Here is a 54,994-nt window from a genome sequence, read left to right as displayed (position 1 = left end):
CTCCTGCGGCACCGCGCGCGACGACGGGCTGCGGATCTTCCCGGGCCGGGTCGCCGACCAGGACGGCCAGGCCCGCGTGGCCGCCACCTGGACGCCGGACGAGTCCGTCGCCGACGACCTGCCCGCGGTGACGTGGGCGGCGCTCGACTGCATCGGCGGTTGGGCCGGCGACCTCGCCGAACGCCTGATGGTGCTGGCCCGGATGACCGCCCGCGTCGACGCGCTCCCCCGGGTCGGCGACGAGCACGTGGTGGTCGGGCTCGGCCGGCGTACCGAAGGCCGCAAGACCTTCACCGCCTCCGCGCTCTACGACCCGGACGGCCGCCTGCTCGGGCGCGCGGAGCACCTCTGGGTGGCGGTCGACCCCGCCGCCTTCGCCTGACCGACGCCCTTCCCTAGGATGGAGAGCATGGCTTTGAACGATCAAACGACCGGCCAGGAGTGGTGGCGTCACGCGGTGACCTACCAGATCTACCCGCGGAGCTTCGCGGATGCGAACGGCGACGGCGTCGGCGACATGCTGGGCATCACCACGCGCCTGCCCTACCTGCGCGACCTCGGCGTGGACGCGATCTGGATCTCGCCCTTCTACACCTCCCCGCAGCACGACCACGGCTACGACGTGGCCGACTACTGCGACGTGGACCCGCTCTTCGGCACCCTGGCCGACGCCGACGCCATGATCTCCAAGGCGCACGCGCTCGGCCTGAAGGTCATCGTCGACCTGGTGCCCAACCACAGCTCCACCGAGCACGCGTGGTTCCAGGCCGCGCTCGCCGCAGCGCCGGGCAGCCCGGAGCGGGCCCGCTACATCTTCCGTGACAGCCCCGAGGGCGCGCCGGAGGGCACCCCGCCGAACAACTGGATGTCGGTCTTCGGCGGCCTGGCGTGGACGCAGGTCCCCGACGGGCAGTGGTACCTCCACCTCTTCGACTCCAGCCAGCCCGACTTCGACTGGCGCAACCCCGAGGTCGGCGACATGTTCGTCGACGTGCTGCGTTTCTGGCTCGACCGGGGCGCCGACGGCTTCCGCGTCGACGTCGCCCACGGCCTCTTCAAGGAGGCCAGCCTGCGCGACCACACCAACGAGGACGCGACCGAGCCCACCGCGGACGTCCCGATGGTCGACCGCGCCCTGCGCGACGAGCCGATGTGGGACCAGCCCGAGGTGCACGACGTCTACCGGCGCTGGCACCGGGTGCTCGCGGAGTACGACGGCGACCGGATGTTCGTCGCGGAGGCGTGGACGCAGACGCCGGAGTCGATGGCTCGCTACATCCGGCCCGACGAGTTCAGCCAGGCGTTCAACTTCGCATGGCTGCTGGCGCCGTGGTCGGCGTCCGCGTTCAGCGACGTCATCACCGACACCATGGACGCGGTCGGCATCGTCGGCGGCTCCCCCACCTGGGTGCTGAGCAACCACGACGTCATCCGCCACGTGACGCGGTACGGCGGCGGCGAGGTCGGCCTGGCCCGCGCCAAGGCGGCCACCATGACCATGCTCGCGCTGCCCGGCTCGGCGTACCTCTACCAGGGTGAGGAGCTCGGGCTCCCCGAGGTCGACGTCGCCGACGAGTTCCGCACCGACCCGTTCTTCATCCGCACCGGCGAGGGCGGCCGCGACGGCTGTCGGGTGCCGATCCCGTGGAGCGGCACGACCGCGCCGTACGGCTTCGGCCCGGGCAGCGACCAGCCGTGGATCCCCCAGCCGGACGACTGGGCGACCCTGACGGTCGAGGCCGAGGAGTCGGACGAGGAGTCGACGCTCGCCTTCTACCGGCAGGCGCTGGCGGCCCGGCGTACGTTCGCGACGACGGCGGGTGACGACGTCGAGATGCTCGACCTCGGCACCGACGTGCTCGCGTTCCGGCGCGGACCGGTCACCGTGGTGCTCAACTGCGGCATCGACGCGGTGCGGCTGCCCGCCGGCGACGTGCTGCTGGCCAGCGGACCGGTCGACGGCAAGCTGCCGGCGAACACCGCGGTCTGGCTGAGCTGAGAGTCAGGCGTCCAGCGCGGCGTTGTAGCTGGCGAGCATCCGGACGAACTCCGACAGGTCCTGCTCGGGCCAGTCGCCGAGCCGGTCGTCGAGCCAGCGGCGCCGATCCTCGTTGACCTCGGCGATCCGGGCGGCGGCGTCGGCGGTCACCGAGACCAGCGTCGCGCGGCCGTCGGCGGGGTCCGGGCTGCGGTCGACCAGGCCCAGGTCCAGCAGGTGCTGGACCTGGCGGCTGATCGCGCCCTTGTCGATGCCGAACGCCTCGGCCATCGCGGACGCTCGCTGCGCGCCGTGCTGGTTGAGCCAGGTGAGCATCAGGTACGACGAGGACTGGAGCTCCGGGTGGACGGAGCGGGCCCGCTCCCCGATGACCCGGCGGATCCGGCGGATCATCACGCCGACCTCCTGCTCGAGCCCGCCGAGGAGGTCGGCGCGGACCGCCTCCGACGCGACCTGGCTGGTGGTCACCGCACCGTCTCCTTCTCGATCTCCTGCTCGACCGCGTGGTGCAGCTCCGCCGCGACCAGCGGCGATGCGGCCACCTCGGCGTCGAGGTTGGACGTCCGCAGCGGGACCTCCTTGATGAACAGCACGCAGACCAGGGCGATCAGGGCGAAGGGCGTGGCGATCAGGAAGATGTGACCGAACGCCTCACCGAAGGCCTGCTCCACGAACGCCAGGGCCTGCCCCGAGAGCGTGGTCAGGTCGGGCACGTCGTGGCTCTGCTGGGTGGACGCGCCACCGGTCTCGGCCGCGAGGTTGCTCGCGACCTGGTGGGTGAGGATCGCGCCGAGGACGGAGACGCCGATCGAGCCGCCCATCGAGCGGAAAAAGGCGACGACCGCGCTGGCAGAGCCCATGTCGGACATCTTGACGTTGTTCTGCACCGAAAGCACCAGGTTCTGCATGGTGGCGCCGAGGCCGATGCCCAGGATCGCCATGAAGAAGCCGATCGCGACCAGGCTGGTGGTCTCGTCGACGGTGCTCAGCAGGGCGAGGCCGATGACCACCAGGACCATGCCGCCGACCAGCCACCGCTTCCAGCGGCCGGTGTTGCTGATGATCCGACCAGACACGACGCTCGAGACCGACAGGCCGCCGACCATCGCGATCGACATCAGGCCGGCCTCGGTCGGGCTCATCCCGCGAGCCGTCTGGAAGTACTGGCTCAGGTAGACCGTCGAGCCGAACATCGCCACGCCGATCGCCACCGAGGCGACGGTCGCGAGCGCGATCGTGCGGTCCTTGAAGAGCCGCAGCGGGATCACCGGCTCGGCCGCGACCCGGGCCTCGACGTACACCGCGGCCGCGATCACGGCGAGACCCGCGACCACGAGCAGCGCCGACGTGGCGGAGCCCCAGGCGAACTGGTTGCCGGCCAGGCTGACCCACACCAGGAGGATCGAGACGCCGCCGACGATCAGGGTCGCCCCGAGGTAGTCGATCTGCACCGGGCGCTTGACGACCGGCAGGTGCAGGGTCTTCTGCAGCAGGAAGAACGCGATCACGGCGAACGGCAGGCCGACGAAGAAGCAGCCGCGCCAGCCGAGCGCGGAGTCCACGATCACGCCGCCGATGAGCGGGCCGCTGACCGTGGCGAGCGCGAAGACCGCACCCATGTAGCCCGAGTAGCGACCTCGCTCACGGGGCGTCACCATGGTCGCGATGACGACCTGCACCAGAGCGGTCAGGCCGCCGACGCCGAGGCCCTGGACGACACGGGCGCCGATCAGCACCTCCATCGAGGGGGCGAGCGCCGCGATCAGGGACCCGATCGTGTAGATCACCAGGGCCATCTGGACCAGCAGCTTCTTGCTGAACAGGTCGGAGAGCTTGCCCCAGATCGGGGTGGTGGCGGTCATCGCGAGCATCGTCGCGACGACGACCCACGTGTAGCCGGTCTGGCTGCCGTGCAGCTCGCTGACGATGCGCGGCAGGGCGTTGGTGACGACGGTGCTCGAGAGCATCGCGACGAACATCGCCAGGAGCAGGCCACTCAGGGCCTCGAGGATCTGGCGGTGGGTCATCTGGCCGGAGTCGGCCGCGGAGACGGGTGCAGCGGGGGCGGGTGACGCCTGGGACACGGAAGCTCGATTCACGATCAGTAGAAGGTTGCTGTCGGCAACTATATTCCCGGATCGTTGCCGCCGGCAACCAAATGGAGCGTGTGCCAGCCCACATCACCGGGATACTCCCTGATGTTGGGGCTCGGGGCACCCAGGCAGAACCAGAACGTCAGGGACTATCCCGACGGTTCCTCAGGGAGGGATGGTCAGTCGCGGTCGCGGTCGCGACCGAGGGCCTGGGAGAGCTGGGCGACGAGATCGTCGCTCGGCGAGGCCGCGTTGCGGTTGCTCTCCTCGAGCTGGGCGAGCAGCTCGGCGCGGTGCACCTTGAGGGAGCGGGGCGCGTCGATGCCGATCCGCACCACGTCGCCACGGACCTCCAGGACCGTGACCGTGATGTCCTCGCCCAGGACGATGGACTCCCCCGCCCGGCGACTCAGAACCAGCATGTGCCCACCGTAGCCGAGGTCGACCAGCAGACCGCCTCAGGAACCACCGAGGAGGGGTGCGGCGACCGGCAGACCGGGCTCGTCGAGCACGACCTGGCCGGCGCGGCGGGTGATCGGGTTGACCAGCAGCGGCGCGGCGAGGTTGGCGGTCGTCTCGTGCAGCCCGCTCCCGGCATTGAGCACCAGCAGCACCAGCACGTCGGACGCCGACTCGATCCCGAGGTCCACGACCACGTCGTCGCCCACCTCGGGCGCGTAGTCGGGGAAGAACGCACCCGGCGGTACGACGAGGAAGCGCAGGCCGGGCTCGTCGAGCGAGGTCAGGCTGCACAGGTCGCTGGCACCGTCGAGCTGCACGAGGGCGAACCGGCGGTGGTCGGGGAAGCCCGGCAGCGGGCGCACCATGTCGATCACCGGGATCTCGATCGCGTGGTGCTCGGCCACGGTGTCTCCCACAGTCTCTACCTCAGCTCGGTCGGGAGCGGCCATCATGCCAAGGGCGGGGGTCATCGTCATCGCAGGAAGTCCAAAAGGCTCGGCTGAAGCACCTTCGACGTCGCTCCGAGTGCCGCCTGGTACGCGACCTGCTGGAGGCCGAGTTCCACGGTGGCCTTGGCGAGGTCGACGTTCTCGACCTCCGACAGGGCGTTCTTCAGGGTGAGGGTGGCGCTGTCGGCGACGCTGCGGGCGTTCTCGACACGCACGGTGCGGGCACCGATGTCGGACCGCACGTTGGCGATCCGGTCACCGTCGGTCTTGAGACCGTCGACCGCGGCCGAGATGCCGGCCTGGTCGTTCGTCTTCAACGCGGTCGACAGGGCGTCGAGCCGGTCGAAGACCGAGTTCGGCGAGGTGCCGAACACGTCGGGTCCCTCGACGTCGATGCGGACCCGGGCGCCTTCGGCGATGGTGCGTACGACGCCCGCGCCGACGCCGATGGTGGTGGGGTCGGCCAGGGTGCCGTCGGGGTTGTAGGCCTTGGCCCCGGCGGTCACGCCGCCGAAGATCGGGCGGTCGAGGTACTGCGCGTTCGCGGAGCTGATCAGGCCGGCCCGGATCTGGTCGACCTCGGTCGCCAGCGCCTCGCGCGCCTCGGGTCCCATGGCACCGGTGTTGGCACCCTGGAGCGCGATGTCGCGGGCGCGATTGACCTGGTCGCCCATGGTCGACAGCGTGCCGTCGGTCTGGTCCAACCAGCCCACGGCGTCGTCGGCGTTGCGGACGAATTGCTGCTGGTTCGACAGCGACGACCGGATCCGCATCGCGGTGGTCGCGCCGGTCGGGTCGTCCGACGGGCGGTTGATCAGCCGGCCGGTGGTCAGCTGCTCCTGCGCCTTGGCCACGCGGTCCATCGCGGACTGCATGCCGCCGAACGACTGACGGCTCAGCATGTTCTGGGTCATGCGCACCAGCGTCATCAGCGCCCCACCATCCCGGTGCGGTTGATGAGGGTGTCGAGGATCTGGTCGACCGTGGTCATCACCCGCGCTGCGGCCTCGTACCCTCGCTGCGCCATCACCATGTTCACCGTCTCCTCGTCGATGCTCACGCCGGTGAGCTGCTCGCGCGCCGAGTCGACCTGGGTCGACATCGCCCGCTGGTTGTCCGACAGCCGCTGCACCGAGGCGACGGAGCTGCCGAAGCCGTTGACCAGCCGCTGGTAGCCGTCCTGGATGTTGACCGAGTCGGCGAGACCGGCGGCGTTCCCGGTGTCGGTGTTGCCGCCGGCGAGGCCCGAGACCGCGACCTTGTCCTTGGTGGCGATCACCTTCAGGGAGCCGGCCGGGTCTGCCGGGTCGTAGTCGAAGAAGTCGGTGCCCGGGTTGCCGCTGGCGTCGAAGCCGAGCGCGTGCGCGGCGTTGAACGAGTCGGCGAGCTGGGTCACCAGTGCGTCGAGCCCGGCGGCGTAGTCCGGCAGCACGGTGTCGATCAGCTCGACGCTCGCGGCCAGGTCGCCGCTCGGCGGCGAGACCGCGACGGCGGTGCCGGTGGGCGGCTGCAGCTTGAAGGTGATCGGGTCACCGTCGGCGGTGCCGTCGGGGTTGATGCCGGTCGCGATCTGCAGGGTCGAGGCGTCCTTGCCGGTCACGAGCGCCTGGCCGCCGAGGGAGACGTCCATCCCGCCGTCCGGGCGGACCGTGGCGGTGGCGCCGGTCAGCTCGGAGAGCCGCAGCGCGAGCTGGTCGCGGGTGTCCATGAGCGTCGCGGTGTCGCTGCCACCGCCGCTGGAGGTGGAGATCGTCAGGTTCGTCGAGGCGAGCTGCTTCGCGACGTCGTTGATCTCCTGGACGGTCGCGAGCACGCGCGCCCGCTGGTCGCCCAGCTCGTCCGCGAGGTTGTGCTTCTGGATGTTGAACGCGTCGGCGAGGCTCGCGGCGCTGGAGAGCACCTGGCTGCGCGCCGCGTCCGTGTTCGGGGCGTTGTTGAGGTCCTCGAGGCTCTTCTTGAACTCCTCGACCGCGTTGGCGACGCCGTTGTCCGACGGCTCGGCGATGCCGGTCTCCACCCGGGACATGGCGGCGGCCTTGAGGTCGAGGTAGGTCTGGCGGGCGTGCTCGCGACGGACGCGGGTGTCGAGCAGCGGGTCGACCAGGCGTTCGACGCCGGCCGACTGCACGCCGCTGCCGATCTCGTTCGACCGGGACCACACCGCGGGAGCAGCGGCGGCGCCGACCGTCTGCCCCACGACGCGACGGCGTACGTAGCCGTCGGTCGAGGCGTTGGCGATGTTGGTGCTCGCGATGTCGAGCGCGGCCTGCTGGTAGCGCAGGGCCGACAGCGCCGTGTTGATCGAGGAGAAGGCGCCTCCCATGTCACAGGCTCCGGTCGAGGACCGCGCTGCGCGCGTCACCGCGGGCCACCGAGCCCGCGGACGTGTACGTCGAGGAGCCCTGGTCGATCCCGAGCAGGGTGTCCTGGGTGGCCCGGAGGCCGGCGACGATGAGGGCCCGGTTGGTCTGCGCGACCCGGGCGATCTCCTCGGTGAGCGAGAGGAACGAGTCCCGGTGCTCGGTGAGGATGCCGGACCACGGCTCGGACGAGGAGGCGATCAGCTCGTTCAGGCTCGCGTTGGGCGCGAGCCCGGCGGCCTGGGCGGCCTCGTCGGCGGCGACGGCGCGCATCACCTCGAGGTCGCGGAGCGCGGCGGACGCCGCGTCGACGTCGTTGGCGGCATGGGCGAGCCAGCGCGTGCGGCCGGTCGACATGACCACTGCTTCCACCTCGAGGCGGTAGAGCAGGGCCTCGAGGAGCTCGCGCTCCCGCCACAGGACCCAGGTCAGCTTCTCCACGTCACTCCCAGGATGTCGATGGTCCAGACCAGCCGCGCGGATCGGCGGCGGTGACAGGGGGTCCATCGGCGGCCTCTGCCGCGGTCCTGAGGAAAAGGGGCAAGAAGTTTTCTGCTGAGCGTGGAAGTTCCGGCTTCAAACCTCGATGTGACCAGGGTCACCGTGTCGTAACGGTAAAAGCTTCAAGATCTCTGCCAGATATGCGGACACACCCGTTCATGAAATGCACAATATGTGTTGTGACCCATGACAACGACGTGCCGCAGGGCTCCGAGGACCTGATCGTCCTCCACATGCCCCTCGTCGGCCACATCGTGCGCGAGACGATGGCTCGGGTGCCGTCCCATGTCGATCGCGACGACCTCAGCTCCGCAGGCCTCGCCGCGCTCGTGCAGGCCGCCCGCTCCTTCGACGCCGAGCGCGGGGTGCCGTTCAACCGGTACGCCAGCACGCGCATCCGCGGCGCCATCCTCGACGAGCTCCGCAGCATCGACTGGGCCTCGCGCTCGGTCCGCCGCCGGGCCCGCGAGCTCGACGCGACCCGCTCGCAGCTCGCGACCGTCCTCGGCCGCTCGGCCACGACGGCCGAGGTCGCCCAGGCGTCCGGGATGAGCACCGACGAGGTCGCCGCCAACGAGGACGACGTGGCCCGCGCCCAGGTCCTCTCGCTGCACGCCTCCGAGGACGACTCGCTCGGCGAGAGCCTCGTCAGCAGCTCCCCGACCCCGGAGGCGATCCTCGAGCACCGCGAGAAGCTCACCTACATGACCGAGGCGATCGCCGAGCTCCCCGAGCGCCTGCGTCACGTCGTCGAGCAGTACTTCCTCGCCGAGCGGCCGATGGCGGAGATCGCCGCCGCCCTCGGCGTGACGGAGTCCCGCGTCTCCCAGCTGCGGGCGGAGGCCCTCGTGCTCCTGCGCGACGCCCTCAACAACGCGCTCGAGCCCGACCTCGTCCCCGAGGCCCCGCGCCCCGGCGGCGCGGCCGCCCGCCGGCGCGAGGCCTACTTCGCGGCGGTCGCGGCCCGGCACGCCGTCGGCCTGCGGGGCTACGCCCGCGACCACGTCCAGGTCAACGCCAGCGCCTGACGCACCCGCCGTACCCGGCACCGGTCACCGCCTGAGGGGGTCGCCGCAGAATCTCGAAAAATTCTGCGCCGATCCCCTCAGGCGTTCCTGGCCCCGGCCGATCTACTCGTCGCAGGAGCCCACGGACGGGCTCCACTGACTCGAATCCAGGAAGGAACCATCATGAGTCTCCGTATCAACCAGAACATCGACGCCCTCAACTCCTACCGCAACCTGTCGGTCACCCAGGGCCAGATGTCCAAGTCGCTCGAGAAGCTGTCCAGCGGCTACCGCATCAACCGGGCCGCGGACGACGCCGCCGGTCTGGCCATCTCCGAGGGCCTGCGTTCGCAGGTCGGCGGTATCAAGGTCGCCACGCGCAACGCCCAGGACGGCGTCAGCGTCGTGCAGACCGCTGAAGGCGCGCTGACGGAGACCCACTCCATCCTGCAGCGCATGCGCGACCTGGCCGTGCAGTCGGGCAACGACTCCAACGACCAGACCTCGCGTGACGCCATCAACTCCGAGTCCAAGGCGCTCACCAAGGAGCTCGACCGGATCGCCCAGAAGACCACGTTCAACAACATCAACCTGCTCGACGGCACGTTCAAGAACAAGGACTTCCAGGTCGGCTACGCCTCGGGCGACACCATCAAGGTCGACGTCGTCTCGACCACGGCGGTCGGCGCCACGACCACGTTCGACACCGGCGCGGGTGCGGTCGCCACCGCGGCCACCGCCACGTTCGCGGTCGGGGGTGTCTCGGTCACCACCGGCGCGCTCACGGCCAGCACCAACACGACCGACATCGCCGACCAGCTCAACAACGACGCGAACTTCGCGTCGACGTTCTCGGCCAACGTCAACGAGGACGGCGACCTGGTCGTCCGCGCCAAGGACAACAGCCTCACCGGCACGATCACGAGCACCGGTGGTCTGGTCAGCGCCTCGAACTCCACCGCCGCGGCCGCCACCAGCGGCACGGGTGGGTTCGACGCGGCGACGCTCCTCGGCGGCACCGTCGACCTGTCGAGCAAGGTCGGCGCGACGGCGGCGATCACCAAGATCGACGGGGCCATCAAGGCGGTCTCGACCTCGCGGGCAAACCTCGGTGCGCTCCAGAACCGCTTCGAGCACACCATCAACAACCTGTCGGTCACCCAGGAGAACCTCTCGGCCTCCGAGAGCCGCATCCGCGACACCGACATGGCCTCGGAGATGATGAGCTTCACCCGCTCGCAGATCCTCTCGCAGGCGGGCACGGCGATGCTGTCCCAGGCCAACCAGGCCCCGCAGGGCGTCCTCTCCCTGCTGCGCTGATCTCGTCGGTGGGTCAGCCGGAGGCTGACCCACCGCCGTACCTCGGTCTCCGGGGGAGCGATCCTCCCCCGGAGACCGTTTCAGTCCGAGTCCCCGTCCGAGCAGGAGCAGCCCCGTGGCCAGCGCAACCAGCAGCATCAGCGGTCTTGCCAGCGGTCTCGACACCGCCAGCATCATCGACCAGCTCATGCAGCTGGAGCAGGTGCCGCAGGACAAGCTCAAGACCTCGCAGGACTCCGAGAACTCGGTCATCTCTGCGCTTCGCGCCCTCAACACGGACACCGCTCTGCTCGCCAGCAAGGCCGCCACGCTGGCCAAGGCGTCGACCTGGCAGACGCTCCAGGGCACGTCGACGGGGACCGGCGTCTCGGTCGCGGTCACCGACAAGGCCAGCGCCGCGTCGTTCTCGCTGACGGTCGACCGGCTCGCCACCACCCACCAGCTGGGCTTCAGCACCGGCGCCGCGCTCACCGACGTCGTCGCCGGCTCGCAGATCAAGATCACCGGCAGCGACGGAGTCCCTCACAGCATCTCGGTCGGGGGCGGCACGCTCCAGGAGATGGTCACCGCCATCAACGGGTCGACCGCCGACACGGGGGTCAAGGCGACCGCTGTCAGGGTCTCCGACGGCAGCTACCGGCTGATCGCCGAGTCGACCAAGACGGGCGCCGCGTCGGCGTTCACGCTCACCAAGGACGACGGCTCCGACCTGCTCGGCGGCGCTGCCGTCCGCGCGGGCACCGATGCACAGATCAACATGGGTCTGGGGATCACGGCGACGTCAGCGAGCAACACGTTCACCGACATTGTCCCGGGCGTCAACATCACCCTCGCCCAGAACACCGCGATCGGCACGACCTCCAGCGTGACCGTCAAGCAGAACGTCTCGACGATCTCGTCGTCGCTCAGCTCGTTCGTCGACCAGATCAACTCGCTCCTGGACAAGATCGACACGCAGACCGCGGTCAAGAGCGGCACCACGGCCGCCGGCGTCCTCGTCGGCGACCCGACCGCCCGGGCCCTCCGGGACCAGCTCCTCAACACGGTCTTCGGCGACAGCACGACGTCGATGGCGACGTACGGGGTCCAGACCGACCGCTACGGCAAGCTGGTCTTCGACGCGACAGCGTTCGAGAAGGCGTACGCCGCCGACCCGGCCGGCACGGCGGCGAAGTTCACCTCCGGCGCGACCCCGGCACAGGACGGCTGGGTCGCCCGCGTCTCCGCGGTCAGCAAGGGTGCCAGCGACGGCCTCGACGGCACCTTCGCCAACGCGATCAACGGTCACACCTCGACCGTCGATCGCCTGCAGAAGAGCATCGAGGACTGGGACACCCGCCTGGAGCTCCGACGCAGCAGCCTCGAGCGGCAGTACACCGCGCTCGAGACCGCCCTCTCCACCCTCCAGAGCCAGAGCACGTGGCTGTCCAGCCAGATCTCCAGCCTGCCGACGTACTCCTGAGCCCAGCACCGCCCCCGCACAACCACCCCTCATCGTGACCACGGAAGGAAAACCGATGACGATCCTCAACCCGCGTGACACCTACCTTGCCGCCTCCGTCTCGACCGCGACGCCCTCGCAGCTGCTCGTCATGCTGTACGAGCGTCTGGTCCTCGACGTCCAGCGGGCCACCGACGCGCTGCGCCGGGGCGAGCCCAGCCAGGCGCACGAGCCGCTGCTGCACGCGCAGGAGATCGTCCTCGAGCTGAACGCCAGCCTCGACGTGAACGCGTGGGAGGGGGCCCCCGGCCTGGCCTCGCTCTACGACTACCTGCACCACGAGCTGGTCAAGGCGAACATGGGCAAGGACCTGAAGGTCGCCGAGTTCTGCCTGCACGTGGTCGAGACCCTCCGCGACACCTGGCGCGAGGCCGCCGGCTCGCTGCTTGCCCAGACGGCCTGAGCAGGACGCGATGAACGACGACCGGCACCACCTGCACTGGGCGACCGCGCTCGACCGCCTCGAGCTGGAGGTCATCCTCGCGGAGCGTCGCCTGCAGGACCCGAGCCGGCCGGCGCCGGAGCCGTGGGACGAGCCCGAGCTCTCGGGGCCCATCCCCCACGACCTGCGGGACCGGGCGCTGGCGCTGCGCGACCGGCAGCACCGGGTGCGCGTCGAGATGACCGCCCTGCTCGGCACGATCGGTCGCCAGCACGACTTCGCGAACAGGGTCGACCGCGCCACCCGGGCCACCGGACGCTCCGTCTACCTCGACGTCACGGCCTGATCGGAAGACACGCCGAGAACTTCGGACCTTTTTCTTCCAGATTTCCTCAAGCAGGGCGAGCACCCGCCGATCAACTCCCCTGAGCAAGGATCGCTCCACCCCGCCGACGGAACGGCAACCCACCTCGCATTCCTCGGAGGCTTGGCGTGTCGTTCCACCTGTCCGATCCCGTCGGCGCGATCCTCGGATCCGCGCTCGACGGCATCGCCCTGCGTCAGCGAGTCATCGCCGACAACATCGCGAACGTCGACACCCCCCACTACCGGGCGAGCAGTGTCGACTTCGAGACCAGCCTGCGCTCCGCGATCGCCTCGGGCTCCCCCGACGGCTCGATCGCGCCGACGCTGACCGCCACCGACACGCCCGTCGGCGCCAACGACAACAACGTCGACCTCCGCAAGGAGACGCTGGCCGCGGTCCAGTCGCAGTTCCAGTACCAGATGATCACGCGCGCCACGAGCGACCGCTTCGATCTCATCCGCACGGTGGCGGCCTCCTGATGGGCGCCTTCGACGCCCTGCGCATCGCGGGCTCCTCGATGGGGATGCACCAGACCTGGCTCGACTCCCTCGCGAACAACATCGCGAACGTCAACACCGTCGTCCCCACCAGCCAGACCGCCTTCCAGACGCAGACGCCGATCGTGCGCGCGCTGGCCGGCGGCGGCGTGGAGGTCGCGGGCCTCGCGCTCAGCGACCCGGCCGGTCGGCTCGTGTCCGACCCGGGCAACCCGATGGCCGACGCCGACGGCTACGTCCGCGCCCCCGAGGACGACCTCGCCACCCAGATGACGCAGCTGGTCATGGCCCAGCGCGGCTTCCAGGCCTCGGTCCAGGTCACCAAGGACGCCCAGGACAACTACCGCAGCGCCCTCGAGATCGGACGCCGCTGACATGAGCGTCTCTGGTATCGAGTCGATCGGCTTCCAGCCGTACGTCGCGCCGACGATGTCGCCGTCCTCCGTCACCTCGACGGCGGGGACGTCGGGCACCAAGGCCGCCGGCGGTGCGTTCGGCGACATGGTGCTCGACGGCCTGGACCGCCTCGAGGCCGTCCAGGACAAGTCGGACAAGCTCGCCGTCCAGGCCGCCACCGGTGACCTGAACGACATCCACGACTACACCGTGGCCGCAACCGAGGCCTCGGTCACTGCCCAGCTGACCGTCGCCGTGCGCAACCGCGCACTCGAGGCGTTCAACGAGATCATGCGGATGCCCATCGGATGAAGCAGAACCTCTCCCGCACGCTCACGCGCCTGCGGACCACCTTCATGTCGCTCACCCTGGGCCAGCGCCTGGTCGCCGTGGTCGGCACCGGCGCGCTGCTGCTCGCGGCGTTCATGGTGTTCCGCTGGGTGTCGACGCCGAACTACGCGCCGCTCTACAGCAACCTGGCGGCCGAGGACGCCTCGTCGGTCGTCGACGAGCTCACCGCCGAGGGTGTGCCGTACGAGCTGGCCGACGGCGGCAGCACGATCATGGTGCCGCGCGACAAGGTCTACTCGACCCGCATCACCCTGTCGGGCCAGGGCCTGCCGGCCAACAGCTCCGACGGCGGCTACTCGATCCTCGACGGCCAGGACATGACGACGTCCGACTTCCAGGAGCAGACCGACTTCAAGCGGGCCATGGAGGGCGAGCTCACCAAGACGATCGAGGCCGTCGACGGCGTGAACACCGCCGTCGTCCACCTCGCGATCCCGGAGAAGAAGGTGTTCTCGGACGAGCAGGACCCGACCACCGCGTCGGTGCTCCTCGACACCTCCGCCGGCACGACGATGGACGCCGAGAAGGTCCAGGCGATCGTCAACCTGGTCGCCTCCAGCATCGACGGCCTCGACCCGGCCAACGTCACCGTCGCCGACTCGTCCGGCAAGGTCCTCTCCACCATGGGCGCGGCCGGCGGCGTCGGCGCGGGCACCCAGTCGCAGGCCGTCACCGACTTCCAGAACCGCAAGACCGCGCAGATCCAGGCGATGCTCGACCGCGTCCTCGGTCCCGGCAACTCGACCGTCCAGGTCTCCGCCGACCTCGACTTCGACCGGGCCATCCAGGAGTCGACGACGTACAGCGCCAACAAGAAGGTGCCGCCGCTCTCCGAGTCGACCAGCAAGGAGAGCTACACCGGCGACGGCACCGCGGGCGGCAGCACCGGCGTCGTCGGGCCGGACGGCCAGATGGACTCCACCGGCACGGTCTCGGGCACCGGCTCGAACGGGTCGAGCTACGTCAAGGAGTCGGCGACCAAGGACAACGCGGTCGAGACCACCAAGGAGCACCGCGAGGCCGCACCGGGCAGCGTCCGTTCGCTGCACATCGGCGTGGTGGTCGACCCGACCGCCAACCCGGGCGTGGACGCGGTCGGCCTCAAGCAGCTGATCTCCGCGACCGTCGGCATCGACCCGTCCCGCGGCGACACGGTCGACGTCTCGTCGATCGCCTTCGACCGCACCGCGGACACCGCTGCCGCCGCCGAGCTCGCCGCTGCCAACAAGGCGAAGGCCGACGCCCAGCGCTGGTCGATGATCCGCAACGGCGGCATCGCCGTCGCCGTGCTCGCCATGCTGCTGCTCGCCTGGCTGCGCGCCCGGCGCGGCAAGAAGGCCCGCGAGGAGCGCACCGAGTACCTCGTCGAGCAGCTCCGCCTCGACGCGGCGAACCGCGCCGCGGCCGCGGCAGCGCTCGAGCCCGCACCGGCCGTCGCCGCCCTGGAGACCGCCGAGCAGGCAGCCAACGACGAGCTCAAGCGTGAGGTCGCTGCCCTCGCCGAGCGGCAGCCCGACGAGATCGCCACGCTGCTCCGCGGCTGGCTGGTGGAGCGGTCCTGATGACGACGAACCTCGCCTCGCTCGGCGTCCGCAAGGCCGCCATCATCCTGATCCAGCTCGGCCGCGACAAGGCCGGAGAGGTGCTCAGCCACCTGTCCGACGGGGAGGTCGAGGCCATCTCCGCCGAGATCGCCCGGCTCGACGTGGTCGATGCCTCCGAGAGCGGCGCCGTGCTGTCCGAGTTCTCCGAGATGGCGACGGCCCAGGCCAACATCGCCCACGGCGGACTGGCCTTCGCCCGCACCATGCTCGAGCAGTCGCTCGGCTCCGAGCGCGCCAACGAGATCATGGAGCGCCTGCAGGCGGCCGCGGTGAAGATGCCGTTCCAGTTCCTGCACCGCGCCGACCCGAGCCAGGTCCGCACGTTCATCGCGGAGGAGCACCCGCAGGTCATCGCCCTCGTGCTGGCGCACATGACCCCGGACAAGGCGTCGATGGTCATCGCCGGGCTCCCCCCGAACCTCCAGGCCGAGATCGCCCACCGGATCGCCGTGATGGACCGGACCACCCCCGAGATCATCCGCGCCGTCGAGGCCAACCTGGAGCGCAAGCTCTCCTCGGTCCTCCAGCCCTCGGAGCTCTCGCAGGTCGGCGGCGTCGACCCCCTGGTCAACATCATCAACCGCTCCGACCGCGTCACCGAGCGCGCCATCGTCGAGGGTCTCGAGAACCTCGACGCCGAGCTCGCCGACGAGGTCCGCAGCCGGATGTTCATGTTCGAGGACATCGTCCACCTCGACGACCGCTCGGTGCAGCTGGTGCTGCGCCAGGTCAACGAGGCCGAGCTCGCCCTCGCGCTCAAGGGCGTCAGCGAGTCGGTGCGCTCCAAGATCACCTCCAACCTCTCCTCCCGGGCCGCCGAGACCCTCATCGAGGAGGTCGAGCTGCTGGGCGCCGTCCGCCTGACCCAGGTCGAGGAGGCGCAGCAGGGCGTGATCCGCAAGATCCGCCAGCTCGAGGAGCAGGGCCAGATCATGGTCCACCGCAGCGGCAGCGAGGAGGAGCTCGTTGTCTGAGGCGCTCTCCTACCCCGACCTCCGCCACGGCCACTGGACCCGTCTCGGCGACGAGCGCGTCCTCGGCGACAGCGCGACCGAGGCCGTCCTCGGCCGGCTCGCCGAGCGCACCCGCAGCGCCGCCCAGGCGCAGGGGTACGCCGTCGGCTGGTCCGAGGGCCAGCGGGCCGCGCTCCGCCGCGGTGCCGAGGAGGCGGCCGCGGTCGCCGCCGAGGCCGACCGTCGCGAGCAGGCCCGGGCCCGCGAGCACGCGGCCGCCGTCGCCGGCCTGCACGCCGCCGCGGCCGCCGTCGCGGCGTCCGCGCAGGATGTCGCGACCCGGATCGCCGACCAGGCCACCGACCTCGCGTTCGAGGTCATCCGCACGCTGCTCGGTCACGAGCTCTCCGCCACCTCCGACCCCGGCCCCGGGGTCGTCGGCCGGGTGCTCGCCGTGCTGCCGAAGGACCCGTCCACGACCGTGCGCGTGCACCCGGCGACCGCCACCTCGCTCGCCGTCGCCGACCTCGACGCGGTCGGCGTCGAGGTCGTCGCCGACCCCACCCTCGACCTGCACGACGCGGTCGTCGAGACCAGCACCACCGCCGTCGACCTGCGCCTCGCCCAGGCGATCGACCGGCTGCGGGACGCGCTGTCATGACCGCCCTCACGCTCGCGCACGCGACCGCGGCCCGCGCCGCCGTCGTGCCCCAGCGCCTCGGCCGGGTGTCCGGCCTGCTCGGCCTGCGGGTCACCGTGTCCGGCGTCTCCGCCGCGCTCGGCGACCTGCTCGAGGTCCGTGGCGCCGCCGGCCCGGTGCCGGTCGAGGTCGTCGCGAGCGAGTACGGCGTGCTCACCTGCCTGCCCCTCGCCGAGACCACCGGGCTGCGGGTCGGCGACCACGTCGAGGCCAGCGGCCTCGGCCTGCGGATCGCGGTCGGCGAGGAGCTGCGCGGTCGCGTGCTCGACGGCCTCGGCCGCCCGATCGACGGCGGGCCGTCGCTCGGCCACCTCGACCAGGTCGTCGTCAACAACGAGACCCCCAACGCCCTGCTGCGCCCGCGCATCGACCAGCAGCTGAGCCTCGGCGTACGCGCCATGGACTCGCTGACGGCGTGCGGACGCGGTCAGCGCCTCGGCATCATGGCGGGCTCCGGCGTCGGCAAGTCCAGCCTGCTCTCGATGATCGCCCGCGGCACCGACGCCGAGATCTCCGTCATCGCGCTGATCGGCGAGCGTGGCCGCGAGGTCCGGGAGTTCCTCGAGAACGACCTCGGCCCCGAGGGCCTGGCCCGCTCGATCGTCGTGGTCGCGACCTCCGACGAGCCGCCGGTGGTGCGGCTGCGCGCGGCGTTCGTCGCGACCCGGATCGCCGAGTGGTTCCGCGACGCCGGTCGCGACGTCGTCCTGATGATGGACAGCCTCACCCGCGTCGCCCTCGCCCAGCGCGAGATCGGCCTGTCCGCCGGCGAGCCCCCGGCCACCCGCGGCTTCCCGCCCAGCGTGTTCGCGATGCTGCCGCAGCTCCTCGAGCGCGCCGGCACGTCGCCGTCCGGCAGCATCACCGGGCTCTACACCGTCCTCGTCGAGGGCGACGACATGCAGGACCCGATCGGTGACGCCGCCCGGTCGATCCTGGACGGCCACATCGTGCTGACCCGTGAGCTCGCCACCTCGGGCCACTTCCCCAGCATCGACGTGCTCGAGTCGATCTCGCGCGTCTCCGCGATCGTCTCGCCGACCGGCAAGCAGGACGCGCAGCGGCTGCGCCGGCTGCTCGCCGCGCACCGCAACGTCAAGGAGCTCGTCGAGATCGGCGCCTACGCGCCGGGCAGCGACCCCGACGCCGACCTGGCGCTGGCCCTGATGCCCGCGATCGAGGCCTTCCTGCGCCAGGACATGGACGACGCCACCCCCGCTGCCGAGACCTGGGCCGCCCTCCACCAGCTGGTGACGACGTGAGCCGGCAGCAGGGGAACCTCGGCGGGCTGGTCCGGCTGCGCAGCGTCCGTGAGCGGGACAGCCGCATCGGCCTCGCCGCGGCCCTCCAGGAGGAGCGCGAGGCGGCCGCCAAGGTCGCCGACCTCGAGCAGCTGCTGGCGAACCTGCCCATGCCGGCCACCTTCGACCTCACCGCCTTCCACGGCCGCCAGCACACCGTGGAGCTGATCCGCACCGCGCTGGCCGACGGCCGCGCGACCCTCGAGACGTCGCGCGACGTGACCGCCGCCGCCCGGGACCGGTGGCTCGCCGACCGCAGCCGGCTGGCCGCCGTCGAGTCGCTCGTCGAGCGCCGGGCCGCCGCCGTACGCGCCGAGCGTGCCCGCAAGGAGACCCGCGAGCTCGACGAGGTCGCCCAGGAGATGTGGCGCCGGCGCGCCGACGTCGTCGCGGTCGGGGGTGCCCGATGAGCGTCTCCGACGTGACGAGCCGGATCTCCCAGATCCAGGCTCAGCTCGCGCTGCTGAAGCCGGCGAGCAGCACCAGCTCCACGGCGTTCTCGAGCGCCCTGACCGACGCCGCAGCGACGACGACCACCGCCGCCGCGACCGCCACGGGTACGGCGAAGGGCGACGCCGTCGTCGCCGACGCCCGCAAGTACATCGGCGTGCCGTACGTGTGGGGCGGCACCGACCCGGAGAAGGGGCTCGACTGCTCGGGCCTCGTGCAGAAGGTCTACTCCGACCTCGGCTACGACCTGCCCCGCGTCTCCTACCAGCAGGCCGAGGCCGGACGCCCCGTCGACTCGCTCGCCGACGCGCAGCCCGGCGACATCCTCGCCTTCGGCTCCCCGGTGCACCACGTCGCCATCTACGTCGGCGAGAACCAGATGATCGAGGCCCCGCGCCCCGGCCTGGACGTGCGGCTCGGCCCGATCTACGAGACCCCCACCGCGATCCGACGCGTCGTCCCCGACGCCGGCACGTCGGCGGTGGGCTCGGCTGCCTCGGTCGGCGGCGTGACCACCGGCCGCGTCGCCGCGGGCACGCCGTACGCCTCCCTCTTCGAGAGCGCCGCGGCGAAGTACGGCGTCGGCGCCGACCTCCTCTCGGCCGTCGCGAAGCAGGAGTCCGGCTACAACCCACGGGTCACCAGCCCGGCCGGCGCGCAGGGCCTGATGCAGCTGATGCCCGGCACCGCCCAGGGCCTCGGCGTCACCAACGCCTACGACCCGGCCCAGGCCGTCGACGGCGCCGCGCGCCTGCTCAGCAGCCTGCTCGACCGCTTCGGCAGCACCCCGCTCGCGCTCGCGGCGTACAACGCCGGCCCGGGTGCGGTGCTCCGGTACGACGGCATCCCGCCGTACGCCGAGACCCAGAACTACGTCCGCTCCGTCATGTCGACGCTGGAGGCAGCATGAACCCCACGACACTCCTGACCGGCCTCGGCGCCGCGATCGCCGCCGACCCCGCACTGGGTGGTGCGAGCAGCCAGGGCCGCGAGTCGAACCCCGGCAGCGGCGACCTCTTCCTCGCCCTGGTGAGCGGCCTGCTCACCGGCGACGTCACGGCCGCGACGACCACCGGCGTCGCGACCTCGCCCGGCGGCGAGGTGCCGGCCGACGCGACCCCGGCCGACGTGACCCCGGCCGAGGCGGAGGCCACCCCGGCCACCGACGTGCCCGTGCTCGCCACCGTTCCCGCCGACCTGGCCGGCCTGCCCCTCGTGCCGACCGCCCCGGTCGCCCCCGCGACCACCGACGACACGGCGACGGCACCGGTCGACGACGAGACCGACGACCCGACGGACGGCACGGCACTCGCGATGCTGCCGACCGCCATCGTGGTGGCGCCCCTCATCGCACCGGTCGTCGCGGCCGCCACCGCTGCGACGGGCGAGGCCGCGCCGACCGTTTCCGCCGTCGACGCCACCAGCGCCCCGACCGCTGCCCCGGTCCCCACCGTCGCCGCCGATGCGGGTGCCGCCGCCCGGTCCGGCACCGGCGACCGGACCCCCGACGACGAGCCGAAGGACGGCGCTCCGACCGCGGGCGCCGACACCCCGGCCACCGCACCCGCCCCGGCCACCGCACCCGCCCCGGCCGAGGCGACCGCGCAGCCGGTTGCCGGACCGTCCACGTCGCGGACCGAGGTCCGCACCGACACCGCGCAGGCCCAGGCTCAGACCCAGGCACCGACCCAGGCACCGGCGGTGGCCGCGGTCTCCGCCGTCGCACCGACCGCCGCCGCTGCCCCGGTGGCCACGACGACCACGTCCGCGGACCTCCCCCGGGTCGCCGACCAGGTCTTCCCCGAGGTGCTCCGCGCCACCGCGAACGCCGAGACCGGCACCAGCCGGGTGGTCGTCAAGCTGAACCCGGAGTCGCTCGGCGAGGTCCGGGTCGTGCTGACCCACCGCGCCGGCGGTCTCGAGGTCAGCCTCGCGGCCGGCACCGACGCCCAGCGCGCGCTCACCGAAGGGGCGCCCGAGCTGCGGCGCCTGCTCGAGTCCGTCGGCCGGACCGACTCGCGGATCCTGATCCGCGACCTCCCGACCGGCACCACCCCCACCGCGCCCGTCGTACCCGCCACCTCGGCGGCGACGCGCACCGATGTCTCGACCGACCTGGCCGGAGGGGCCTGGTCGGGAGCCGGACGCCCTGGTGGCGAGCCGGCACCGGACCGGGAGAGCTCCCGGTCCCACCCTGGAAGCAGCACTGCCACGGACGGCATCCCCAGCGCGACTCCCTCGTCGCGACCGAGCACGACGACACGTCGCGGCCAGTCCGGCCTCGACCTGAGCATGTGAGGAGCAGCGATGTCCGTCCCGGCTACTGAGGCCGTCACGAGCACGGGTCTCTACCAGCCCGCCACGACGACGACCGGGAACAGCTCCGACAAGGAGATGTTTCTCAACCTGATGGTGGCGCAGCTGCGCTACCAGGACCCGATGAACCCGACCGACTCGGGCCAGATGATGGCCCAGAACGCCCAGTTCACGGCGCTCGAGAAGATGCAGGACGTCGCCGACCAGACGGCCGCCCTGCTCTCGGCGCAGGTCTCGTTCGGGGCGGCCGGCATGGTCGGCAAGAACGTCTCCTACGTGAACCAGGACGGGTCCACCGCGTCCGGCCTCGTCGGCTCGGTGACGTACGACGCGAGCGGTCCGATGCTCGTCGTCGACGGCACCAGCGTCTCCCTCGGTCAGGTCCAGTCCATCTCGGCGACCGCCAGCCCGGCCCCGGCTCCGGCCGCGGCCAGCTGACCACCACCACTCGAATCCAGGAGATCCACCATGCTTCGTTCACTCTTCGCCGGCATCAGCGGCCTGCGCGTCAACCAGGTCATGCTCGACGTCACGGGCAACAACATCGCCAACGCCAACACCGTCGGCTTCAAGTCCAGCTCGACCGTCTTCTCCGACACCCTGTCGCAGATGCTCACCTCCGGCTCCGGCCCGAACGCCGGTGCCGCGCGCGGCGGCAGCAACCCGATCCAGGTCGGTCTCGGCGTCCAGCTGGCGGCGACCAACACGAACTTCAACCAGGGCTCGAACCAGACCACGGGTCGCTCGACCGACCTGATGCTCCAGGGCGACGGCATGTTCGTCGTCCAGAAGGGCAACGACACCGTCTACACCCGGGCCGGCGCCTTCTCGTGGGACGAGGACAAGAACCTGGTCGCCCCGGGCGGCGGCCTGGTGCAGGGCTTCGAGTACGACTCGACCGGCACCATCACGACGACCGTCGGCAAGATCACCCTGCCCCAGGACGACGGCCTCACGCCGGCGCACGCCCTGAAGTCGTACGAGATCGGCGCCGACGGCAAGCTGACCGCGACCTTCGACGACGACTCGTCGCGGGTCATCGCCCAGGTCGCGATCGCTGACTTCCAGAACCCGATGGGTCTCGAGAAGGTCGGCGGCACCAGCTTCCGCGCCGCCGCCAACTCCGGTGCCGCCGTGCTCGGCGTGGCCGGCGAGGGCAGCCGCGGCGAGCTCGTCGCCGGCTCGGTCGAGATGTCGAACGTCGACCTGGCCGCCGAGTTCACCAACCTGATCCTGGCCCAGCGTGGCTTCCAGGCGAGCTCGCGCGTCATCACCACGTCCGACCAGGTCCTCGAGGAGCTCGTCAACATCAAGCGCTGATCACGCCGATCGTCGCGGGCGCCACCACCGGCGCCCGCGATGGCGGGCACGTCGCTCAAGTCGGCGCCGTCGCGAGCGGGGTTTCGCGCCGATCTGGCAAGGCGGAGGTGCGAAGGCGGGACGAAGTCCCGTCGAGTCCCCGACAACGCGGCCAGATCGGATGCGAAAGCTCGCGCAGCAGGCGCTCCGACTTGAGTGCCGTGCCCGTTGATCTCGTCACACACCTCAGGTCGCACCGCTCACCGCCGATGGACACCTCGAGTCGCCACGGAAGGCGCTCTCGGCAAGGCCCAAGGACGGTGCACATGATCACGCTCACGCGACTCTCGGGGACGAAGTTCGCCCTCAACTGCGACCTGATCGAGCGCGTCGACGCCACTCCCGACACCGTGGTCACGCTCGTCGACGGCAAGAAGTACGTCGTGCTCGAGTCCCTCGACGACGTCCTCACGTCGGTACGCCGCCACCGCGGCGAGGTGCTCGCGATGAGCACGGCGATCGACCTCGACATGTGGGCGCGCCAGAACGCGCGGCCCACCCACCTCGGCACGGTGTCCGAGCATCCGACGGCCCGCCTCGGGCTGACCCCGGTCGACTCGGCCGACGAAGCGGAGGGCTGATGGATCCGGCAACCTTGATCGGCGTCATCGGGGCGCTGGTCTTCATCGTCGTCGCCAACGTCATGGAGGGCGGCAACCCCGCCAGCCTGATCGCGATCCCCGCGATGCTGCTCGTCCTGGGCGGCACGATCATGATCTCGATGGCCGGCGGCACGCTCGCCGACACGAAGCTGGCCGTCCGCGGCCTGGTCAAGGCCTTCACGGGCGGCGCGGGCAGCGCCGGGGCCCTGGTCCCGACCCTGGTCTCCCTCGCCGAGAAGGCCCGCCGCGAGGGCCTGCTCGCCCTCGAGGACGCGCTCGGCGACGTCGACGAGCCGTTCCTCTCGCGCGGCCTCACGCTGGCCATCGACGGCACCGACCCGGAGGAGGTCCGCGACATCCTCGAGGCCGAGGTCGTCGCGGTGAAGGCCGAGGCCAAGCAGGCGGCCAAGTTCTTCAACTCCGCGGGTGCCTACGCCCCGACCATCGGCATCATCGGCACCGTCATGGGCCTCGTGCACGTGCTCGAGAACCTGGCGGAGCCCGAGAAGCTCGGACACCTGATCGCCGGCGCCTTCATCGCCACCCTGTGGGGCGTCATGTCGGCCAACGTCTTCTTCCTCCCGGTCGGCACCCGGATCGCGCGGCTCGGCGAGCTCGAGACCGCCCGCATGGAGCTGATCATCGAGGGCATCGCCGCGCTCCAGGCGGGCTCGAACCCACGCGTCGTCGCACAGCGCCTCCAGTCGCTCCTGCCCGCGGACCAACGCGAACCCGAGGCGGCCTGACATGAGCGCGCCCAAGGGTCGTCGCAAGAAGCACGAGGAGCACGAGGAGCACGAGAACCACGAGCGCTGGCTGGTCACCTATGCCGACATGCTCACGCTCCTGATGGTGCTCTTCATCGTCATGTTCGCGATGAGCTCGGTGGACCAGAAGAAGTACAACGCGCTGAAGAACGGCCTCGCCGAGGGCTTCGGTGCGGACAGCTCCTTCATGAAGGGGTCCGACTCGATCCTCGAGGGCCACCTCGAGGAGGCGTCCAACCCCGAGCTCGAGGGCACCCAGATCTTCCAGCAGCTCTCGCCGGCGGGTCAGGCCATGGTCACGGAGGCGCTCAACGAGGAGCGACGCAAGAGCAAGGAGGCGTCGTACGACGCTGCCGCCACGGAGGCGAGCCGCCTGAAGGAGGCCGAGCAGAAGCTGAAGGCGGCGCTCAAGAAGCGTGGCCTGGCCGACGACGTCTCGACCACGATCGACGAGCGTGGGCTGGTGGTCAGCCTCGTGTCGCGGCACGTGGTCTTCCAGCCGAACGTCGCGCAGCTGAGCCCGCGCGGCCAGGAGGTCGTGGACACGCTGGCGCCGGTCCTCCACGACCTGGGCAACGACCTGCGCATCGACGGCCACACCAACCAGGCGGCCGGTCCCCCGAAGTACTACGCGACCGACTGGGACCTCTCCGCCGCCCGCGCGCTCTCCGTGCTGCGCCGCCTCAACGAGGTGTCCGGCATCCCGGGCGCCCGCCTGTCGCTGGCGGCGTTCGGCCACGAGAAGCCGCTCATCAACCCGCTGCTGCCGGGCTCGCAGGACATCAACAAGCGGGTGGACATCGTGGTCCTCCCGAACGTCGGGCAGGACGCGCAGCAGCTCCTGAAGGAGGCGGCGCGGGCCAAGGAGGGCTCGAGCACCACCGAGAGCGACGACACGGCCGACGACACCAGCACCGACGACACCAGCACGGACGACACCAGCACCAGCCACGGGACCGACGCCGCGAGCGCCGGCCACGACTCCGAGGGGGGACACGAATGAGCGCGACCGCCGAGAAGGCACCCGAGAAGACCGCCGACGACGAGAATAAGAAGGGCGGGAAGAAGAAGCTGATCATGATCGTGGTGGCGCTGCTGGTCGTCGGTGGCGCGGTCTACTGGTTCTTCCTCAAGCCGGCCGGTCCGACGCCCCCGCCGGAGCCGGGCGAGATCGTGACGATGGACGCGACCCAGATCAACCTGGCCGACACCCACTACCTGCGGCTGGGCCTGGCGCTCCAGCTGACCACGACCGCGCACGAGGTCGACGGCAGCAAGGCGCTCGACGCGGCGATCGAGCTCTTCAGCGGCAAGAAGCTCGAGCAGATCGAGGGCCACAAGCGGGTCGTCCTCAAGGAGAAGCTCGTCAAGGAGCTCGAGCACCTCTACCACGGGGACGTCATGGACGTGTACTTCACCGAGTTCGTGACCCAGTGAGAGGACCCGCATGACGGGGTGATCCAACTCACTTCGACACATTTCCTCAGGTAGGGGCGAACGGGGCCGATCCGTCTGTTCGTGCCGCCCTCCGACAGCTCCGACGCACACCCCGGCGCCCTCGTGGCCGACCGGGGCGGTCGGCCTGCCCCGGAACCGGTCCTCTACGACTTCCGGCGACCCATCCAGCTCTCCCGCGAGCACTCGCGGATGATCCAGGTGGCGCTCGACGGCTTCTGCCGCCAGGCGACGACGGTGCTGACGTCGTCCCTGCGCACCGTCTGCGCGGTCACGCTCACGGGGATCGAGCAGAGCAGCTACGCGGAGTACGTCGACTCGCTCGAGGCGACGACGTACCTCACGATCTTCTCGGCGGAGCCCCTGCTCAGCAAGTGCGTGCTCGAGATCCCGGTCGTCGCCGTGATGACCGCCGTCGACCACATGCTCGGCGGCCCCGGCCGCGCCGACCAGCCCGAGCGCGCGCTGACCGAGATCGAGACCGGTGTCTCGCGCGGTCTGATCGAGCGCCTGCTCCACGAGCTGCGCTACTCCCTCGCCTCGATCGTGGCCTTCGAGCCGGTCGTCACCGGGGTCGAGTACAGCCCCCAGTTCGCCCAGGTCGCCGGCGCCTCCGACGTCATGGTCGCCATGCACCTCGAGCTCAAGATCAACGAGCGGGCGTTCCCGATGTCCATGTGCATGCCCTTCTCCGGGCTGCTCCCGCACCTGCTGCGCGCGGCCGCCCCGGCGCCGGTCTCGGACCGGGAGCGCGCCCAGCGCGCGCGTGCCGCGGCCGAGCTCAAGGACCAGTTCCAGACCGTGCCGGTCGACGTCGCCGTCCGGCTCCGGCCCACGACGCTCAGCCCGGGCGACCTCGCCGCGCTCCAGCCGGGCGACGCCATCCGTCTCAACCACCCTGCGTCCGCCCCGCTCGAGGTGGTCGTGGACGGCATCAACTTCGCGCACGCCACTGCCGGGACCAGCGGTTTCCGGCTCGCCGCCCTGATCGTGGGCACCCCCAAGGAGACCCCGTGAGCAACCAGAACGTCACCGAGCTCGCCCTCGCCGCCGCCGGCGCCGGCGCGGCGGTGCTGCCCTCCGCCGAGCCGCTGACCGTCGGCACGGTCGCCCCGGGCGACCCCCAGGTCGCCGGGCCGTTCGCCGGCGCGGTCATCGCCGACCTCGAGGCGGCCGTCCCCGGCCGGATCGCGGTGCTCGTCGGCCAGGAGCTCGTGGACGCGCTGGCCAGCAGCCCGCTCGGCGGTCTCGACCTCGCCGCTGCCCTCCAGCCCACCCTGGACGCCGTCGCCGCCGCGCTGCACGGCCGGGTCGGCGCCGCCCGCGAGGTCGTGCTCCCGCTCGTCGCCCGCGACGTCGCGTCGCCGTTCACGGTCGCGTTCCTGCACACCACCGCCAACTCGGGCTCGGTCGCGGCCGCGGTGCTGATGCCCGACAACGTGCTCTCCGGCGCCCACAACTCCGAGCTGTCCGCGGCGACCGGGCCGGTGCCCGGCGCCGCCGAGATCGTCGAGGCCGCGACCGCACCCGTGCCCGGCAACGTGCTCAGCTCGGTCGGCCACCTCGACCAGCACCGCCCGAGCCCCGGCATCGAGCTGCTGCACGGCGTCGACATGGAGGTGACGGTCGAGATCGGCCGCACCCGGATGACCGTCCGCGACCTGCTCGACCTCACCCCCGGCGCCGTCCTGGAGCTGGACCGCGCCGCCGGCAGCCCCGCCGACCTCCTGGTCAACGGCCGCCTGATCGCCCGCGGCGAGGTCGTCGTGATCGACGAGGACTTCGGCCTGCGCATCACCGAGATCGCCGTCGACGCGGCAGCGAGCTGACCTGACGACATGCTCGAGCTCGCTATCCGGCTGGTCTTCTCGCTGGCCGTCGTCCTGGGCCTGCTGGCCCTGCTGACCAAGGTCGGCGGTCGCCGGTTCCGTGGTCGCAAGGACGCCATGGTCCAGGTGCTGCACCGCCAGCACCTCAGCCGCGGCACCGCCGTGTCCGTGATCACCGTCGGCTCGCGCGTGCTGGTCCTCGGCACCACCGAGCACCAGGTGAGCGTGCTCGCCGAGCTCGACCCCGACGAGGTCGCCGAGCACCTGCCCGAGATCGACGGCGTCGTCGAGGGCTCCGTCGAGGGCGACGTGCTGACCCTCGTGCAACCGGCCGACGAGGCGATCGCGCTGCCCGCCGTACGCCCGGCCGGCAGCCACCGCGCTGCCGCCCCGGCCGCCCGCCGCGCGGCGCCGGCCAAGGGCGGTCGCCGCGCCGCCTCCCGGGCGCCCGAGGGGGCCCTGACCGGCTCGGTCCTCAGCGTCGACACCTGGCGCCAGGCGCTCGCCGCGGCCACCGGGAAGGCCTCATGACCGCCGCCCTCCGGCGCCTCGCGACGCTCGCCGGCGCGCTGGTCGTCACCGTGGTGATCCCAGCGATCGTGCTGCCGCTCGCGGCCAACGCCGACCCGGCGTCGCCCGCCGGACCCGCCGGCCCGTCCGGCCCGTCCGGCGACGGGAGCTCGAACGTCACGATCGGCCTCGACGGCCTGACCGACAGCCCGAGCACCTCGGTGACGGTGCTGATCGGCCTCACGCTCGTCTCGCTGCTCCCCGCGATCCTGCTCAGCTGCACGGCGTTCACCAAGATCTTCGTGGTCCTCGGTCTGACCCGCAACGCGCTCGGCCTCCAGCAGACCCCGCCCAACCAGGTGCTCGCCGGCCTCGCGCTCTTCCTCAGCCTCTTCGTGATGGGCCCGGTGCTCAGCGAGATCAACGACGCGGCGCTCCAGCCCTACCTGAACGGCGACCTGACCGCCGGGGCTGCGATGCAGACCGGCATGGAGCCGCTGCGCACGTTCATGCTCGACAACACCGACGACGACGAGCTGGAGCTGCTCACGAACGTCGCGGACCGGGACCTGCCCGCCAACCGGGACGAGGTCTCCACGACGACGCTGATCCCGGCGTTCGTCCTCACGGAGCTGAAGCAGGCCTTCATCATCGGCTTCATCATCTTCATCCCGTTCCTGGTCATCGACCTGGTGGTGAGCGGGGCGTTGATGGCGCTCGGCATGATGATGATGCCGCCGGTGATGGTGTCGTTGCCGTTCAAGCTCCTGCTCTTCGTGATGGTCGACGGCTGGGCCCTCGTCATCAAGTCCCTCGTCTCGAGCTACGGGTAGGCGCCGCCATGAGTGACACCGCGATCATCCACATCGCCCTCCAGACCATGCTGGTGGCCCTCAAGCTCTCGGCGCCGATCCTGCTGACCTCGCTGGTGATCGGCTTCGCCGTCTCGCTCTTCCAGTCGCTGACCCAGATCCAGGAGGTCACGCTCGCGTTCGTGCCCAAGCTGCTCGGCGTCGGCGTCGCGCTGCTGATCTGCGGCAACTGGATGATGCACACCCTGGTGGCCTTCACCAACGACCTGTTCGACGCGATCCCCGGCCTGCTGGGCTGAGATGACCCTCAGCGTCTCGGGCGAGCCGCTCGTCGCCTACCTCCTCGCGTCCGTGCGGATCATCGCGTGGCTCGCCGTCGTACCTCCGTTCTCGGGTCGCACCGTGCCGTCGATGGTCAAGCTCGTGATCGCGCTGGGGCTGTCCTTCGCGGTGGTCCCGGACGGCGACAGCATCCCGCTCGACACCGTCGGGCTGCTGCTGAACGTCGCGACGCAGGTGCTGGTCGGCGTGGCGATGGGCTTCGTGACCTACCTGCTGCTCGCGGCGGTCGCCACCGCCGGCAGCCTGATCGACGTCTTCGGCGGCTTCTCCCTCGCCCAGGGCTTCGACCCGCTGTCGATGAACTCCAACACCGTCTTCGGCAAGTTCCACCAGATGCTCGCCACCGTCCTGCTCTTCGTCAGCGGCGGCCACCTGATGGTGATCGGCGGCCTGCTCAAGACGTTCGAGTTCCTGCCGCTCGGCACCTCGCCCGACTGGGGCAGCTTCCCCGACGTCCTGATGACGGCGTTCGGCCTGTTCTTCACCACCGCCGTCCAGATCGCGCTGCCGCTGATCGCGGTGCTCTTCCTCGCCGACCTCGGCCTCGCCCTGCTCACCAAGGTCGCCCCGCAGATGCAGGCGATGACGGTGATGTTCCCGGTCAAGATCGGGCTGACCCTGCTGCTGGTCGGGCTCTCCTTCCCCGTGCTGCCGCACGCCGTCGACAAGATGGTGGACCTCTCCACGCAGGCGATGTCCACGCTCTCCGGGGCGGGGTGATCGAAGGGTGTCGGAGGAGAAGTCCGAGAAGGCGACAGCCAAGAAGCACAAGCAGAACCGCAAGGAGGGCAAGGTCCCCCGCACCCAGGAGCTCGGTGCGTGGTCGGCCCTCGCCATCTTCGCGATGGCGCTGCCGAAGCTGATGGGCCACGAGGTCGCCGAGCTCCAGGGCCTGATGACCACCAGCCTGAGCATGGGCGGCCAGGCCGACGTCGCCAGCGCGCTCACCATCCTCGGCCAGGGGCTGTGGCACGTCCTGGTCACGCTCGTCTTCCTCGGCAGCGGCGTACTCCTGGTCGGCGTCGCCGGCGCGCTCTCCCAGGGCGGCTTCTACATCGCCTCCAGCTCGGTGAAGCCGAAGCTCTCGAAGCTGAACCCGATCCAGGGCTTCAAGCGGATGTTCGGGGCGCGGGCCTTCTGGGAGGCCGCCAAGATGCTGCTGCGCAGCGCGGTCGTCGTGGCCCTCGTGTGGATGACGGTCAAGTCGGCCATGCCGATGGTCGGCGGCCTGGTGCCGATGCAGGTGGTCCTCGACCACACGGCCGCGAGCGCCCTCGGGATGGTTCGCAACGTCGCGGTCGTCGGCATCGTCCTCGCGGCCGCGGACTACGTCGTGCAGCGCCGGATGGTCGGCAAGCAGGCCCGGATGACCAAGGAAGAGGTCAAGCAGGAGCACAAGCAGTCCGAGGGCGACCCGATGCTCAAGGGCGCGATCCGGTCGCGCCAGCTCGCGGCCTCCCGCAACCGGATGATGCAGGACATCCCGTCGGCGGACGTCGTGCTGGTCAACCCGACGCACGTCGCCGTCGCCCTGCGCTACGACCCCGAGAAGGGCGCGCCGCGCGTCGTCGCCCGCGGTGCCGGCGTCATCGCCACCGCGATCCGTGAGAAGGCGACCGAGGCGCGGGTCCCGCTGGTCCGCGACATCCCGCTCGCCCGGGCGCTCTACACCTCCACGACCGTCGGCCAGGAGATCCCGACCGAGCTCTTCGCCGCTGTCGCCCAGGTGCTCGCGTTCGTCATCAGCCGGCGTACCCACGGCCAGCGGGGCGGCTCGCACCGCAGCCCGCGCGTGGAGACCGAGGTCCCGACCGTCAGCCCGCCCGGACGTCGGCGCCGAGAACTCTCAGGTCCGGCGCTCGCCAGCCGATAGGACCCCCGGACCCCAGGACGGAGTCACGCAGCGGTGCCACGGACGGCGCGCCCGCACCCTGTGCTCGACCCGTCTATCTCTCCTGGAGGACCCACCGTGAAGCGGATGAACCAGCTCGGGGTTCCCGTCGGCATCGTGATGATCATCGTGATGCTGGTGGTCCCGCTGCCGGCCGCGGTCCTCGACCTGCTCATCGCCCTCAACATCACCGGCGCGCTGCTGGTGCTGATGACGGCGATGTTCGTCCACAAGCCGCTGGACTTCGCCGCGTTCCCCGCCGTGCTGCTCGTGATGACGCTCTTCCGGCTCGCCCTGAACGTGAGCGCGACCCGGTTGGTGCTGCTCAACGGGTTCGCCGGCAAGGTGATCGACACGTTCGGCCACTTCGTCGTCGGCGGCTCCCTGATCGTCGGACTGATCGTCTTCGCGATCCTCCTCGTCATCCAGTTCGTCGTCATCACCAACGGTGCCGGCCGGGTCGCCGAGGTCGGCGCCCGCTTCACCCTCGACGCGATGCCCGGCAAGCAGATGGCGATCGACGCCGACCTCAACTCCGGCCTGATCGACGAGGACGAGGCGCGTCGGCGCCGCGCGGAGGTCCACGCGGAGGCCGACTTCTACGGCTCGATGGACGGTGCGTCGAAGTTCGTCAAGGGCGACGCGATCGCCGCCATCATCATCACGCTCGTCAACCTCATCGGCGGCTTCGCCATCGGCGTGGGTCAGATGGGGATGCCGTTCAGCGAGGCGGTCACGACGTACAGCCTGCTGTCCGTCGGTGACGGCCTCGTCTCGCAGATCCCGGCGCTGCTGCTCTCCGTCGCCACCGGCCTCATCGTGACCCGCTCGGTCAACAACGAGGACATGGGCTCGGACATCCTGCGCCAGCTGATGCGCAACCAGATGCCGCTGCGCGTCGCCGGCTTCGGCGCGCTCGGGCTCTGCCTGATCCCCGGCCTGCCCAAGCTCCCCTTCATCGTCGCGGGCGGCCTGATGCTGGTCGCCTCCTCGCGCGCCGGCGCCGCCGCCAAGGAGGAGGACGTCCAGGCGCAGCAGGCCCAGTCGGCGCTGCCCGCCGCGGCCGACACCCCGGAGCTGCTGGCCGCCGAGATCCAGGTCGACCCGCTCGGCCTCGAGCTCTCCGCCGACCTCATCGACCTGGTCGACCCCAGCAACGGCGGCGACCTGCTCGACCGGGTGAAGGCGCTGCGCCGCAAGATCGCGACCGACCTCGGCATCGTCGCCCCACCGGTCCGCACCCGCGACAACCTCCAGCTGCCCAGCCAGACCTACGCGATCATGCTCTTCGGCATCGAGGTCGCCCGGGGCGAGGCGCCGCCCGGCACCGTGCTCGCGATCGGCGACTACCTCGGCTCGCTGCCGGGCCAGCCGACCCAGGAGCCGGTCTTCGGGCTCGAGGCCAAGTGGATCCCCGCCGAGCTGCGCAGCCAGGCCGAGCTCAGCGGCGCGACCGTCGTCGACCGCGCCTCGGTCATCACCACGCACCTCGCCGAGGTCGTCACCGCCCACGCCGCGCGCCTGCTCGGCCGCGAGGACGTGCGGATGCTCACCGACGTCGTCAAGCGCACCCACCCGGTCGTGGTCGAGGAGCTCACCCCGGCGCAGCTCAGCCTCGGCGAGATCCAGCGGGTGCTCCAGGAGCTGCTCGACGAGAGCGTGTCGATCCGCGACCTGGTCCGGATCTTCGAGGCGCTGTCGCTGCGGGCGACCCGCACCAAGGAGCTCGACCCGCTCGTCGACGCCGCCCGTCAGGCTCTCGGCCCGGCCATCGCGGCGCCGTACCTCGTCGACAAGACGCTGCACGTCCTGACCATCGAGCCGCAGCTCGAGCAGCAGATCCTCGAGTCCCTGCGTCCCGGCGAGCACGGTCAGGCGATCGCGCTCGACCCGTCGACGAGCCAGGGCCTGATGGGCAGCCTCGCGCAGCTCACCCAGGACGTGGAGAACCGCAACATCCGACCGGTGCTCGTGTGCGCCCCGCAGCTGCGGGCGCCGCTGCGCCGGCTGGTGCACCCGATCGTGCCGCGGCTCTCGGTGCTCTCCTACCAGGAGCTCACCGGTGCCGACCAGATCCGCTCCGAGGGCGTCGTCGTCGCCGACGCACGCCTCGCCGTGGGCGCCTGACCACCGTCCGTCCCACCAGGTTCTCCATCAGGGAGGTAGCAATGAGTCCGTTCTCGTGGCCCGTGCTGATCGGCACGCTCCTCGTCAGCTCGCCGGCGCTCTACGCCGCCCAGGTGAGCGGCACCCTCTCCCCCGACGTCGCGCTGGTGCGGCTGCTCATCTGCATGGCGGGTGTGTGGCTGGTCTGCGCCGTCGTCGCGAGCCTCGTCGAGGGCGCCGTGAGCTCCAACAAGATGGCGGCCGCCGCCGAGGAGGCCGAGCTCGCGGCCCTCACCGGCGAGACCGCCGAGCTGCCCGTCGTACCCGACGACGACCTGACCTCCGACGCTGCCTGAGAGCCAGTCGGCAGGAGAGCGGGTCCGGCAACGCAGCGACCCGCAGGCGTCGAGCCCTGGTGGGCCCGGCTCCGGTGGACGTGATGACCGGATCGCCTGCGGGTCGGGTGACTGCGATGGATTCACCAGCAGCCGTCCCGGGACGACTCCGCCCCGGGTCTTGCTGATGGGCTGCTAGCGGGCAGCCACCTCACGCGTCCCAAAAGAAATCATTCTTCGGACCACCTCCTTTCCCGTGTACGACAACGGTAGGTCGCACTCGGGAACCGTTCAACGGGTTAAACGGCCGCGTCCTCCGTCGCCGCCGCGGTGAACTGCGCGTTGTACAGCCGGGCGTAGGCACCACCCGCGGCGAGCAGGTCGTCGTGGTCGCCCTGCTCCACGATCGCGCCGTCCTCCATGACCAGGATCAGGTCGGCGTCGCGGATGGTGGAGAGCCGGTGGGCGATCACGAACGACGTCCGGTCCGTGCGCAGCGCCGCCATCGCGTTCTGGAGCAGCAGCTCGGTGCGGGTGTCGACCGAGCTGGTGGCCTCGTCGAGGATCAGCAGTGCCGGGTCGGTGAGGAACGCCCGCGCGATCGTGACGAGCTGGCGCTCGCCCGCGGAGAGGTTCGAGCCCTCCTCGTCGATCACGGTGTCGTAGCCGTCGGGCAGGGAGTGCACGAACCGGTCCACGAACGTCGCCCGCGCGGCCTCGAGCACCTGCTCCTCCGTGGCGTCAGGTCGGCCGTACGCGATGTTGTCGCGGATGGTGCCCTCGAAGAGCCACGTGTCCTGGAGGACCATGCCGATCTGCCCGCGCAGCGCCGAGCGCGGCATCCCCGCGACGTCGACCCCGTCGATCGTGATCCGGCCCGCGTCGAGCTCGTAGAACCGCATCACCAGGTTGACCAGGGTCGTCTTGCCGGCCCCGGTCGGTCCGACGATCGCGACCGTCTGACCGGGCCGGGCCACCAGGGACAGGTCGGTGATGAGTGGCCTGTCCTCGTCGTAGCGGAACGACACGTGCTCGAACGCCACCTCCCCGCGTCGTACGGCCGGAACAGTGAGCGCCGGGGCGTCCACGGACTCCTCGTCAGCGTCGATCAGCTCGAAGACGCGCTCCGCCGAGGCGACGCCCGACTGCAGCAGGTTGGTCATCGACGCGACCGTCGTGAGCGGCTGGGTGAACTGGCGGGAGTACTGGATGAACGCCTGCACCTCGCCCAGCGACAGGTTGCCGCTCGCCACGCGGAGACCGCCGACGACGGCGACCAGGACGTAGTTGAGGTTCCCGATGAACATCATCGCCGGCATGATCAGGCCGCTGACGAACTGCGCGCCGAAGCTGACCTTGAAGAGCTCGTCGTTCTCCTCCGCGAAGGTCTGCTCGACCTCGGCCTGGCGGCCGAACACCTTGACCAGCGCGTGGCCGGAGTAGGCCTCCTCGATCTGCGCGTTGAGCTTGCCGGTACGCCGCCACTGGGCGACGAACTGTCCCTGCGAGCGCTTCATGATCTGCGCCGTCACGACGAGCGAGAGCGGCACGGTGATGAGCGCGACCAGGGCGAGCAGCGGCGAGATCCAGACCATCATCGCGAGCACCGCGATGACCGTCATGACGGACGTGAGCAGCTGGCTCATCGTCTGCTGGAGCGTCTGGCTGACGTTGTCGATGTCGTTGGTGACCCGCGACAGCAGCTCGCCGCGCGGCGAGCGGTCGAAGTAGTTCAGCGGCAGGTGGTTGATCTTCTCCTCGACGTCCTCGCGCATCTGCCGCACGGTGTTCTGCACGACGGTGTTGAGGATGTAGCCCTGCAGCCACGCGAGCAGCGACGCGCCGACGTAGATGAGCAGCACGATCATCAGCACGTGGCCGACGGCGCCGAAGTCCACGCCCTCGCCGGGCACGACGTCCATCCCCTGCACCGCCTCGGGCAGCGCCGAGTCCGGGGTGCCGGGCGGGAACTTCGAGCCGATGAAGCCGTTGAACACCAGGTCGGTCGCGTGCCCGAGGATCCGGGGCGCGATCGACATCAGCAGCACGCTGGCGATGCCGAGCAGCACCACGGCGACCGCCTTGCCCCGGTCGGGGCGCATCAGGCCGACCAGCCGTTTGGCGGACGGACCGAAGTCCATCGCCTTCTGGCCGACCATGCCGCCGCCCATCGGGCCGCGGCCGGGACCGCCCTGGGGCGCCTCGATCCGCTCGGTGGCCTTGAACTCCTGCTTCTTGGAGCCGGTGCTGGTCTCCGTCATCAGGCTGCCTCCTCCGCCGTGAGCTGGGACGTGACGATCTCCTGGTAGGTCTCGCAGTCCTCGAGCAGCTCGTGGTGGGTGCCGCGTCCGACGACCCGGCCGTCCTCGAGCACGAGGATCAGGTCGGCGTCGCGGATGGTCGAGACGCGCTGGGCGACGATCACCACCGTCGCGTCGCTGGTCGTGGGCCTCAGCGCGGCCCGGAGCCGGGCGTCGGTCGCCAGGTCGAGCGCCGAGAACGAGTCGTCGAAGAGGTAGATGCCGGGCTTGCGGATCAGCGCCCTCGCGATCGCGAGGCGCTGCCGCTGGCCGCCCGAGAAGTTGGTGCCGCCCTGGGTCACGGGCGCGTCCAGCCCGTCGGGCAGCGCCTCGACGAAGTCGCGCCCCTGCGCGACCTCGAGGGCCGCCCACATCTCCTCCTCGGTCGCGTCCGGCTTGCCGTGCCGCAGGTTGCTGCGCACCGTGCCGCTGAAGAGGTAGGCCTTCTGTGGCACCAGCCCGATCTGCTCCCACAGCAGTGCCTCGTCGACCCGTCGTACGTCGGTCCCGCCGACGCGGACCACGCCGTCGGTGGCGTCGAAGAGCCGTGGCACCAGGTTGACCAGCGTGGTCTTGCCGGCACCGGTCGAGCCGATCACCGCGACCGTCTGACCGGGCCGGGCGGAGAACGAGACGTCCGCGAGCACGGGCTCCTCGGCGCCGGGGTAGGCGAAGGTGACGTGCTCGAGGTCGAGGTGACCGCGCTGGGCCGGGTCCGGGGCGATCGCGTCGGCCGGCGTCGGCACCGAGGTGTGCGTGTCGAGGACCTCGGCGACGCGGTCCGCGCAGACCGAGGCCCGCGGGATCATCATCAGCATGAAGGTCGCCATCATCACCGACATCAGGATCTGCATCAGGTAGGAGAGGAACGCCGTCAGCGCCCCCACCTGCATCTGGCCGTTGTCGATGCGGTGACCGCCGAACCAGATGACGGCGACGCTCGAGACGTTCACGACCAGGATCACCAGCGGGAACATGGTCGCCATCCACCGGCCGGCCGCGACGGCGACCTCGGTCAGGTCGTCGTTGGCCTTGCCGAAGCGCTGCTTCTCGTACGGCTCGCGCACGAACGCGCGGACCACGCGGATGCCGGTGATCTGCTCGCGCAGCACCCGGTTGACCTCGTCGATGCGGCCCTGCATCAGCCGGAAGTTGGGCACCATCCGGCTGACGACGAAGCCGACGCAGAGGAAGAGCGCCGGCACGACGACGGCGAGGATCCAGCCGAGGCCCATGTCCTCACGCAGCGCCATGATCACGCCGCCGACCATCATGATCGGCGCGGACACCGCGATCGTGCAGGTCATCAGCACGAGCATCTGCACCTGCTGCACGTCGTTCGTCGTACGCGTGATCAGCGACGGCGCACCGAAGTGCTGCACCTCGCGGGTCGAGAACGTGCCGACCCGGTGGAAGAGCGCGGCGCGCACGTCGCGGCCGAAGCTCATCGCGGTGCGCGAGCCGAACCGGACCGCGATGACCGAGCAGATGATCTGGCCGAACGCGACCGCGAGCATGACGCCGCCGGTGGTGAGGATGTAGTGGGTGTCGCCCTTCGTGACGCCCTCGTCGATGATGTCGGCGTTGAGGGTGGGCAGGTAGAGCATCGCCAGCACGCCGAGGAACTGGAAGAACACCACGACGGTGAGCCAGGCCCGGTACGGCGCCAGCTGGGTGCGCAGGAGTCGGAGCAGCATCAGTTCTTCCTCTGGAGTCCGAGCAGGACGGTGTCGACGATCTCGTCGGGGGTGAGCAGGCGCCCGTCCGAGATCAGGGGGTGGCTGCCGGCGAAGGTGAGCAGCCGCAGGGTGTGGGCGAACTCGTCGGCCGGGACCCGGAGCCGGTCGCCGTCGGAGCCGATGACGGCCGCGAAGAGCATCTCCTGGCGCGCCCGCCACGCGTGCGCTGCCTCGGCGTCGTGCCGGGGCGGCCCGACCAGGCCGACCTTCTGCATCAGCTCGAAGGTCGCCCGGAAGCGCTGCTGCAGGATCGAGACGAGCAGCACCAGGCGGGACCGCAGCGGCAGGTCGGGGTCGATCTCCTCGATCCGGGCCACCACGTCCCCGGGCTCGAAGGCCCGGGCGATGGCCGCGTCGACCAGCTCCTCCTTGGTCGCGAACGCCCGGAAGACCGTGCCCTCGGCGATCCCGGCCGCCTCGGCGATCTGACGGGTGGTGATGTCGCGACCCTGGACGCGCATCAGCCGGAGCGTGGCGTCGATGAGGTCGGCGCGACGTTCGTCGGGCGGCATCGGTCGGGCACGGGGAGGCACCGGGCGATCATAAGTGAGTGAGCACTCACTCACAAACTATTTCCGGTCCCTCCGCCCCGGCCCGTGCGGTGGGCCTACAGTTCCGGCTCGTGCAGGTACGTCGTGTGGTCCAGGTCCTTCTCGTGGTGGTCGTCCTCGGGCTGGTGGGTGGGGTCATCGCCGCCGGCATCTCGGCCACGATGGGCATCCGCACCGAGGCCAAGGACGTGCCCGTCGAGGAGCCGACGGTCGCTCCCCCGCGGCCGGCGGTCGCACCGCCGGCGTTCTCCCGGATCACCGTCGACGGCACCCTCCGCACACGTACGGCGGTCGCCGAGCTCCGCGACGCGACCGCCACCGGGACGCGCGGCCGCGCCACGCTCGCGGTCACCCACGGCGACGGGGACGTCGGCGACGACTCCTACCGCCTCGGCGGCACCCGGACCGCGCTGACGATCACCGCCGGCAGCGAGACCGGCGCCGTCCGCGGCATCTACGACCTGGCCCAGGCAGCCCGCGAGAGCCGCCCGCTGACCGAGCACCTCGGCGAGACGGTGACGAGCCGGCTGCCGTTCCGGATGGTCGACCTCGGCGCGGCCGGCGTCGACGCCGACGCGTCGCAGTGGGAGGGCGGCGAGGACTACTCCCACTACTCCCGGGCGTTCGAGGACGCGATCCTCCCGAAGGCGCCGTACGTCGACCAGGCGGCGATGCCGGCCGCCCGGGCCAGCGTGCTGGCCTACGTCAGGCACACGCTCGCGCAGGGCTACAACGCCATCGCCGTGCCCGGCTTCCTGGAGTACCTCACCTTCTCCGACGTGCCGGAGGTCTACGCCGACGACCCGGAGTACGTCGCGCGCGCCGAGGCGATGCGGGCGGCGTTCGGGCCGATCTGGCAGGAGGTCCACGACCTCGGCATGCAGGTCTACTTCCGCACCGACATGCTCATCCTGAGCAGCCCGCTGGAGCGCTACCTGACGAAGGAGTTCGACCTCGACCCGACCGACCCCAAGCTGTGGGAGGTCTACCAGCACGGGCTCGACGAGCTCTACCGCGAGATGCCGTACGTCGACGGCGTGCTGCTCCGCATCGGCGAGGGCGGCAACATCTACAACCTGCCCGGCTGGGACTACTACTCCGAGATCACGGTGACCACGCCGCCCGCCGTGCGCGCGATGCTCACGGCATTCACCGACGAGGCCGAGCGGGTCGACAAGACCGTGATCTTCCGGACCTGGAGCGTGGGCATCGGCGCGGTCGGTGACATGCACACGAACCCCGACAGCTACCACGAGGTGCTCGACGGGATCGACAGCCCGAACCTGATCGTGTCGACGAAGTACAGCCTCGGCGACTTCTACAGCTGGCTCCCTCTCAACGACACGCTCGAGACCGGGAACCAGCGGCGGATCGTCGAGATGCAGAGCCGCCGCGAGTTCGAGGCGTTCGGCGCGATCCCGAACGACCTCGGCAACCTCTACCAGCAGGCATTGCAGCGCTTCCTCGCCGCCAACCCGCACGTCGAGGGCGTCTGGACGTGGACCCAGGACGGCGGCCCGTGGCGCGCCGGCCCGATGAGCCTCGAGCTGACCCACGGCTTCTGGCAGCTCTACGACCTCAACAGCGAGCTCTCGGCCAGGCTCGCGCGCGATCCCGAGGCCGATCCCGCCGAGATCACCGCCGACTGGGCGCGCCGCTGGTTCTCGACCGACCCGGCGACCGTGACGGCGATCTCCACCGCGATGGCCTCGTCGCGCGAGGCGGTGTCGCAGGGGCTCTACATCGAGCAGTTCGCCCAGGTGCGCGCGTTCGCGCTGGGGCTCGAGCCGCCGCCTCAGATGTGGATCTTCGAGTGGGACATCCTCACCGGTGACAGCGCCGTGCTGGACGTCATCTACTCGATCGTCCGCGACTCCGGACCCGAGGGAGTGGACGACGCGATCGCGGCCGGCGAGCACGCCGTGGAGGTCGCGCGGTCGATGCGCGACGAGGTGGCGGCGACGGACGCCTCGACGTACCGCGACCCCGCGTTGCGCCAGCAGCTGATCGACTCGCTGGACTACCAGGTCAACCTCTTCACGCTGCTGGACTCCTACCGCGCGATGGTGCTCCGGCACGCGCAGTGGCTCGACACCGGCACCGGCCGCGACGAGTGGGCCACGGCCCGCGACGCCTTCGACGTCGCGGCCGCCGACCACGAGCAGAAGTACGGCGACGACGTCGAGCTGCCGGCGTACAACCTGACCGCCGCGCGGCTCGGCGAGCAGCGCGCCGAGCGCGACCTGCCGATGGCCTGGCTCGCCCGCGGCGGGCTGCTCGCGCTGCTGCTGGGTCTCGGCCTGACCCGCACCGGTCGCACGATGGTGCGCGCCGCCACGACCCCGTGGCGCGAGCCCGGCCCGGTCAACCGCTGGCTGGTGGTCGCGTTCCCGTTGGTGGCGGTGGCGTGGAGCCGGCTGGTGCTGACCTGGTTCCTGGCTCCCGCCCACCTGATCCTGGTCGGCGTCGGCTGGGCGGTCCTGACCGCCGTCGTCCTGGCAACTCGCTCGTGGCGGGTCGCGACGGCCGTCGGCGGCGCGATCACGATCCGGTCGGTCCTGTTGCTCGCGGTGCTGTCGATCCGCGGTCCGGGCGGCTACTGGTTCGTGTTCTGGACTGCTCCTGGCTGGCGGACGGCGTACGTCGTGGTGTCGTTCGTGCTCTTCGGCTGGGTGCTCGCGTGCCTGGTCTGGGCGCTCGCCGGCCGCACGGGTCGTCGGCGGGCCGCCGCGGTCGCGCTCGGCACCGTCGGCGCGGCGATGCTCGGGGTCGGCCTGCTCGCCGGCGGGATCGGTCTCGAGCGGGCGCTGACGCACTGGAACGACCAGCTCGCGCTGCTGCCGTGGGGCATGGCCCGGATCCTCGGGATCACGACCTACCTCGGCATCCCGACCGCACTGCCGTGGTACCTGGTCGCCCTCGGCGGAGTGCTCACCGTCGCGGCGCTCGTCCTCGGGCTGCCGCGGCGACGGACTACGGCGCCAGCCGCTCCGTGACCCACGCGTCGCCGGCGCGCCGATAGACGAGCCGGTCATGGAGGCGCGAGGTCCGGCCCTGCCAGAACTCGACGACCTCGGGGCGTACGACGTACCCGCCCCACTCCTCGGGGGTCGGTACGGCGTCGGGGTAGCGCGCCTCGGCGTCGGCGTACGCCGCGTCGAGCTCCGCGCGACCGGCCACGACCTGCGACTGGTGGGACGCCACAGCGCCGAGCTGGGACCCGTGCGGGCGGCTGGAGAAGTAGGCCTCGACATCGGCGCGGGGTAGCGGTGCCGCGACACCGTCCACCCGCACCTGCCGCTCGAGGACGTGCCAGGGGAAGAGCAGCGCGCACCGCGGGTTGCCGGCGAGCTCGGCGCCCTTGCGGGAGCCGGTGTTGGTGAAGAAGACGAAACCGGCCTCGGAGACACCCTTGAGCAACACCATCCGCGAGGAGGGGGCGCCGTCGGCGCCGACCGTGCTGACGACCATCGCGTTGGCGTCGTGGCGGATCGCCGCGTGCGCCTCGCCCATCCAGCGGTCGAACATCGTCATCGGGTCGTCGGCCAGGTCGGACTCGTCGAGGCCGTCGCGGGCGTACTCCTCCCGGAGCGCGGAGAGGTCGAGGGGGGCCATGCCTCGACCCTAACGACCGGGCGGTGCACAATGCCGGGGCGGCGCCTGACAGGCGTCAACAACGAGGACGAGGAGCTGGCATGCCCGAGGTGCACCACGGACTGGAGGGCGTCGTCGCCTTCGAGACGCAGATCGCGGAGCCGGACAAGGAGGGCTCGGCGCTGCGCTACCGCGGCGTGGACATCGAGGACATCGTCGGCCGGGTGCCGTTCGAGAACGTCTGGGGCCTCCTCATCGACGGCTCCTACACCCCGGGCCTCTCCCCCGCCGAGCCCTACAACCTCCCCGTGCACACCGGCGACGTCCGCGTCGACGTGCAGGCCGCGGTCGCGATGCTGGCGCCGGCGTTCGGCTTCGGCCAGACCTACGACATCAGCGACGAGCAGGCCCGTGAGGACATCGGCCGGCTCGCCGTGATGGTGCTGTCGTACGCCGCCCAGTCGGCCCGCGGTCTCAACCAGCCGGTCGTCCCGCAGAAGGTCGTCGACGAGGGCAAGACGCTCGCCGAGAAGTTCCTGATCCGCTGGAAGGGCGAGGCGGACCCCAAGCACGTGAAGGCGATCGACGCCTACTGGAGCTCGGCCGCCGAGCACGGCATGAACGCCTCGACCTTCACCGCGCGGGTCATCACCTCGACCGGCGCCGACGTGGCCGCCGCGTTCTCCGGCGCCATCGGCGCGATGAGCGGCCCGCTGCACGGCGGCGCCCCCTCCCGCGTGCTCGGCATGATCGAGGAGGTCGAGCGGCGCGACGGCGACGCCGCGTCGTACGTCAAGGAGCTGCTCGACAGCGGCGAGCGGCTGATGGGCTTCGGCCACCGCGTCTACCGCGCCGAGGACCCCCGCGCGCGGGTGCTGCGGCGTACGGCGCGCGAGCTCGACGCGCCGCGCTACGAGGTCGCCGAGGCGCTGGAGCAGGCCGCGCTCGCCGAGCTGCGCGAGCGGCGCCCGGACCGGGTACTCGAGACCAACGTGGAGTTCTGGGCGGCGATCGTGCTCGACTTCGCTGAGGTGCCGGCGAACATGTTCACGTCGATGTTCACCTGCGCCCGCACCGGCGGCTGGTCGGCGCACATCCTGGAGCAGAAGACCACCGGGCGGCTGATCCGGCCGTCCGCGATCTACACCGGCCCGGCCGCCCGCCCGGCCTCCGACGTCGAGGGGTGGCGGTCCGAGTGGGACGTGTGAGGACCGACGTCGGCGCGCACTTCGCCGGCAAGACGGCCATCGTCACCGGAGGCGGCTCGGGCATCGGCGTCGCCCTGACCCGCGCGCTGGTCGCTGCCGGCGCGGACGTGGTCTGCGCCGACCTCGACGAGATGGCCGCGTCCCGGGCGGCCACCTCGATGGTCGGCCCCGGCTCGGCACGCGCCGCGCGGCTCGACGTCACCGACGCCGCCGCCGTCCAGGCGCTCGTCGACTCGGTGCAGCCCGACCTGCTCTTCAACAACGCGGGCATCACGTTCGGCGGCGAGACCGAGGACCTCACCCTCGAGCAGTGGAACGCGATCATCGACGTCAACATCCGCGGCGTCGTCCACGGCGTCGCGGCGGCGTACCCGCTCATGGTCACCCGCGGGTCGGGACAGATCGTCAACACCGCCTCGATGGGCGGGCTGATGGCGGCCGGGCTGATCACGTCGTACGTGATGACGAAGCACGCGGTCGTCGGGCTCTCGCTGGCGCTGCGCTCGGAGGCCGCGTCGAAGGGCGTCGGCGTGACGGTCGTGTGCCCGGCCGCGGTCGACACCCCGATCCTCGACAAGGGGTACGTCGGGAAGTTCCACGGCCGCGACTTCTACCTCAAGGGGCAGGGCGTTCGGCACCCGCTCGACCCGGCGGTCTTCGCCGAGCAGGTGCTCGAGACCGTCGCCGAGGACAAGGCCATGCTGGTCACGCCGCGTCCCGCGAGGATCGCCTGGCGGCTGGGCCGGTTCTTCCCCGGCTTCGTGCAGCGCTCGTCGATCAAGTTCGTCGACAAGCAGCGCCGGCTCCAGGACAAGCGTGCGAAGAAGGAGCTCCGGTCGGCTGCGTAGTCAGCCGAAGAGTGCCTCGGCGGCGCGGGAGTCGGCGTACTCCTCGAAGAGCGCGATCCGGCCGTCGCGCAGCGTGACGACCTGGCAGCTGGGCACCCGCACCGGCTCTCCGGCCGCGTTGGTGCCGACGGCGGTCGCCTGCACGACCCAGCCGCCGTCGAAGGCGGGCAGCCAGCGCCGCGCGAGGGCCAGGGCCTGCTCGACGCCGGCGGCGGACGGGGCCTCGATCACGGGTTCGCTCACGGCCCCATCCTGGCGGCTACAGGCGACCGTCGTACCAGCTGGTGCGCCCCTTGGCCCCGGCGCGGGTGAGCGAGATGTGCACGTGGTTGCGGTGCCGCAGCGTCTTCGAGCACTTCTTCGTGGACGTGCAGCTCGACGACAGGTAGGGCTCGGGCCGGAACTCGTTCCAGGCGGGGTACATCTGGTCGTTCCAGATCACGTACATGATCCCCATCCGGCGCGCCCGCGCGTCGGCGTTGCCCCGGGCGTCCGGGCCGAAGAGGTCGCGGAAGAGCTGCTTGACCTGCACCCGGTCACCGCGGCGTGCGACGTCGTTGGACCAGTCGATCGCCTGCCCGGTCTGGTGCTCCGACGTCGCCCGACGCTGCTTCTTCGCGCACGGGCGCGCGGTGCCGACGTACCCGCCGCCGTAGTGGCGCGCGATCCACCGGCCGAGGTAGACCGTGCCGGCGTACGGCTTGGGGTGGCACTTGCCGGGCTGCTGGTACGACGCGTAGTCCTCGATCGGCCGCGCGGCGTCGGCCGGGGCCAGGAGGGTGAGCGAGAGCAGGAGGCCGGTGAGGGCCGAGACGAGGAGACGCACGATCGACCACGATAGGTCTAGACCAGTCGTCGCGTCGTCCTTTCGAGGTAGACCACCCCTCGGGGTGAGACCTCGTAGCCGACGTCGAAGCTGCGGGTGAGCCCGAGGTTCTTCAGCTTGCGGACGTCGATCTTGAAGGGGTCGCGCTCGCGGCCCAGCTCGGCCGCGAGGTCCGGCGCCCGGGTGTGCGGGCGCCGCCTGATGATGTCGAGGGTCACCATCGTCCACGGGCCATGGCTGCTCGCGCGGTCGAGCCGCTCCAGCTTCGCGTCGATCGTGGCGATGTCGTCGTCGGTGAGGTCCGCGCTCTCCCGCAGGGCCACCCGCGGGTCCGGACCGGCCCAGCTCAGCACCACGCGGTACGTCGCGACCTCGCCCTCCACCTTGGCGAGCTGCCGGCGCAGCCGCTCGGCGTCGGGCCAGCCGGCGGCGACGGCCTCGGCGTCGGTGATCGCCGCCTCGTCGACGACACCCACCTCGTCGACCCGGACCACGCCCGCGACCGTGCGGAACTGCGAGCCGACCGCGACGTCCTGCCTGCGCCAGCGGCGGAACGCCAACGTCACCGAGCCGTCGGCGACCCCGTGCGCGACCTTGGGCGGGAGCAGCATGGCGACCAGCCTAGAGTCGCGGGGTGACCTCTCGGGACAGCCAGGTCTGGGACGCCCAGGCCGCCACCTTCGACGACGAGCCGGACCACGGCCTCCACGACCCCCTGGTGCGCGACGCCTGGCGAAGCCTGCTGCGCTCGCTCCTGCCGCCGATGCCGGCCCGGGTGGCCGACCTGGGCTGCGGCACCGGGACGCTGTCGTTGCTGCTGGCCGAGGACGGGTACGCCGTGGACGGCGTCGACTTCTCCCCCGAGATGGTGCGCCGGGCGACCGCGAAGGTCGGCTCGTTCCCCGGCACCACCTTCACGGTCGGCGACGTCGCAGCCCCGGCGCTCGACCAGGCGGCGTACGACGTGGTGCTGTGCCGCCACGTCCTGTGGGCGCTGCCCGCACCGGCCGACGTGCTGGACCACTGGCTGCGCCTGCTCGTCCCCGACGGCCGGCTGGTGCTGGTCGAGGGCAGCTGGTCGACCGGAGCCGGCCTGACGTCCGCCGAGACCGTGGCGCTGGTGGAGGGCGCGGGGCTCGCCGCCGAGACCCGTCAGCTCGACGACCCGGCGTACTGGGGCCGCCCGATCAGCGACGAGCGCTACGTCGTCGTCGGCAGGCGCTTGGCGTAGCAGCGCGAGAGCGGCGCATCCTTGTAGAACCCGAACGGCGGGATCGGCTCGTAGCCGCTGCTCTCGTAGAGCGCCATCGCCTCGGGCTGGCGCAGCCCGGTCTCGAGGACGACCACCTCGACGCCGTGCCGTCCCACGTCGGTCTCGAGGTGCGCGAGCATCACCCGGGCGAGGCCGCGGCCGCGCGCCGAGGTCGCGACGTACATCCGCTTGACCTCGGCGGTCGCGCCGGAGCCGAGCGCGACGAGGCTCGTCCGTCGCCACGCCCCGGTCGCGACGGGGTCGCCATCGACGTACCCGACGAAGAAGCTGCCCGCCGGCGGCTCGAACATCAGCGGGTCCAGCGGCGTCTCGTCGGGGCCGCCGTACCGGACGACGTACTCCGCCTGGACCTCGTCGATCAGGCGCACCGCGTCCGGGTGGCCGTAGCCGACCCGGTGGATCTCGAGTTCAGTCACGTGCTCACGATCTGTCTGTCCGGAGGGGGTCACGGGTACGGCTGACAGAATAGGGACCGTGACCGACGACGCCCTCCAGATCCCCGCCGACCTGCTGCCGTCCGACGGCCGCTTCGGTGCCGGCCCGTCGAAGATCCAGCCGGCGCACCTCGACGCCCTCGCCGCGACGGGCACCTCCCTGATGGGCACGTCGCACCGGCAGGCCCCGGTGCGCGACCTCGTCGGCCGGGTGCGGGCCGGGCTCGCGGACCTCTTCTCCCTGCCGGACGGCTACGAGGTGGTGCTCGGCAACGGCGGCGCGACGGCGTTCTGGGACGTGGCGACGTACGGCCTGATCTCGGAGAAGAGCCAGCACCTCGCCTTCGGGGAGTTCTCGGCGAAGTTCGCCTCGGCGGCCGCCGCTGCGCCGTGGCTGTCCGACCCCTCGGTCATCAAGTCCGAGCCCGGCACCCGGCCGGCGGCCGCCGCCGAGGACGGCGTCGACGTCTACGCCTGGGCGCACAACGAGACCTCGACCGCGGTGATGGCTCCGGTCGTGCGACCGGAGGGCATCGCGTCGGACGCGCTGGTCCTGATCGACGCCACGTCCGGCGCCGGCGGTCTCCCGGTCGACGTCAGGGAGACGGACGTCTACTACTTCGCGCCGCAGAAGAGCTTCGCGTCCGACGGCGGCCTCTGGCTCGCGCTCTTCTCCCCCGCGGCACTCGAGCGGGCGGCGTCGATCGCGGCGTCGGGTCGTCACGTCCCGGCGTTCTTCGACCTGCCGACCGCGATCTCGAACTCGGCCCTCAACCAGACCTACAACACCCCGGCGGTCGCCACGCTCTTCCTGATGGCCGAGCAGCTGGACTGGATGAACGCCTCCGGCGGACTCGACGGCATGGTCGCGCGCACGACCGCGTCCTCGGACGCGCTCTACACCTGGGCGGAGAAGTCGCCGTACGCCTTCCCGTACGTCGCCGACCCGGACCACCGCTCGCTGGTCATCGGCACCATCGACTTCGAGGAGACGATCGACGCCGCCCGCATCGCCGCCGTGCTGCGCGCCAACGGGATCGTCGACACCGAGCCCTACCGCAAGCTGGGCCGCAACCAGCTCCGGATCGCGATGTACCCCGCCGTCGACCCGGCCGACGTCGAGGCGCTCACGCACTGCATCGACTGGGTCATCGAGCGGCTCTGAGCGACATGATCACCGCCCGCCGACCAGACGCACTCCCGCGGCACGTCGGCCTGATCATGGACGGCAACCGCCGGTGGGCGCGGGCAGCCGGACACCTCGACGTCAGCGTCGGGCACCGCGCGGGGGCCGAGCACCTGGGCGACTTCCTCGGCTGGCTGGAACGCCGGGGCATCGAGCACGCGACCGTCTACGTGCTGTCGGCCGACAACATCCGCAAGCGGGCCGGCGACGAGGTCGACCACCTCTTCCGACTGCTCCGGACCGTGGTGCCGGAGCAGGTCCGGTCGTCGACGTACTGGCGCCTCCACGTGAGCGGCGACCTCGGCCTGCTGCCGCCGGCGACGCGCACGGCGCTCGAGGCGGCTGTCGCCGAGACCGTCACCCGACCTGGCCACCTGACGCTGGCCATCGGCTACGACCCGCGTGCCGACATCGTCGCCGGCATCCGGGCCGCCGTCGCGGCCGGCGGCGGCGACCTCGACAGCGACGCGCTGAGCGACGCGATCACCGATGCCCTGCCGGGCGGACCGGTCAAGGAGATCGACCTGGTGATCCGCACCAGTGGCGAGCAGCGCATCTCCGGCTTCTTCCCCTGGCAGAGCCAGCACGCCGAGATCCACGTCAGTCCCCGGATGTGGCCGGCGTTCACCGAGCGCGACCTCGACCACGCCCTGGCCGACTTCGCGGCGCGGCGGGTCAGACGCCTGTGAGCCAATCGGCGACGACGTCCGGGTCGGCCAGCGCGACCAGGTGACCGCCGGGCACCACGTCGAGCTTGATGCCGAGGCGGTCGCGCGCGACGCGCTGCTGGAGGTCGGGCGGGAAGAGCCGGTCGTCGGCACCGGCGAGCCCGACCGTGGGCACGTCGGGCCACGCGTCGAGCGGCCAGGGGTCGGCGAAGGCGCGCTCGACCTCGTCGCGGGCGGGTCGGGAGAAGAGCTCGCGCGTGACCGCGGGAGGTACGTCGTGGAAGAAGTCGCGCTCGACGTCGAACTCCTCGGGTCGGCCGTCACGACGGGCGGCGGCCGCGGCCGCCTCGCCCTGACCCACGGTCTCCCACCAGGAGCCGGCGGTCTCGCCGGGCGCCGGGACCATCGCGTTGATCAGCGCGATCCGCTCGACGTCGAGACGGTCCACGGCCAGCGGCGCGCTGAAACCGCCCATCGACTGCGCCACGAGCACGACCGGACCCGCGTCGCGGCCGGCCTCGACGATCACGTCGGCGTACGCCGCCAGGCCGGCCGACTCGTCGGGTCCGGGCAGGGTGACCGCGATGCCGCGGTGGCCGCGCTCCGCGAGCGCGGCGACCAGCCGCTCCCAGAACCAGCCGTCACCACCGGCGCCGGGCACGAGCAGGAAGGTCGTCATGCCCGGTGCTGACCGGCCCCGGGCCCTCGACTCATCGGTCAGACGCGGGCGAGCAGGCCGAGCACCCGCTCGCTGAGCAGGTCGGTCGCCGCCGCGTCGTACGACGGGAGCGAGCTGTCCTCGAAGAGGTGCTGATCGCCGGCGTAGACGAAGAGCTCCCCGTCGGCGGTCGAGGCGACCAGCTCGCGGGCGGCGTCGATGTCGCCCTCGCCCGCGAAGAACTCGTCGGCGTCCATGCCGTGCACCTGCACCGGCACGCCGTCCGGCCACGGGCCGATCGCCCACTCACCGCTGATCGGCAGGCAGGACTCGCAGAGCACCGCGCCGGCGGCACCGGGTCGGGTCTGCGCGAGCCGCTGCGCCTGCATCACGCCCGACGAGATCCCGGCGTACACGAGCCCGGCCGGCAGTCCGGCGACCGCCTCGTCGGCGAGGGTGTCGAGGTCGGGCGCACCCTCTCCCTGGGAGAACGCGGCACCGTCCTGGATCGAGGCGAAGGTGCGCCCGCCGTAGAGGTCGGGCGTGTGGACCGTGTGCCCGGCGGCACGCCACCGGTCGGCGAGCGCGACCACGCCCGGTGTGAGTCCCTGGATGTGGTGGAAGAGCACGACGTCAGCCATACCCAGCACGCTAGACGAGGCGTCCGACAGTCGTCAGGCCTCGGGGATCTCCCGGCTGAAGGCCGACAGGGTGACGTCCTCCGGCTCCGGGCCACCGCGTCGACCGGTCTCCAGCCCGTCGATGGCGGCGAGCTGCTCGGCGGTGAGGTCGAAGTCGAACACGTCGATGTTCTCGGCGATCCGCGCCGGCTTGGTGGACTTCGGGATCACCTGGCGTCCCTGCTGCAGCGCCCACCGGAGCATCACCTGGGCCGGCGACTTGCCGTGGGCGGCCGCGATCTCGCCGATCGCCGGGTCGTCGAGCGTGCTGGTGTGGCCGCTGTCGCGGTAGAAGGTGATGCCGCCGATCGGCGCCCAGGCCTGGGTCAGGATGCCGTGCTCGGCACCGAAGTCCTGCACCTCCCGCTGCTGGAAGTAGGGGTGCACCTCGATCTGGTTGATCGCCGGTACACGGTGGCGACGTCCAGCAACCGGGTGAGGTGCTCGACCATGAAGTTGCTGACCCCGATCGCACGCACCTTGCCGTCGCCGAGCAGCGTCTCGAGCGCGCGGTAGGCACCGACCGTCCGCTCGAACTCGGCGGGCCACGCCTGGTGCAGGATCAGCAGGTCGATCTGGTCGACGCCGAGCTTGCCGGCGCTCTTGTCGAACGCGTGCAGCGTCTCGTCGTACCCGTAGTCGTTGATCCAGACCTTGGTCTCCAGGAAGACCTCGGACCGGTCGACGCCGGACGCCTGCACCGCCTCGCCGACGCCGCGCTCGTTGCCGTACGCCGCGGCCGTGTCGACGTGCCGGTAGCCGGCGCCGAGGGCCGCGCGCACGGCGTCCCGGGTCTCGTCGGGCGGGGTCTGGAAGACGCCGAAGCCGAGGGCGGGGATCTCGACGCCGTTGTTGAGGGTGTAGGTGTTCATCGCAGTGCCTCCTGGGGACTGGGGGTGGAGTCGGACCGGGCGTGCTCGACGGCGACGCGACGCCGCTCTCCGGGGACCACCAGGGCCAACGCTACGAGCAGCGCCAACCCGAGCAGGACCGCGCTCCCGGTGAGCGCGGCCCTGACCTCGTCGGCGAGGTCGGCACCCGCCGCGGCGATCGTGACCAGCACGGCGAGGCCGAGCGCGCTGCCGAGCTGGTGTGCGGTGTTGACGAGGCCGGACGCCGCGCCGGCGTCGCGGGCGTCGACCCCGGCGATCCCGGCCGACGTGAGTGGCGCGAACGCCAGCCCCTGCCCGCCCCCGATCAGCACCATGGGCAGGCCGATGCCCCACAAGAAGGTGTCCCCCGGGGCGACGCTGCTCAGCCACGCCATGCCGACCGCCGTGACAGCGGTCCCGACGACCAGCAGCCGGCTGGTGGTGAGGTGCGCGCTCAGGCGCGGCACCGCCATGGCGACCGCGAAGTTCACCGCCGTCATCGGCAGGAAGCCCAGCCCGGCCTGGAGCGGCGTCCACCCCAGCACGCCCTGGAGGTACTGGGTCGTGAAGAAGAAGAAGCCGATCATGGCGCCGAGGTAGAGCATGCGGGCGAGGTAGGCGCCGCTGCGCTCCCGGCTCGCGAACAGCCGCAGGGGCATGATCGGTTGCCCGGCACGTGACTCGTTCCCCACCAGCGCGGTGATGAGGACGACCGAGACTCCCAGCGCGCCGAGGATCCGCGGCGACGTCCACCCGGCCTCGGCCGAGGTGACGAGGGCGTAGACCAGGGTTCCCGCGCCCGCGGTGGCCAGCAGCGCCCCGGGTACGTCGAAGCGCGCGGCGCTGCGTGGCGTCTCGTCGAGGTAGCGCCGCGCCGCGACCACCATCGCGACCCCGATCGGCACGTTGACGAAGAACCCGGCCCGCCACGAGACCAGGTCGGCCAACGCTCCGCCGAGCACGAGCCCGAGGCTGGCGCCGACACCGGCGGTGGCGGCGTACCACGCGACGGCCCGGGACCGCTCGTCCCCGTGGAAGTGCGCGGTCAGCAGCGAGAGCGACGCGGGTGCGACGATCGCCGCACCGACGCCCTGGAGCGCCCGTGCCGCGATCAGCCAGCCGGCGTACGGCGCGATGCCGATCAGGAAGGACGCCGTCGAGAAGATCACGAGCCCGACGACGAAGAGCCGCCGTCGGCCGACGATGTCGCCTGCCCGCGCGCCCAGCAGGAGCAGGCCGCCGAAGACGAGCGTGTAGGCGTTCTGCACCCACGAGAGCTCGGCCGTGGTCAGGTCCATGCCGGTGCGGATGCTCGGCAGGCCGGTGAAGATCACCGAGTTGTCGAGCAGGATCATGCAGTACGCCGCGAGGATGATCGCGAGCACCGCGCGCGGGTGCGCGGGACGGTCAGTGGTCACGGCCGGACCAGCACCTTGAGCGCCTCCCGGTCGGCCATCGCCCGGTAGCCCGCGGGTACCCCGTCGAGGTCGACCGTCCGGTCGAAGACCCTCCCGGGCTCGAGCGTGCCGTCGAGGATGTCGGGCAACAGCTCCTCGATGTACGCCCGCGCCGGGGCCGGGCCGCCGGTCAACGCGATGTTGAGACCGAAGATGCTGCCGAAGCCGACCGGTGCGCTCTCGTACTGCGGCACCCCGACCCGACTGATCACCCCGCCGGGACGGACCACGCCGTACGCCTGCTCGTAGGCCGGCATGTGGCCGACGGCCTCGATCACGACGTGGGTGCCGTGGCCGCCGGTGAGGTCGCGGACCCTCGCGATGCCCTCCTCGCCGCGCTCGGCCACCACCTCGGTGGCGCCGAACTCGCGACCGAGGTCGGTGCGGGAGGCGTGCCGCCCCATCAGGACGATCTGCTCGGCGCCGAGGCGCCTCGAGGCCATGACCGCCAGCAGGCCGACCGCGCCGTCGCCGATCACCGTCACCGTCGTGCGCGGGCCGACGCCGCCCTTGACCGCGGCGTGGTGGCCGGTGCCGTAGACGTCGGAGAGGGTGAGGAGGGAGGGGATCAGCGCGTCGTCCGCACCGACGGGGACGGGCACCAGCGTGCCGTCGGCCAGCGGCACGCGGACCGCCTCGGCCTGGCCGCCGGTGACGTCGCCGGAGTTCCAGAAGCCGCCGTGCAGGCAGGACGGCTGGAGGCCCTCCCGGCAGAAGACGCAGGTCCCGTCGGACCAGGCGAACGGCGCGATGACGACGTCGCCGGCCCGCACGCTCGTGACGTCGGCGCCGACCGCCTCGACGACGCCGATGAACTCGTGGCCGATGGTCGCGGGAGCGCCGGCCTCCTTCGAGCCGTAGGGGTGGAGGTCGCTGCCGCAGATGCACGCGGACGTGATCCGGACCAGCGCGTCGGTCGGTTCCTTGATGGTCGGGTCCGGCACGTTCTCGACGCGGACGTCGCCGGCACCGTAGATGAGAGTGGCTCGCATGGGACCAGCAAACGTCGTGGGTCGGGTGCGCGGGAGTCACTGTCGTTCCAGGTAACGGCAGTACCTCCCACGCCTCCGACCACCGACGTACCGTCGAGCTCATGAGCGACGTCAGCGCCCAGGTCCGGGACTTCCTGGTGACCCGCCGCAACCGGCTCACGCCGGAGGCCGCCGGCCTTCCGGTGTACGGCGGCGCCCATCGCCGGGTGCCGGGACTCCGTCGCGAGGAGGTCGCCCTGCTCGCGGGGATGAGCGTCGACTACTACGTGCGGCTCGAGCGGGGCAACCTGGGCGGCGCCTCCGAGGCCGTGCTCGAGTCGCTGGCCTCGGCGCTGCAGCTCGACGACGCCGAGCGCGCCCACCTCTACGACCTGGCCCGCGCCTCGTCCGGTGGCCGACGGCGTACGCCGCCCGCGCCCGGCCGGGTGCGGCCGAGCATCCTCCGGGTGCTGGACGCGATGCCCGGCACGCCGGCGTACGTCCGCAACGGCCGGTTCGACGTCCTCGGCGCGAACCTGCTCGGGCGGGCGCTCTACTCCCCTGTCTTCGAGTCGCCGCTCTTCGCCCAGCGCGGGCCGGTCAACACCGCCCGCTTCCTCTTCCTCGACCCGGCGGCCCGGGACTTCTGGCCCGACTGGGACCGGGTCGCCGACGACTCGGTGAGCTTCCTGCGCTCCGAGACCGGCCGCTCCCCGCACGACCGGGTCCTCACCGACATGGTGGGCGAGCTGACGACCCGCAGCGACGACTTCGCCGTGCGCTGGGCCCGCCACGACGTCGGCTTCCACCGATCGGGCGTCAAGCACCTGCGCCACCCGGTGGTCGGCGACCTGGCCCTGCCCTACGAGGCGATGGACCTCGCGGCGGACCCGGGCCTGCGTCTCAACGTCTACACACCCGAGCCCGACTCGCCCGAGCAGCAGGCGCTCGCCCTGCTGGCGAGCTGGGCCGACGTCCCCACCACCCTCTGAGGAGCACCATGGAGGTCCTGACCGACCCGCCCACCACGCAGGGACCTGCCGAGATGTTCACCGGCACCGTCCACTTCGACGTGATCTGCCGCGGCGAGGCGCCGTCGCGGATGCGCGTCAACACCGTCCGCTTCGCGCCCGGCGCGCGGACCGCGTGGCACAGCCACAGCCTGGGCCAGACGCTCCACGTCACCGAGGGCGTCGGCATCGTCGCGACCCGCGACCAGGTCGTCGTCGTACGACCCGGCGACACCGTCTGGACGCCGCCGGGCGAGGAGCACTGGCACGGCGCCGTGTCCGACCGGTTCATGTCGCACCTCGCCATGTGGGAGGACGACGACGCGACCTGGGGTGCTCAGGTGACCGGCGAGGAGTACGCCGCCGCTCAGCCCTGACCGAGCGCCTCGATCTTGCGCTCCAGGACCCGGCGCTCGGCGTCGTTGCCGCACAGTCGTACGGCGTCCTCCAGCTCGGCACGCGTCTCCTCGGTGCGCCCGAGCCGGGTCAGCAGCTCGCCGCGGACGGTGGGCAGCAGGTGCGTGCCGGCGAGCGCCCCGGCGGCGACGAGGTCGTCGACGATCGGGAGCGCTGTGGCCGGACCGTCGGCCATCGACACGGCGACCGCGCGGTTGAGGTCGACGACCGGCGACGGCGCGAGTCGGCCGAGGGCCTCGTAGAGCACGACGATGCGGCTCCAGTCCGTCTCGTCCACCGAGGGCGCGACGGCGTGGCACTCGGCGATCGCGGCTTGTACGCCGTACGCGCCGAGGCCGCGGCCGGCCTTGCCGGCCACCTCCAGCGCTCCGCGTCCGCGCCGGATCGCCGACAGGTCCCAGCGCCGGCGGTCCTGGTCCTCGAGCAGGACCGGGTCGCCGTCGGAGTCGGTCCGAGCGGGGAAGCGCGCGGCCGTGAGCTCGAGCAGCGCGAGCAGTCCGAAGGTCTCCGGCTCCGGCATCAGCCGGGCCAGCATCCGCGCCTGCCGGATCGCCTCGCGCGCCAGGTCGACCCGGATCAGCGCCGACCCGGCGGTGGCCGTGGAGCCCTCGGTGAAGATCAGGTAGATCACGCTGAGCACCGACCCGAGCCGCTCGCGGCGCTCCTCCGGTGGGGGCACCTCGAACGGGACCCGGGCGGCCGCGAGCGTCTTCTTCGCCCGGGTGATCCGGGCCTGCACCGTCGCCGTAGGCACGAGGAAGCCGCGCGCGATCTCGTCACTCGTCAGACCGCCGACCACCCGGAGGGTCAGCGCGACCTGCGACTCCCGCGACAGCGCCGGGTGGCACGCGATGAACATCAGTGCGAGCAGGTCGTCCTCGATGCGGTCGGGGTCCCAGTCGAGGTCCTCGGCCTCGTCGGTGCGGTGCGCGATGTCGGCGTACCGCTCGTCGAGGGCCGACCGCCGCCGGAACGCGTCGATCGCGCGCCGGCGGGCGGTCGTGAGCAGCCACCCCGCGGGGTTCGCGGGTACGCCGTCGCGCGGCCAGGTGACCAGCGCGGCCGCCAGCGCCTCCTGGGCGACGTCCTCGGCCGTCGCGAAGTCGCCGCACCACCGGGCCAGGGTGCCGACGATGTGGGCGGACTCGATCCGCCACACGGCCTCGACGGCCTCCCGGCTCGCGGCGGGGGCGCTCACAGCTGGCCGTTGGCCTCCCGCCAGGCACGCTCCTTCTGGATCCACGGGTTGTCCTGGGGGAACTCGTCGATGCTCGGCACCCGCCGG

The 54,994-nt window shown here is 71.5% G+C and carries 63 protein-coding genes (2 of these 63 running past the window's edge); 40 read left to right on the top strand and 23 right to left on the bottom strand.

The window, feature by feature from the left end:
- Window positions 1–382, top strand: the 3' portion of a protein-coding gene (locus ACFPYL_RS05110) for a hypothetical protein (RefSeq protein WP_379151144.1). It extends 320 nt beyond the left edge of the window; the window shows 382 of its 702 coding nt (coding positions 321–702); its start codon lies beyond the left edge, outside the window; it ends in the stop codon at window positions 380–382.
- Window positions 383–409: 27 nt separating this feature from the next.
- Entirely contained in the window at window positions 410–1,999 is a 1,590-nt protein-coding gene (locus ACFPYL_RS05105; RefSeq protein WP_379151141.1) for a glycoside hydrolase family 13 protein, read from the top strand.
- A 3-nt stretch (window positions 2,000–2,002) separates the two neighbouring features.
- On the opposite strand, the gene ACFPYL_RS05100 is transcribed toward ACFPYL_RS05105, so the two are convergent.
- The 7 genes from ACFPYL_RS05100 to ACFPYL_RS05070 all read right to left on the bottom strand — a co-directional run bounded on the left by ACFPYL_RS05100 (window position 2,003) and on the right by ACFPYL_RS05070 (window position 7,804).
- Window positions 2,003–2,467: a MarR family winged helix-turn-helix transcriptional regulator gene (locus ACFPYL_RS05100; protein ID WP_379151138.1), complete on the bottom strand. Its 465-nt coding sequence runs from the start codon at window positions 2,465–2,467 to the stop codon at window positions 2,003–2,005.
- Complete coding sequence (locus ACFPYL_RS05095; RefSeq protein ID WP_379151135.1) at window positions 2,464–4,083, bottom strand: MDR family MFS transporter; 1,620 nt, start codon at window positions 4,081–4,083, stop codon at window positions 2,464–2,466. Before ACFPYL_RS05095 ends, ACFPYL_RS05100 begins: the two co-directional genes overlap by 4 nt.
- Before the next feature lie 188 nt (window positions 4,084–4,271).
- On the bottom strand, window positions 4,272–4,514 hold the full coding sequence (csrA, locus tag ACFPYL_RS05090; protein WP_379151133.1) for a carbon storage regulator CsrA: 243 nt from the start codon (window positions 4,512–4,514) through the stop codon (window positions 4,272–4,274).
- 36 nt (window positions 4,515–4,550) lie between these two features.
- Window positions 4,551–4,970, bottom strand: coding sequence for a flagellar assembly protein FliW (fliW, locus tag ACFPYL_RS05085; protein WP_379151130.1), 420 nt, complete (start codon window positions 4,968–4,970; stop codon window positions 4,551–4,553).
- A gap of 56 nt (window positions 4,971–5,026) precedes the next feature.
- Window positions 5,027–5,917, bottom strand: a complete 891-nt coding sequence (gene flgL, locus ACFPYL_RS05080; protein WP_379151127.1) for a flagellar hook-associated protein FlgL — start codon at window positions 5,915–5,917, stop codon at window positions 5,027–5,029.
- 14 nt (window positions 5,918–5,931) lie between these two features.
- Window positions 5,932–7,326 (bottom strand): flagellar hook-associated protein FlgK, encoded by a 1,395-nt coding sequence (flgK, locus tag ACFPYL_RS05075; RefSeq protein WP_379151124.1) that lies wholly within the window; start codon window positions 7,324–7,326, stop codon window positions 5,932–5,934.
- Window position 7,327: 1 nt separating this feature from the next.
- Window positions 7,328–7,804, bottom strand: coding sequence for a flagellar protein FlgN (locus ACFPYL_RS05070; RefSeq protein WP_379151121.1), 477 nt, complete (start codon window positions 7,802–7,804; stop codon window positions 7,328–7,330).
- 239 nt (window positions 7,805–8,043) lie between these two features.
- Between ACFPYL_RS05070 and ACFPYL_RS05065 the strand changes: the two genes are divergently transcribed.
- From ACFPYL_RS05065 to ACFPYL_RS04920, 30 genes are all read left to right on the top strand, one after another.
- Window positions 8,044–8,892, top strand: coding sequence for a sigma-70 family RNA polymerase sigma factor (locus ACFPYL_RS05065; protein ID WP_379151118.1), 849 nt, complete (start codon window positions 8,044–8,046; stop codon window positions 8,890–8,892).
- A 162-nt stretch (window positions 8,893–9,054) separates the two neighbouring features.
- Entirely contained in the window at window positions 9,055–10,191 is a 1,137-nt protein-coding gene (locus tag ACFPYL_RS05060; RefSeq protein WP_379151115.1) for a flagellin N-terminal helical domain-containing protein, read from the top strand.
- Between the two features lie 115 nt (window positions 10,192–10,306).
- Window positions 10,307–11,653, top strand: a complete 1,347-nt coding sequence (gene fliD, locus ACFPYL_RS05055) for a flagellar filament capping protein FliD (RefSeq protein WP_379151112.1) — start codon at window positions 10,307–10,309, stop codon at window positions 11,651–11,653.
- 55 nt (window positions 11,654–11,708) lie between these two features.
- On the top strand, window positions 11,709–12,095 hold the full coding sequence (fliS, locus tag ACFPYL_RS05050) for a flagellar export chaperone FliS (RefSeq protein WP_379151110.1): 387 nt from the start codon (window positions 11,709–11,711) through the stop codon (window positions 12,093–12,095).
- Window positions 12,096–12,105: 10 nt separating this feature from the next.
- Window positions 12,106–12,420 (top strand): hypothetical protein, encoded by a 315-nt coding sequence (locus ACFPYL_RS05045; RefSeq protein WP_379151106.1) that lies wholly within the window; start codon window positions 12,106–12,108, stop codon window positions 12,418–12,420.
- Window positions 12,421–12,566: 146 nt separating this feature from the next.
- Window positions 12,567–12,920, top strand: a complete 354-nt coding sequence (locus ACFPYL_RS05040; RefSeq protein ID WP_379151103.1) for a flagellar basal body rod protein FlgB — start codon at window positions 12,567–12,569, stop codon at window positions 12,918–12,920.
- Window positions 12,920–13,312, top strand: coding sequence for a flagellar basal body rod protein FlgC (locus ACFPYL_RS05035; protein WP_379151100.1), 393 nt, complete (start codon window positions 12,920–12,922; stop codon window positions 13,310–13,312). Before ACFPYL_RS05040 ends, ACFPYL_RS05035 begins: the two co-directional genes overlap by 1 nt.
- A 1-nt stretch (window position 13,313) precedes the next feature.
- Window positions 13,314–13,646, top strand: coding sequence for a flagellar hook-basal body complex protein FliE (gene fliE / locus ACFPYL_RS05030; RefSeq protein ID WP_379151097.1), 333 nt, complete (start codon window positions 13,314–13,316; stop codon window positions 13,644–13,646).
- Window positions 13,643–15,247 carry a flagellar basal-body MS-ring/collar protein FliF gene (gene fliF, locus ACFPYL_RS05025; protein WP_379151094.1) on the top strand — a complete coding sequence of 535 codons (1,605 nt, stop codon included), beginning with the start codon at window positions 13,643–13,645 and terminating at the stop codon, window positions 15,245–15,247. Before fliE ends, fliF begins: the two co-directional genes overlap by 4 nt.
- Window positions 15,247–16,263 carry a flagellar motor switch protein FliG gene (gene fliG / locus ACFPYL_RS05020; RefSeq protein ID WP_379151091.1) on the top strand — a complete coding sequence of 339 codons (1,017 nt, stop codon included), beginning with the start codon at window positions 15,247–15,249 and terminating at the stop codon, window positions 16,261–16,263. Before fliF ends, fliG begins: the two co-directional genes overlap by 1 nt.
- On the top strand, window positions 16,256–16,903 hold the full coding sequence (locus ACFPYL_RS05015; protein ID WP_379151088.1) for a FliH/SctL family protein: 648 nt from the start codon (window positions 16,256–16,258) through the stop codon (window positions 16,901–16,903). Before fliG ends, ACFPYL_RS05015 begins: the two co-directional genes overlap by 8 nt.
- Window positions 16,900–18,204 carry a FliI/YscN family ATPase gene (locus ACFPYL_RS05010; RefSeq protein ID WP_379151086.1) on the top strand — a complete coding sequence of 435 codons (1,305 nt, stop codon included), beginning with the start codon at window positions 16,900–16,902 and terminating at the stop codon, window positions 18,202–18,204. The genes ACFPYL_RS05015 and ACFPYL_RS05010 overlap by 4 nt, the downstream gene beginning before the upstream one ends.
- On the top strand, window positions 18,201–18,653 hold the full coding sequence (locus ACFPYL_RS05005; RefSeq protein WP_379151083.1) for a flagellar FliJ family protein: 453 nt from the start codon (window positions 18,201–18,203) through the stop codon (window positions 18,651–18,653). Before ACFPYL_RS05010 ends, ACFPYL_RS05005 begins: the two co-directional genes overlap by 4 nt.
- Complete coding sequence (locus ACFPYL_RS05000) at window positions 18,650–19,603, top strand: transglycosylase SLT domain-containing protein (protein WP_379151080.1); 954 nt, start codon at window positions 18,650–18,652, stop codon at window positions 19,601–19,603. Before ACFPYL_RS05005 ends, ACFPYL_RS05000 begins: the two co-directional genes overlap by 4 nt.
- A complete protein-coding gene (locus ACFPYL_RS04995) occupies window positions 19,600–20,991 on the top strand; it encodes a flagellar hook-length control protein FliK (RefSeq protein WP_379151078.1) in 1,392 nt (463 codons plus the stop codon). The genes ACFPYL_RS05000 and ACFPYL_RS04995 overlap by 4 nt, the downstream gene beginning before the upstream one ends.
- A gap of 9 nt (window positions 20,992–21,000) precedes the next feature.
- Window positions 21,001–21,447: a flagellar hook assembly protein FlgD gene (locus ACFPYL_RS04990; protein WP_379151075.1), complete on the top strand. Its 447-nt coding sequence runs from the start codon at window positions 21,001–21,003 to the stop codon at window positions 21,445–21,447.
- A gap of 30 nt (window positions 21,448–21,477) precedes the next feature.
- A complete protein-coding gene (locus tag ACFPYL_RS04985; protein ID WP_379151073.1) occupies window positions 21,478–22,329 on the top strand; it encodes a flagellar hook-basal body complex protein in 852 nt (283 codons plus the stop codon).
- 305 nt (window positions 22,330–22,634) lie between these two features.
- Entirely contained in the window at window positions 22,635–22,949 is a 315-nt protein-coding gene (locus ACFPYL_RS04980) for a flagellar FlbD family protein (RefSeq protein WP_379151070.1), read from the top strand.
- Window positions 22,949–23,716 carry a motility protein A gene (locus ACFPYL_RS04975; RefSeq protein ID WP_379151067.1) on the top strand — a complete coding sequence of 256 codons (768 nt, stop codon included), beginning with the start codon at window positions 22,949–22,951 and terminating at the stop codon, window positions 23,714–23,716. Before ACFPYL_RS04980 ends, ACFPYL_RS04975 begins: the two co-directional genes overlap by 1 nt.
- A 1-nt stretch (window position 23,717) precedes the next feature.
- Window positions 23,718–24,740: a flagellar motor protein MotB gene (locus ACFPYL_RS04970; RefSeq protein ID WP_379151064.1), complete on the top strand. Its 1,023-nt coding sequence runs from the start codon at window positions 23,718–23,720 to the stop codon at window positions 24,738–24,740.
- Entirely contained in the window at window positions 24,737–25,174 is a 438-nt protein-coding gene (locus ACFPYL_RS04965; protein WP_379151061.1) for a flagellar basal body-associated FliL family protein, read from the top strand. The genes ACFPYL_RS04970 and ACFPYL_RS04965 overlap by 4 nt, the downstream gene beginning before the upstream one ends.
- Window positions 25,175–25,255: 81 nt before the next feature.
- Window positions 25,256–26,209, top strand: coding sequence for a flagellar motor switch protein FliM (locus ACFPYL_RS04960; protein WP_379151058.1), 954 nt, complete (start codon window positions 25,256–25,258; stop codon window positions 26,207–26,209).
- Entirely contained in the window at window positions 26,206–27,021 is an 816-nt protein-coding gene (gene fliN / locus ACFPYL_RS04955) for a flagellar motor switch protein FliN (protein ID WP_379151055.1), read from the top strand. Before ACFPYL_RS04960 ends, fliN begins: the two co-directional genes overlap by 4 nt.
- A 9-nt stretch (window positions 27,022–27,030) precedes the next feature.
- Window positions 27,031–27,552, top strand: coding sequence for a flagellar biosynthetic protein FliO (locus ACFPYL_RS04950; protein ID WP_379151052.1), 522 nt, complete (start codon window positions 27,031–27,033; stop codon window positions 27,550–27,552).
- Window positions 27,549–28,364 carry a flagellar type III secretion system pore protein FliP gene (fliP, locus tag ACFPYL_RS04945; RefSeq protein ID WP_379151049.1) on the top strand — a complete coding sequence of 272 codons (816 nt, stop codon included), beginning with the start codon at window positions 27,549–27,551 and terminating at the stop codon, window positions 28,362–28,364. Before ACFPYL_RS04950 ends, fliP begins: the two co-directional genes overlap by 4 nt.
- An 8-nt stretch (window positions 28,365–28,372) precedes the next feature.
- Window positions 28,373–28,642 carry a flagellar biosynthetic protein FliQ gene (locus ACFPYL_RS04940; protein ID WP_379151046.1) on the top strand — a complete coding sequence of 90 codons (270 nt, stop codon included), beginning with the start codon at window positions 28,373–28,375 and terminating at the stop codon, window positions 28,640–28,642.
- A 1-nt stretch (window position 28,643) separates the two neighbouring features.
- Complete coding sequence (locus tag ACFPYL_RS04935; RefSeq protein ID WP_379151043.1) at window positions 28,644–29,405, top strand: flagellar biosynthetic protein FliR; 762 nt, start codon at window positions 28,644–28,646, stop codon at window positions 29,403–29,405.
- Window positions 29,406–29,412: 7 nt separating this feature from the next.
- Complete coding sequence (locus ACFPYL_RS04930; protein WP_379151040.1) at window positions 29,413–30,558, top strand: EscU/YscU/HrcU family type III secretion system export apparatus switch protein; 1,146 nt, start codon at window positions 29,413–29,415, stop codon at window positions 30,556–30,558.
- A 105-nt stretch (window positions 30,559–30,663) separates the two neighbouring features.
- A complete protein-coding gene (gene flhA / locus ACFPYL_RS04925; RefSeq protein ID WP_379151038.1) occupies window positions 30,664–32,703 on the top strand; it encodes a flagellar biosynthesis protein FlhA in 2,040 nt (679 codons plus the stop codon).
- 41 nt (window positions 32,704–32,744) lie between these two features.
- On the top strand, window positions 32,745–33,038 hold the full coding sequence (locus ACFPYL_RS04920; protein WP_379151035.1) for a hypothetical protein: 294 nt from the start codon (window positions 32,745–32,747) through the stop codon (window positions 33,036–33,038).
- Window positions 33,039–33,316: 278 nt separating this feature from the next.
- On the opposite strand, the gene ACFPYL_RS04915 is transcribed toward ACFPYL_RS04920, so the two are convergent.
- From ACFPYL_RS04915 to ACFPYL_RS04905, 3 genes are read right to left on the bottom strand one after another with little or no spacing between them, the layout of a single operon-like run.
- Entirely contained in the window at window positions 33,317–35,278 is a 1,962-nt protein-coding gene (locus tag ACFPYL_RS04915; RefSeq protein ID WP_379151032.1) for an ABC transporter ATP-binding protein, read from the bottom strand.
- Window positions 35,278–37,014 (bottom strand): ABC transporter ATP-binding protein, encoded by a 1,737-nt coding sequence (locus ACFPYL_RS04910; protein WP_379151029.1) that lies wholly within the window; start codon window positions 37,012–37,014, stop codon window positions 35,278–35,280. Before ACFPYL_RS04910 ends, ACFPYL_RS04915 begins: the two co-directional genes overlap by 1 nt.
- The gene (locus ACFPYL_RS04905; RefSeq protein ID WP_379151027.1) at window positions 37,014–37,589 is read right to left on the bottom strand and encodes a TetR/AcrR family transcriptional regulator; all 576 of its coding nucleotides are present in this window, start codon (window positions 37,587–37,589) and stop codon (window positions 37,014–37,016) included. The genes ACFPYL_RS04910 and ACFPYL_RS04905 overlap by 1 nt, the downstream gene beginning before the upstream one ends.
- Window positions 37,590–37,678: 89 nt before the next feature.
- On the opposite strand from ACFPYL_RS04905, the gene ACFPYL_RS04900 reads away from it, so the two are divergent.
- Window positions 37,679–40,603, top strand: coding sequence for a hypothetical protein (locus tag ACFPYL_RS04900; RefSeq protein WP_379151024.1), 2,925 nt, complete (start codon window positions 37,679–37,681; stop codon window positions 40,601–40,603).
- Here the strand turns inward: ACFPYL_RS04900 and pdxH are convergent.
- Complete coding sequence (pdxH, locus tag ACFPYL_RS04895) at window positions 40,581–41,222, bottom strand: pyridoxamine 5'-phosphate oxidase (protein ID WP_379151021.1); 642 nt, start codon at window positions 41,220–41,222, stop codon at window positions 40,581–40,583. The genes ACFPYL_RS04900 and pdxH overlap by 23 nt on opposite strands.
- A gap of 80 nt (window positions 41,223–41,302) precedes the next feature.
- On the opposite strand from pdxH, the gene ACFPYL_RS04890 reads away from it, so the two are divergent.
- Both ACFPYL_RS04890 and ACFPYL_RS04885 read left to right on the top strand, forming a co-directional pair.
- Window positions 41,303–42,409 carry a citrate synthase 2 gene (locus tag ACFPYL_RS04890; protein WP_379151018.1) on the top strand — a complete coding sequence of 369 codons (1,107 nt, stop codon included), beginning with the start codon at window positions 41,303–41,305 and terminating at the stop codon, window positions 42,407–42,409.
- Window positions 42,406–43,257: an SDR family NAD(P)-dependent oxidoreductase gene (locus ACFPYL_RS04885; protein WP_379151015.1), complete on the top strand. Its 852-nt coding sequence runs from the start codon at window positions 42,406–42,408 to the stop codon at window positions 43,255–43,257. Before ACFPYL_RS04890 ends, ACFPYL_RS04885 begins: the two co-directional genes overlap by 4 nt.
- Here ACFPYL_RS04885 and ACFPYL_RS04880 read toward each other — a convergent pair whose 3' ends face one another.
- The 3 genes from ACFPYL_RS04880 to ACFPYL_RS04870 are packed head-to-tail and all read right to left on the bottom strand — an operon-like array spanning window position 43,258 to window position 44,694.
- Window positions 43,258–43,500 (bottom strand): nuclear transport factor 2 family protein, encoded by a 243-nt coding sequence (locus ACFPYL_RS04880; RefSeq protein ID WP_379151013.1) that lies wholly within the window; start codon window positions 43,498–43,500, stop codon window positions 43,258–43,260. It abuts the gene before it with no gap.
- Between the two features lie 16 nt (window positions 43,501–43,516).
- Window positions 43,517–44,083, bottom strand: coding sequence for a hypothetical protein (locus tag ACFPYL_RS04875; RefSeq protein ID WP_379151010.1), 567 nt, complete (start codon window positions 44,081–44,083; stop codon window positions 43,517–43,519).
- A gap of 17 nt (window positions 44,084–44,100) precedes the next feature.
- The gene (locus ACFPYL_RS04870; protein ID WP_379151007.1) at window positions 44,101–44,694 is read right to left on the bottom strand and encodes a hypothetical protein; all 594 of its coding nucleotides are present in this window, start codon (window positions 44,692–44,694) and stop codon (window positions 44,101–44,103) included.
- 23 nt (window positions 44,695–44,717) lie between these two features.
- Here ACFPYL_RS04870 and ACFPYL_RS04865 point away from each other — a divergent pair, with 23 nt between their 5' ends.
- Complete coding sequence (locus tag ACFPYL_RS04865) at window positions 44,718–45,314, top strand: class I SAM-dependent methyltransferase (RefSeq protein ID WP_379151004.1); 597 nt, start codon at window positions 44,718–44,720, stop codon at window positions 45,312–45,314.
- On the opposite strand, the gene ACFPYL_RS04860 is transcribed toward ACFPYL_RS04865, so the two are convergent.
- Complete coding sequence (locus ACFPYL_RS04860; protein WP_379151001.1) at window positions 45,284–45,772, bottom strand: GNAT family N-acetyltransferase; 489 nt, start codon at window positions 45,770–45,772, stop codon at window positions 45,284–45,286. The two genes, ACFPYL_RS04865 and ACFPYL_RS04860, sit on opposite strands and share 31 nt — an antisense overlap.
- Window positions 45,773–45,830: 58 nt before the next feature.
- Between ACFPYL_RS04860 and serC the strand changes: the two genes are divergently transcribed.
- A complete protein-coding gene (gene serC, locus ACFPYL_RS04855) occupies window positions 45,831–46,955 on the top strand; it encodes a phosphoserine transaminase (protein ID WP_379150998.1) in 1,125 nt (374 codons plus the stop codon).
- 5 nt (window positions 46,956–46,960) lie between these two features.
- Complete coding sequence (uppS, locus tag ACFPYL_RS04850; RefSeq protein WP_379150995.1) at window positions 46,961–47,665, top strand: polyprenyl diphosphate synthase; 705 nt, start codon at window positions 46,961–46,963, stop codon at window positions 47,663–47,665.
- Here uppS and ACFPYL_RS04845 read toward each other — a convergent pair.
- From ACFPYL_RS04845 to ACFPYL_RS04820, 6 genes are read right to left on the bottom strand one after another with little or no spacing between them, the layout of a single operon-like run.
- Window positions 47,652–48,323 carry an alpha/beta fold hydrolase gene (locus ACFPYL_RS04845; RefSeq protein ID WP_379150992.1) on the bottom strand — a complete coding sequence of 224 codons (672 nt, stop codon included), beginning with the start codon at window positions 48,321–48,323 and terminating at the stop codon, window positions 47,652–47,654. The two genes, uppS and ACFPYL_RS04845, sit on opposite strands and share 14 nt — an antisense overlap.
- Before the next feature lie 38 nt (window positions 48,324–48,361).
- Entirely contained in the window at window positions 48,362–48,943 is a 582-nt protein-coding gene (locus tag ACFPYL_RS04840; protein ID WP_379150989.1) for a dienelactone hydrolase family protein, read from the bottom strand.
- A 33-nt stretch (window positions 48,944–48,976) separates the two neighbouring features.
- Window positions 48,977–49,342 (bottom strand): aldo/keto reductase, encoded by a 366-nt coding sequence (locus tag ACFPYL_RS04835; RefSeq protein ID WP_379150986.1) that lies wholly within the window; start codon window positions 49,340–49,342, stop codon window positions 48,977–48,979.
- Window positions 49,309–49,854 carry an aldo/keto reductase gene (locus tag ACFPYL_RS04830; RefSeq protein ID WP_379150983.1) on the bottom strand — a complete coding sequence of 182 codons (546 nt, stop codon included), beginning with the start codon at window positions 49,852–49,854 and terminating at the stop codon, window positions 49,309–49,311. The genes ACFPYL_RS04835 and ACFPYL_RS04830 overlap by 34 nt, the downstream gene beginning before the upstream one ends.
- A complete protein-coding gene (locus ACFPYL_RS04825) occupies window positions 49,851–51,272 on the bottom strand; it encodes an MFS transporter (RefSeq protein WP_379150980.1) in 1,422 nt (473 codons plus the stop codon). The genes ACFPYL_RS04830 and ACFPYL_RS04825 overlap by 4 nt, the downstream gene beginning before the upstream one ends.
- On the bottom strand, window positions 51,269–52,303 hold the full coding sequence (locus ACFPYL_RS04820; RefSeq protein WP_379150977.1) for an alcohol dehydrogenase catalytic domain-containing protein: 1,035 nt from the start codon (window positions 52,301–52,303) through the stop codon (window positions 51,269–51,271). Before ACFPYL_RS04820 ends, ACFPYL_RS04825 begins: the two co-directional genes overlap by 4 nt.
- Before the next feature lie 101 nt (window positions 52,304–52,404).
- Here ACFPYL_RS04820 and ACFPYL_RS04815 point away from each other — a divergent pair, with 101 nt between their 5' ends.
- On the top strand, window positions 52,405–53,274 hold the full coding sequence (locus ACFPYL_RS04815) for a helix-turn-helix transcriptional regulator (protein WP_379150974.1): 870 nt from the start codon (window positions 52,405–52,407) through the stop codon (window positions 53,272–53,274).
- A gap of 8 nt (window positions 53,275–53,282) precedes the next feature.
- A complete protein-coding gene (locus ACFPYL_RS04810; RefSeq protein ID WP_379150971.1) occupies window positions 53,283–53,669 on the top strand; it encodes a (R)-mandelonitrile lyase in 387 nt (128 codons plus the stop codon).
- Here the strand turns inward: ACFPYL_RS04810 and ACFPYL_RS04805 are convergent.
- The gene (locus ACFPYL_RS04805; RefSeq protein WP_379150968.1) at window positions 53,660–54,907 is read right to left on the bottom strand and encodes an RNA polymerase sigma factor; all 1,248 of its coding nucleotides are present in this window, start codon (window positions 54,905–54,907) and stop codon (window positions 53,660–53,662) included. The genes ACFPYL_RS04810 and ACFPYL_RS04805 overlap by 10 nt on opposite strands.
- Window positions 54,904–54,994: the final stretch of a YciI family protein gene (locus ACFPYL_RS04800; protein ID WP_379150965.1), read on the bottom strand. 329 nt of this gene lie beyond the right edge of the window; the window shows 91 of its 420 coding nt (coding positions 330–420); its start codon lies off the right edge, out of view — the gene reads right to left on this strand; its stop codon occupies window positions 54,904–54,906. Before ACFPYL_RS04800 ends, ACFPYL_RS04805 begins: the two co-directional genes overlap by 4 nt.

Origin of the sequence: Nocardioides hankookensis (assembly GCF_042658885.1) — a bacterium.
Taxonomy (GTDB): domain Bacteria; phylum Actinomycetota; class Actinomycetes; order Propionibacteriales; family Nocardioidaceae; genus Nocardioides; species Nocardioides hankookensis.
Note: the sequence above shows the minus strand (reverse complement) of the source record. Positions and strands in the feature narration are given on the sequence as shown.

Coding starts and splice junctions, on each gene's coding strand:
- ACFPYL_RS04870 (WP_379151007.1), bottom strand. CDS start 44,694: ATGCTGCTCCCGCCCAAGGTCGCGCACGGGGTCGCCGACGGCTCGGTG.
- ACFPYL_RS04810 (WP_379150971.1), top strand. CDS start 53,283: ATGGAGGTCCTGACCGACCCGCCCACCACGCAGGGACCTGCCGAGATG.
- csrA (WP_379151133.1), bottom strand. CDS start 4,514: ATGCTGGTTCTGAGTCGCCGGGCGGGGGAGTCCATCGTCCTGGGCGAG.
- ACFPYL_RS05000 (WP_379151080.1), top strand. CDS start 18,650: ATGAGCGTCTCCGACGTGACGAGCCGGATCTCCCAGATCCAGGCTCAG.
- ACFPYL_RS04890 (WP_379151018.1), top strand. CDS start 41,303: ATGCCCGAGGTGCACCACGGACTGGAGGGCGTCGTCGCCTTCGAGACG.
- ACFPYL_RS04995 (WP_379151078.1), top strand. CDS start 19,600: ATGAACCCCACGACACTCCTGACCGGCCTCGGCGCCGCGATCGCCGCC.
- ACFPYL_RS04915 (WP_379151032.1), bottom strand. CDS start 35,278: ATGACGGAGACCAGCACCGGCTCCAAGAAGCAGGAGTTCAAGGCCACC.
- ACFPYL_RS05010 (WP_379151086.1), top strand. CDS start 16,900: ATGACCGCCCTCACGCTCGCGCACGCGACCGCGGCCCGCGCCGCCGTC.
- ACFPYL_RS04965 (WP_379151061.1), top strand. CDS start 24,737: ATGAGCGCGACCGCCGAGAAGGCACCCGAGAAGACCGCCGACGACGAG.
- ACFPYL_RS04910 (WP_379151029.1), bottom strand. CDS start 37,014: ATGCTGCTCCGACTCCTGCGCACCCAGCTGGCGCCGTACCGGGCCTGG.
- ACFPYL_RS04935 (WP_379151043.1), top strand. CDS start 28,644: ATGACCCTCAGCGTCTCGGGCGAGCCGCTCGTCGCCTACCTCCTCGCG.
- ACFPYL_RS05060 (WP_379151115.1), top strand. CDS start 9,055: ATGAGTCTCCGTATCAACCAGAACATCGACGCCCTCAACTCCTACCGC.
- ACFPYL_RS04940 (WP_379151046.1), top strand. CDS start 28,373: ATGAGTGACACCGCGATCATCCACATCGCCCTCCAGACCATGCTGGTG.
- uppS (WP_379150995.1), top strand. CDS start 46,961: ATGATCACCGCCCGCCGACCAGACGCACTCCCGCGGCACGTCGGCCTG.
- ACFPYL_RS04970 (WP_379151064.1), top strand. CDS start 23,718: ATGAGCGCGCCCAAGGGTCGTCGCAAGAAGCACGAGGAGCACGAGGAG.
- flgL (WP_379151127.1), bottom strand. CDS start 5,917: ATGACCCAGAACATGCTGAGCCGTCAGTCGTTCGGCGGCATGCAGTCC.
- ACFPYL_RS05105 (WP_379151141.1), top strand. CDS start 410: ATGGCTTTGAACGATCAAACGACCGGCCAGGAGTGGTGGCGTCACGCG.
- ACFPYL_RS05035 (WP_379151100.1), top strand. CDS start 12,920: ATGGGCGCCTTCGACGCCCTGCGCATCGCGGGCTCCTCGATGGGGATG.
- ACFPYL_RS04980 (WP_379151070.1), top strand. CDS start 22,635: ATGATCACGCTCACGCGACTCTCGGGGACGAAGTTCGCCCTCAACTGC.
- ACFPYL_RS04920 (WP_379151035.1), top strand. CDS start 32,745: ATGAGTCCGTTCTCGTGGCCCGTGCTGATCGGCACGCTCCTCGTCAGC.
- fliP (WP_379151049.1), top strand. CDS start 27,549: ATGACCGCCGCCCTCCGGCGCCTCGCGACGCTCGCCGGCGCGCTGGTC.
- flgK (WP_379151124.1), bottom strand. CDS start 7,326: ATGGGAGGCGCCTTCTCCTCGATCAACACGGCGCTGTCGGCCCTGCGC.
- ACFPYL_RS04815 (WP_379150974.1), top strand. CDS start 52,405: ATGAGCGACGTCAGCGCCCAGGTCCGGGACTTCCTGGTGACCCGCCGC.
- pdxH (WP_379151021.1), bottom strand. CDS start 41,222: ATGGCCCCCCTCGACCTCTCCGCGCTCCGGGAGGAGTACGCCCGCGAC.
- ACFPYL_RS04975 (WP_379151067.1), top strand. CDS start 22,949: ATGGATCCGGCAACCTTGATCGGCGTCATCGGGGCGCTGGTCTTCATC.
- fliG (WP_379151091.1), top strand. CDS start 15,247: ATGACGACGAACCTCGCCTCGCTCGGCGTCCGCAAGGCCGCCATCATC.
- ACFPYL_RS04840 (WP_379150989.1), bottom strand. CDS start 48,943: ATGGCTGACGTCGTGCTCTTCCACCACATCCAGGGACTCACACCGGGC.
- fliE (WP_379151097.1), top strand. CDS start 13,314: ATGAGCGTCTCTGGTATCGAGTCGATCGGCTTCCAGCCGTACGTCGCG.
- ACFPYL_RS04845 (WP_379150992.1), bottom strand. CDS start 48,323: ATGACGACCTTCCTGCTCGTGCCCGGCGCCGGTGGTGACGGCTGGTTC.
- flhA (WP_379151038.1), top strand. CDS start 30,664: ATGAACCAGCTCGGGGTTCCCGTCGGCATCGTGATGATCATCGTGATG.
- ACFPYL_RS04950 (WP_379151052.1), top strand. CDS start 27,031: ATGCTCGAGCTCGCTATCCGGCTGGTCTTCTCGCTGGCCGTCGTCCTG.
- ACFPYL_RS04820 (WP_379150977.1), bottom strand. CDS start 52,303: ATGCGAGCCACTCTCATCTACGGTGCCGGCGACGTCCGCGTCGAGAAC.
- ACFPYL_RS04990 (WP_379151075.1), top strand. CDS start 21,001: ATGTCCGTCCCGGCTACTGAGGCCGTCACGAGCACGGGTCTCTACCAG.
- fliF (WP_379151094.1), top strand. CDS start 13,643: ATGAAGCAGAACCTCTCCCGCACGCTCACGCGCCTGCGGACCACCTTC.
- ACFPYL_RS05045 (WP_379151106.1), top strand. CDS start 12,106: ATGAACGACGACCGGCACCACCTGCACTGGGCGACCGCGCTCGACCGC.
- fliS (WP_379151110.1), top strand. CDS start 11,709: ATGACGATCCTCAACCCGCGTGACACCTACCTTGCCGCCTCCGTCTCG.
- ACFPYL_RS04985 (WP_379151073.1), top strand. CDS start 21,478: ATGCTTCGTTCACTCTTCGCCGGCATCAGCGGCCTGCGCGTCAACCAG.
- ACFPYL_RS04830 (WP_379150983.1), bottom strand. CDS start 49,854: ATGAACACCTACACCCTCAACAACGGCGTCGAGATCCCCGCCCTCGGC.